This window comes from Streptomyces sp. NPDC031379, from assembly GCF_055569615.1.
Map to the genome: position 1 here is coordinate 298,468 of NZ_JBVIIT010000006.1, position 47,791 is coordinate 346,258.

At 72.1% G+C, this 47,791-nt stretch carries 42 protein-coding genes and 1 pseudogene; 18 read left to right on the forward strand and 25 right to left on the reverse strand.

Going from position 1 to position 47,791, the window contains the following annotated elements; all coding sequences use genetic code 11:
• Positions 1 to 199: 199 nt before the first annotated feature.
• The 3 genes from ACZ5CW_RS11545 to ACZ5CW_RS11555 all read right to left on the reverse strand — a co-directional run bounded on the left by ACZ5CW_RS11545 (position 200) and on the right by ACZ5CW_RS11555 (position 6,135).
• On the reverse strand, positions 200 to 1,540 hold the full coding sequence (locus ACZ5CW_RS11545) for an esterase-like activity of phytase family protein (RefSeq protein WP_468600104.1): 1,341 nt from the start codon (positions 1,538 to 1,540) through the stop codon (positions 200 to 202).
• A 294-nt stretch (positions 1,541 to 1,834) separates the two neighbouring features.
• Positions 1,835 to 3,157, reverse strand: a complete 1,323-nt coding sequence (locus ACZ5CW_RS11550) for an SWF or SNF family helicase (RefSeq protein ID WP_468600105.1) — start codon at positions 3,155 to 3,157, stop codon at positions 1,835 to 1,837.
• A complete protein-coding gene (locus tag ACZ5CW_RS11555) occupies positions 3,154 to 6,135 on the reverse strand; it encodes a DEAD/DEAH box helicase (RefSeq protein WP_468600106.1) in 2,982 nt (993 codons plus the stop codon). The genes ACZ5CW_RS11550 and ACZ5CW_RS11555 overlap by 4 nt, the downstream gene beginning before the upstream one ends.
• A 240-nt stretch (positions 6,136 to 6,375) precedes the next feature.
• Between ACZ5CW_RS11555 and ACZ5CW_RS11560 the strand changes: the two genes are divergently transcribed.
• On the forward strand, positions 6,376 to 6,558 hold the full coding sequence (locus ACZ5CW_RS11560) for a hypothetical protein (RefSeq protein WP_468600107.1): 183 nt from the start codon (positions 6,376 to 6,378) through the stop codon (positions 6,556 to 6,558).
• Positions 6,559 to 6,675: 117 nt separating this feature from the next.
• On the opposite strand, the gene ACZ5CW_RS11565 is transcribed toward ACZ5CW_RS11560, so the two are convergent.
• Positions 6,676 to 7,536 (reverse strand): hypothetical protein, encoded by an 861-nt coding sequence (locus ACZ5CW_RS11565; protein WP_468600108.1) that lies wholly within the window; start codon positions 7,534 to 7,536, stop codon positions 6,676 to 6,678.
• 141 nt (positions 7,537 to 7,677) lie between these two features.
• Positions 7,678 to 7,965 (reverse strand): hypothetical protein, encoded by a 288-nt coding sequence (locus tag ACZ5CW_RS11570; RefSeq protein ID WP_468600154.1) that lies wholly within the window; start codon positions 7,963 to 7,965, stop codon positions 7,678 to 7,680.
• Positions 7,966 to 8,071: 106 nt separating this feature from the next.
• On the opposite strand from ACZ5CW_RS11570, the gene ACZ5CW_RS11575 reads away from it, so the two are divergent.
• A complete protein-coding gene (locus ACZ5CW_RS11575; protein WP_468600109.1) occupies positions 8,072 to 8,977 on the forward strand; it encodes an oxygenase MpaB family protein in 906 nt (301 codons plus the stop codon).
• Here ACZ5CW_RS11575 and ACZ5CW_RS11580 read toward each other — a convergent pair.
• Positions 8,954 to 9,487 (reverse strand): PadR family transcriptional regulator, encoded by a 534-nt coding sequence (locus tag ACZ5CW_RS11580; RefSeq protein ID WP_468600110.1) that lies wholly within the window; start codon positions 9,485 to 9,487, stop codon positions 8,954 to 8,956. The two genes, ACZ5CW_RS11575 and ACZ5CW_RS11580, sit on opposite strands and share 24 nt — an antisense overlap.
• A 111-nt stretch (positions 9,488 to 9,598) precedes the next feature.
• Between ACZ5CW_RS11580 and ACZ5CW_RS11585 the strand changes: the two genes are divergently transcribed.
• A complete protein-coding gene (locus ACZ5CW_RS11585) occupies positions 9,599 to 10,354 on the forward strand; it encodes an alpha/beta fold hydrolase (RefSeq protein WP_468600111.1) in 756 nt (251 codons plus the stop codon).
• Between the two features lie 13 nt (positions 10,355 to 10,367).
• On the opposite strand, the gene ACZ5CW_RS11590 is transcribed toward ACZ5CW_RS11585, so the two are convergent.
• Entirely contained in the window at positions 10,368 to 10,967 is a 600-nt protein-coding gene (locus ACZ5CW_RS11590; protein WP_468600112.1) for a class I SAM-dependent methyltransferase, read from the reverse strand.
• A 152-nt stretch (positions 10,968 to 11,119) separates the two neighbouring features.
• On the opposite strand from ACZ5CW_RS11590, the gene ACZ5CW_RS11595 reads away from it, so the two are divergent.
• The 5 genes from ACZ5CW_RS11595 to ACZ5CW_RS11615 all read left to right on the forward strand — a co-directional run bounded on the left by ACZ5CW_RS11595 (position 11,120) and on the right by ACZ5CW_RS11615 (position 16,295).
• A complete protein-coding gene (locus ACZ5CW_RS11595) occupies positions 11,120 to 11,893 on the forward strand; it encodes an MHYT domain-containing protein (protein ID WP_468600113.1) in 774 nt (257 codons plus the stop codon).
• A gap of 47 nt (positions 11,894 to 11,940) precedes the next feature.
• Complete coding sequence (locus tag ACZ5CW_RS11600; RefSeq protein ID WP_468600114.1) at positions 11,941 to 14,622, forward strand: sensor histidine kinase; 2,682 nt, start codon at positions 11,941 to 11,943, stop codon at positions 14,620 to 14,622.
• Positions 14,619 to 15,056 (forward strand): roadblock/LC7 domain-containing protein, encoded by a 438-nt coding sequence (locus ACZ5CW_RS11605; protein WP_468600115.1) that lies wholly within the window; start codon positions 14,619 to 14,621, stop codon positions 15,054 to 15,056. Before ACZ5CW_RS11600 ends, ACZ5CW_RS11605 begins: the two co-directional genes overlap by 4 nt.
• A 19-nt stretch (positions 15,057 to 15,075) precedes the next feature.
• On the forward strand, positions 15,076 to 15,486 hold the full coding sequence (locus ACZ5CW_RS11610; protein ID WP_468600116.1) for a DUF742 domain-containing protein: 411 nt from the start codon (positions 15,076 to 15,078) through the stop codon (positions 15,484 to 15,486).
• A gap of 206 nt (positions 15,487 to 15,692) precedes the next feature.
• Positions 15,693 to 16,295, forward strand: coding sequence for a GTP-binding protein (locus ACZ5CW_RS11615; protein ID WP_468600117.1), 603 nt, complete (start codon positions 15,693 to 15,695; stop codon positions 16,293 to 16,295).
• 7 nt (positions 16,296 to 16,302) lie between these two features.
• Here the strand turns inward: ACZ5CW_RS11615 and ACZ5CW_RS11620 are convergent, their stop codons facing one another.
• Entirely contained in the window at positions 16,303 to 16,731 is a 429-nt protein-coding gene (locus ACZ5CW_RS11620; protein WP_468600118.1) for a PPOX class F420-dependent oxidoreductase, read from the reverse strand.
• A 91-nt stretch (positions 16,732 to 16,822) separates the two neighbouring features.
• On the opposite strand from ACZ5CW_RS11620, the gene ACZ5CW_RS11625 reads away from it, so the two are divergent.
• Positions 16,823 to 17,236: a roadblock/LC7 domain-containing protein gene (locus ACZ5CW_RS11625; protein ID WP_468600119.1), complete on the forward strand. Its 414-nt coding sequence runs from the start codon at positions 16,823 to 16,825 to the stop codon at positions 17,234 to 17,236.
• Between the two features lie 126 nt (positions 17,237 to 17,362).
• A complete protein-coding gene (locus ACZ5CW_RS11630; protein ID WP_468600120.1) occupies positions 17,363 to 18,355 on the forward strand; it encodes a DUF6397 family protein in 993 nt (330 codons plus the stop codon).
• A 54-nt stretch (positions 18,356 to 18,409) separates the two neighbouring features.
• Here the strand turns inward: ACZ5CW_RS11630 and ACZ5CW_RS11635 are convergent, their stop codons facing one another.
• A complete protein-coding gene (locus ACZ5CW_RS11635) occupies positions 18,410 to 19,279 on the reverse strand; it encodes an acyl-CoA thioesterase (protein ID WP_468600121.1) in 870 nt (289 codons plus the stop codon).
• A gap of 19 nt (positions 19,280 to 19,298) precedes the next feature.
• Complete coding sequence (locus ACZ5CW_RS11640) at positions 19,299 to 21,812, reverse strand: DEAD/DEAH box helicase (protein WP_468600122.1); 2,514 nt, start codon at positions 21,810 to 21,812, stop codon at positions 19,299 to 19,301.
• A gap of 145 nt (positions 21,813 to 21,957) precedes the next feature.
• Here ACZ5CW_RS11640 and ACZ5CW_RS11645 point away from each other — a divergent pair, with 145 nt between their 5' ends.
• Entirely contained in the window at positions 21,958 to 22,752 is a 795-nt protein-coding gene (locus ACZ5CW_RS11645; protein ID WP_468600123.1) for a metal-dependent hydrolase, read from the forward strand.
• 68 nt (positions 22,753 to 22,820) lie between these two features.
• On the opposite strand, the gene ACZ5CW_RS11650 is transcribed toward ACZ5CW_RS11645, so the two are convergent.
• From ACZ5CW_RS11650 to ACZ5CW_RS11675, 6 genes are all read right to left on the reverse strand, one after another.
• Complete coding sequence (locus tag ACZ5CW_RS11650) at positions 22,821 to 23,084, reverse strand: type B 50S ribosomal protein L31 (RefSeq protein ID WP_468600124.1); 264 nt, start codon at positions 23,082 to 23,084, stop codon at positions 22,821 to 22,823.
• Positions 23,085 to 23,126: 42 nt separating this feature from the next.
• Positions 23,127 to 23,597 carry a DUF5709 domain-containing protein gene (locus ACZ5CW_RS11655; protein WP_468600125.1) on the reverse strand — a complete coding sequence of 157 codons (471 nt, stop codon included), beginning with the start codon at positions 23,595 to 23,597 and terminating at the stop codon, positions 23,127 to 23,129.
• Positions 23,598 to 24,092: 495 nt separating this feature from the next.
• Complete coding sequence (locus ACZ5CW_RS11660) at positions 24,093 to 25,910, reverse strand: ABC transporter ATP-binding protein (protein ID WP_468600126.1); 1,818 nt, start codon at positions 25,908 to 25,910, stop codon at positions 24,093 to 24,095.
• Positions 25,907 to 27,733 carry an ABC transporter ATP-binding protein gene (locus tag ACZ5CW_RS11665; RefSeq protein ID WP_468600127.1) on the reverse strand — a complete coding sequence of 609 codons (1,827 nt, stop codon included), beginning with the start codon at positions 27,731 to 27,733 and terminating at the stop codon, positions 25,907 to 25,909. The genes ACZ5CW_RS11660 and ACZ5CW_RS11665 overlap by 4 nt, the downstream gene beginning before the upstream one ends.
• Before the next feature lie 201 nt (positions 27,734 to 27,934).
• Positions 27,935 to 29,869 carry an N-acetylmuramoyl-L-alanine amidase gene (locus ACZ5CW_RS11670; protein ID WP_468600128.1) on the reverse strand — a complete coding sequence of 645 codons (1,935 nt, stop codon included), beginning with the start codon at positions 29,867 to 29,869 and terminating at the stop codon, positions 27,935 to 27,937.
• Between the two features lie 221 nt (positions 29,870 to 30,090).
• A complete protein-coding gene (locus tag ACZ5CW_RS11675; protein WP_468600129.1) occupies positions 30,091 to 31,665 on the reverse strand; it encodes a M1 family metallopeptidase in 1,575 nt (524 codons plus the stop codon).
• Positions 31,666 to 31,830: 165 nt separating this feature from the next.
• Here ACZ5CW_RS11675 and ACZ5CW_RS11680 point away from each other — a divergent pair, with 165 nt between their 5' ends.
• A complete protein-coding gene (locus tag ACZ5CW_RS11680; protein ID WP_468600130.1) occupies positions 31,831 to 33,441 on the forward strand; it encodes a peptide-N4-asparagine amidase in 1,611 nt (536 codons plus the stop codon).
• Positions 33,442 to 33,513: 72 nt separating this feature from the next.
• Here ACZ5CW_RS11680 and ACZ5CW_RS11685 read toward each other — a convergent pair whose 3' ends face one another.
• Positions 33,514 to 33,963: a MarR family winged helix-turn-helix transcriptional regulator gene (locus tag ACZ5CW_RS11685; RefSeq protein WP_468600131.1), complete on the reverse strand. Its 450-nt coding sequence runs from the start codon at positions 33,961 to 33,963 to the stop codon at positions 33,514 to 33,516.
• A gap of 114 nt (positions 33,964 to 34,077) precedes the next feature.
• On the opposite strand from ACZ5CW_RS11685, the gene ACZ5CW_RS11690 reads away from it, so the two are divergent.
• Both ACZ5CW_RS11690 and mltG read left to right on the forward strand, forming a co-directional pair.
• Complete coding sequence (locus ACZ5CW_RS11690; RefSeq protein WP_468600132.1) at positions 34,078 to 35,886, forward strand: ABC transporter ATP-binding protein; 1,809 nt, start codon at positions 34,078 to 34,080, stop codon at positions 35,884 to 35,886.
• 63 nt (positions 35,887 to 35,949) lie between these two features.
• Positions 35,950 to 36,798, forward strand: a pseudogene (mltG, locus tag ACZ5CW_RS11695) (endolytic transglycosylase MltG); the annotation flags it as partial.
• A 219-nt stretch (positions 36,799 to 37,017) separates the two neighbouring features.
• On the opposite strand, the gene ACZ5CW_RS11700 reads toward mltG, so the two are convergent.
• Positions 37,018 to 38,097, reverse strand: a complete 1,080-nt coding sequence (locus tag ACZ5CW_RS11700; RefSeq protein ID WP_468600133.1) for an NAD(P)-binding domain-containing protein — start codon at positions 38,095 to 38,097, stop codon at positions 37,018 to 37,020.
• Positions 38,098 to 38,264: 167 nt separating this feature from the next.
• Between ACZ5CW_RS11700 and ACZ5CW_RS11705 the strand changes: the two genes are divergently transcribed.
• The gene (locus tag ACZ5CW_RS11705) at positions 38,265 to 38,687 is read left to right on the forward strand and encodes a secondary thiamine-phosphate synthase enzyme YjbQ (protein ID WP_468600134.1); all 423 of its coding nucleotides are present in this window, start codon (positions 38,265 to 38,267) and stop codon (positions 38,685 to 38,687) included.
• Between the two features lie 81 nt (positions 38,688 to 38,768).
• Here the strand turns inward: ACZ5CW_RS11705 and ACZ5CW_RS11710 are convergent, their stop codons facing one another.
• Entirely contained in the window at positions 38,769 to 39,329 is a 561-nt protein-coding gene (locus ACZ5CW_RS11710) for a nucleoside-triphosphatase (protein WP_468600135.1), read from the reverse strand.
• A 111-nt stretch (positions 39,330 to 39,440) separates the two neighbouring features.
• Between ACZ5CW_RS11710 and ACZ5CW_RS11715 the strand changes: the two genes are divergently transcribed.
• Positions 39,441 to 39,893, forward strand: a complete 453-nt coding sequence (locus ACZ5CW_RS11715) for a YbhB/YbcL family Raf kinase inhibitor-like protein (protein ID WP_468600136.1) — start codon at positions 39,441 to 39,443, stop codon at positions 39,891 to 39,893.
• Positions 39,894 to 39,898: 5 nt separating this feature from the next.
• Here the strand turns inward: ACZ5CW_RS11715 and ACZ5CW_RS11720 are convergent, their stop codons facing one another.
• From ACZ5CW_RS11720 to ACZ5CW_RS11730, 3 genes are all read right to left on the reverse strand, one after another.
• A complete protein-coding gene (locus ACZ5CW_RS11720; RefSeq protein WP_468600137.1) occupies positions 39,899 to 40,543 on the reverse strand; it encodes a protein-L-isoaspartate(D-aspartate) O-methyltransferase in 645 nt (214 codons plus the stop codon).
• Positions 40,533 to 40,901 carry a hypothetical protein gene (locus ACZ5CW_RS11725; protein ID WP_468600138.1) on the reverse strand — a complete coding sequence of 123 codons (369 nt, stop codon included), beginning with the start codon at positions 40,899 to 40,901 and terminating at the stop codon, positions 40,533 to 40,535. The genes ACZ5CW_RS11720 and ACZ5CW_RS11725 overlap by 11 nt, the downstream gene beginning before the upstream one ends.
• 130 nt (positions 40,902 to 41,031) lie before the next feature.
• On the reverse strand, positions 41,032 to 42,129 hold the full coding sequence (locus ACZ5CW_RS11730; RefSeq protein WP_468600139.1) for a baeRF2 domain-containing protein: 1,098 nt from the start codon (positions 42,127 to 42,129) through the stop codon (positions 41,032 to 41,034).
• Positions 42,130 to 42,618: 489 nt separating this feature from the next.
• On the opposite strand from ACZ5CW_RS11730, the gene ACZ5CW_RS11735 reads away from it, so the two are divergent.
• Together ACZ5CW_RS11735 and ACZ5CW_RS11740 are read left to right on the forward strand one after the other, a co-directional pair.
• Positions 42,619 to 42,822 carry a cold-shock protein gene (locus tag ACZ5CW_RS11735; protein ID WP_376408233.1) on the forward strand — a complete coding sequence of 68 codons (204 nt, stop codon included), beginning with the start codon at positions 42,619 to 42,621 and terminating at the stop codon, positions 42,820 to 42,822.
• Positions 42,823 to 42,994: 172 nt separating this feature from the next.
• Complete coding sequence (locus ACZ5CW_RS11740; protein WP_468600140.1) at positions 42,995 to 44,476, forward strand: DEAD/DEAH box helicase; 1,482 nt, start codon at positions 42,995 to 42,997, stop codon at positions 44,474 to 44,476.
• Positions 44,477 to 44,511: 35 nt separating this feature from the next.
• Here the strand turns inward: ACZ5CW_RS11740 and ACZ5CW_RS11745 are convergent, their stop codons facing one another.
• From ACZ5CW_RS11745 to ACZ5CW_RS11755, 3 genes are all read right to left on the reverse strand, one after another.
• Complete coding sequence (locus ACZ5CW_RS11745; RefSeq protein WP_468600141.1) at positions 44,512 to 45,252, reverse strand: class I SAM-dependent DNA methyltransferase; 741 nt, start codon at positions 45,250 to 45,252, stop codon at positions 44,512 to 44,514.
• A 171-nt stretch (positions 45,253 to 45,423) separates the two neighbouring features.
• Positions 45,424 to 46,608, reverse strand: coding sequence for a cytochrome P450 (locus ACZ5CW_RS11750; RefSeq protein ID WP_468600142.1), 1,185 nt, complete (start codon positions 46,606 to 46,608; stop codon positions 45,424 to 45,426).
• 148 nt (positions 46,609 to 46,756) lie between these two features.
• Positions 46,757 to 47,572, reverse strand: coding sequence for a helix-turn-helix transcriptional regulator (locus tag ACZ5CW_RS11755; RefSeq protein ID WP_468600143.1), 816 nt, complete (start codon positions 47,570 to 47,572; stop codon positions 46,757 to 46,759).
• Positions 47,573 to 47,791: the final 219 nt, after the last annotated feature.

Genomic DNA, 47,791 nt, shown 5'->3' on the forward strand with positions numbered 1-47,791 from the left:
CGTCTTGCGGCTATAGTGATTCCCCCCTCTACCCCCCCCCCCCCCCCAACACCTCTCACGCCCGTGGTCCCCCCCCCCCCCCCCCCCCCCCCCTCACCCCCCCCCCCCCCCCCCCCCCCCCCGGTCCCCGGTGTCCGACAGGCCGACAACCCGGCCCGTCGGTCTCCGACGAGCCGAGGACCCGGCCCGGCGGTCTTCGTCACAGCCCGCTGGGCAGCCGTATGTACGTCACGGTCGTCTTGATGCCGCTGTCGACCAGGCGGCCCTGGGCGTCGAACGCGCCCGACCCGTCGGTCATGCCGAAGTCGTTGTCGTTGACGAGGGCGAGTGTGTCGCGGTCCACGCGCGCGATGCCCTCGATCTTCCCCGGCACTCCGTCGACCTTGCCCAGGTCGACCACCAGCCGCTTGGCCGGCACCGGCACACCCTGTGCGGCGGGGTCGTCCAGCTGCTCCAGCGACGGAGACGTCGTGTCGTCGTCCCACGGGCCGCCGAGAATGTCGGCCTTGCGGTCGAGCCGGACCAGGTGCAGCCGGGCCGCCCTGTCCGTGCGCTCCTCGACGAGCAGCCGGTCGGCGCCGACGGCCACCACCGAGGAGATCTTCAGCTCGGAGGTGTCGTCCTCGCCCGGGTCGACCACGTCCACCGGGTCGAACCGGTAGGCGTACTCGGCGGTGACGGCCTTCTTCCGAGGCGAGAAGCGCAGCAGACGGGTGGTGCGCGACGCGTCCCCGGCGTCCGCGTCGGGCAGCGACAGCGGGCTCTGCAGGGCGATCACCAGGTCACCGCCGGGAAGCTGCGCCAACCCCTCGAACCCTCGGTTGACCTTGCGGTGCAGCAGAACCGACGGCAGCGCCTCCACCACCGGATAGTCGGCGCCGGTCAGGTTCAGCCCCTCGGGCACGTAGCGGGTGAGCACCTGCCCGTGCGCGGAGACGTGGACGAGCGAGGGGCCGTACTCGTCGACGAGCCAGAAGCTCCCGTCCCCGGCCCGCACGATGCCCTCGGTGTCCAGGCCGTTCGGGTCGTGGGAGAGCGGGGTGCCGGCATCGTAGGTGTACGGCGCCTCGTCGCGGCTCTTCTGGTTCGGCAACCCGGTGACGGCCTTCCCGGAGGAGGTGGTCAGCGCGATCGCGTCGACGACCTCGACCCTGTCCCCGCAGACGCGGATCTTCACGATCGCGGGGTCGAAGCCCGGCACCGGGAACGTGCGGCGCTTCTTGCCGTCCACCTTGATCTGGCCGTTGGGCCCGCGGTCGGTCACCGTCCAGTACTCGCCCTTGCGGCCCGCCGGGTAGATGTCGCTCCCGATGCCGCCCAGCTTCACCCCGTGGTCGTCACTCACGCCGCCGGGCAGCAGCGTGTTGCTGAACGCGCCGAGCGGGATCTCGCCCAGGGTCGCCGTGCGGACGACCCGGGCCTCCCCGGAGGGCGCCGCGGTGGCCGTCCCGGCGGCCACGAGGGTGGCGGCCAGGGCCAGGGGCAGGCCCGTGGCGACGGAACGGTGGACGCGGCGCCGGCCGGCGGCGTGCGGGGACATCGGGCCTCCTGGTGACAAGGTCGTTGACAGCGGCCACATTTGGGCCCCAGGAGGAACACCGCACGACCGCGGGGTGAACGGCGGGCGTCCACCGCTCATCGGATCGTGCGGAGGCCACACTGACGATGTACGGCCGGAGGTGACGGTCGGCCAGAACAGTTCGGCGTCGGTCGGAGCCCTGCAGCCCCGGTTGGAGTCATTGCAGCGCCAGCCGGAGGCCTGCGGAGCCACGGGGCGCCTTGCAACGGCCCGGCAGAGCCCCGCAGAGGTCACTGGGCGCCTGGCAGCGGCCAGTCAGTGCCCTTCGACGATCGGTCGGTCACCTTCAGCAGGAGCGGCATCCGGGTCGAGGGCGTCCGGGTCGAGCCGCGCCGAGGCGAGGGCCGTCGCGGGATCGCCGTCCGGCCCGGCCGCGGGGACCCAGCGGCCGTCCTCGTCGCGATACGGCCACCAGTGGCCGTCCCTGCCGAGGCGCAGCTGAACCCCGCCGTCCAGGACGGTCCACCGGTTGCCGCTCCTGCGGAACGACGGCCGCTCGTCGGCTTCCCAGGCCGCTTCCAGGGCCACACGCGCGCGTGCCAGTGCCACGTCCTCCACTTCCCACTCCTCGTCGAGTACCGCCAGAGCGGGCCCGCTCCCGATCTCCCAGGCGCGGACGGCCGTCGCCAGCCCCTCACGATCGCGCCCCGAGCCGGCGGCGAGCCGCTCGGTCACCGCATCGGGCGGCGCACCGCAGGCCAGGCGTACGGCGTCCTGAGCGGCTGTCACATAGATGCCTTCCTGCGGATCGGCGGACAGGGACCGCGCCAACTGCCGGTATGCCTCCACGGCGGTGCGGCCGGCCAGATGTGCCAGAGCGGCGGGATCGACCCCTGGCGCCGGAGCCGTGTCGGCGTCGAGAGCCGGTGGTGCGCCAGGCGCCTGCGGGAGCCCCGGAAGATCGGGCAGCGGGGGGAGGATGTCCGCGGCCGCCCACGCCTCGCCCGCGTCGACACCCGCCGATTCCGGCACGCGGGTCACCGGCCTCGGCGCGGTTCCGCGCACGTGCAGCTCCGCCAGGAACGCGTCCTTGGCCCGCCCACGCATCAGCAGGAGCAGAAACGGATCCTCGTCCAGCAGCCGCGCCACCTGGTGACACAGCGCGGCGGTGTGCCCGCAGTGGTCCCACGTGCCGCAGTCGCACTCGGGGTCCAGATCGCCGAGGCCCGGCAGGAGTTCGATCCCGCTCACCGCCGCGTCCTCGATCAGATGAGGCGGTAGCTCCCGGTCCAGGAGCGCGGCCATGTGCCCGGCCTGCGCCACGGCCAGATCCAGGAACCGCCCCCACTCCTCGGCGGACAGCTCCGGCACCAGCACGTCGGCCCGGTGCGCCGCACCTCCCGTGTCGCGTACGACGGCGGTGACCCGGCCCGGTCGTACCGTCACCGCACCCACGCCGCCCGCGCGCGCGAGCCGGCGTCCCGCCTTGACCGCCGCCGAGTCCAGAGCCGCGTCCTCCAGAGCCCGCAGCCATGCCCGACCCCACCAGCTCTGGGCGAATCCACGTCCGCGCGCGGGTGGCGGCGCGACGTACGTGCGCGCCGTCTCGTGGTCGTGTTCGTCGTCGTAGCGGCTCATCGCGCCTCCCCGCGCAGTTCCACCAGCGCGGCCAGTGCCGCGTCCGTCAGCTCCGTCAGTGCGGCCTCGCCGGTACCGAGCACCGCCTCGGCCAACTCCCTCTTGCGGCCCAGCATCTCCGCGATGCGGTCCTCCAGGGTGCCCTCGGCGATCAGCCGGTGCACCTGCACCGGGCGGGTCTGCCCGATGCGGTAGGCGCGGTCGGTGGCCTGCGCCTCCACCGCCGGATTCCACCAGCGGTCGTAGTGCACGACGTGCTCGGCGCGGGTGAGGTTCAGACCGGTTCCGGCGGCCTTCAGCGACAGCAGGAACACCGGGACCTCGCCGTCCTGGAAGCGCCGTACCATCTCCTCGCGCGCGGGGACCGGTGTTCCGCCGTGCAGGAGCAGCGAGGGCACTCCGCGGGCGGCCAGGTGCCGTTCGAGCAGGCGGGCCATGCGTACGTACTGTGTGAAGACGAGAACAGCCGAGCCCTCCGCGAGGACGGTGTCCAGGAGTTCGTCCAGCGACTCCAGCTTCCCCGAGCGTCCTGCGAGCCGCGGATCGTCCTCCTTGAGGAACTGCGCCGGGTGGTTGCAGATCTGCTTCAGACCGGTCAGCAACTGCACGATCAGGCCCCGCCGGGCCATGTCGTCGGCGGCCGCGATCCGGTCCAGCGTCTCGCGGACCAACGCCTCGTAGAGACCCGTCTGTTCATGGGTCAGGGCCACCGGGTGGTCGGTCTCGGTCTTCGGGGGCAGCTCGGGGGCGATGCCGGGGTCCGACTTGCGGCGCCGCAGCAGGAACGGCCGGACGAGCCGCGCGAGCCGCTCGGCGGCAGCGGGATCCCGGCCGCCCTCGACCGGTTGCGCGTACCGTGCGCGGAAGGTGCCGAGGCGGCCGAGCAGACCGGGGGTCGTCCAGTCGAGGATGGCCCACAGTTCCGTGAGGTTGTTCTCCACCGGCGTGCCGGTGAGCGCCACGCGCGCGCGTGTCCCGATGGAACGCAGGGCCCGCGCGGTCGCCGAGTAGGGGTTCTTCACGTGCTGTGCCTCATCGGCCACCACCATGCCCCAGGGCACCTCGGTGAGCCGTTCGGCGTCCAGGCGCATCGTGCCGTACGTGGTCAGGACGAACTCCCCGGTCGCCACGGAACCGAGGTCACGCCCCGGGCCGTGGAACCTGCGCACCGGCACCCCGGGGGCGAAACGCTCGATCTCGCGCTGCCAGTTGCCGAGCAGGGAGGCCGGGCAGACGACGAGGGTGGGACCGGCCGCGGAGGCATCCGTCTGCCGGTGCAGATGCAGTGCGATGAGGGTGATCGTCTTGCCGAGCCCCATGTCGTCGGCGAGGCAGCAGCCCAGCCCGAGGGAGGTCGTGCGGGCCAGCCAGTCGAGGCCGCGCAGCTGGTAGTCCCGCAGCGCGGCGGCCAGGCCCGGCGGCTGCCCGACGGCCCGTGCCGTGTCGGCGTCCGTGAGCCGCTCCCGAAGCGCGTCCAGCCACCCCGTGGCCCGCACGTCGACCTCTTGGCCGTCGACCTGCGCGGAGCCCGTCAGAGCGGCGGCCAGCGCGTCCACGGGAGCGAGGGACCGGGCCTGCCGGGTCCGGGCGCGATGCGCTTCCGACGGGTCGATCAGCACCCATCCGTCCTTCAGCCGCACCAGGGGACGTTCGGCCTGCGCGAGCCGGTCCAGCTCCTCCCGGGACAGCTCCCGCCCGTCCAGCGCGAACCACCAGCCGAGCGTGACCCCGGCCTCCGCCGAGCGGAACGCCGACGGTGCCGAGGCGCCCCCCGGTGCGGCGCCGCCGTCCGGCGGGCCGACCGTCGCGTGGACGGTGAGCCGGCGCGACAGTGTCTTCGGCCAGTGCACGTCGACCCCCGCCGAGGCCAGCGCTCGCGCGCCCTCGCCCAGGAGGTCGGCGATCTCGTCGTCGGCGAGGTCCACCGTGTCGGGGACGGCGGCGGACAGCAGAGGCGTCAGCGGTGGCCAGGCCCGGGCCGCGCGGCGCAGCGCCAGCAGCGCGTCCGCACGCGCGCGTGGACCGGACGAGTCACCTGGACCGAACGCGTCGCCTGGAGCGACTGAGCCGCGTGGACCGGAAACATCATGGGGACCGGAAGCATCAAGTGAACCGGACACGTCATGGGAACCGGACGCCTCGTGCGTGGCCGCACCGGTCCACAGATCGGCCGCGTCCCTCACGTCCGTGGCCCCGGTCAGCCCGTGCACCTGGAGAACCGCACGGAACCGGACCGGAGCGTCGTCCTGCTGTGCCGCGTCGTCGAGACCGGACGTCTCCACGCGCAGTGACAGCCGCACGCCCGCGTCGTGGCCGGCGGCGATGTCGTCGGCCCACGCCCGCAGCGCGGGCAGTCGCTGCGGTTCGGACACCGCGTACGCGGTGCCGCCGGTCACCATCGCGGCGGCCGGGGACCGCGGAAGTACGTCGGCGACCGCGTCCAGGAAGGCGCGCAGCAGCCGCTCCGGATCGGGCAGCAGGGGTGGGCCGTCGGCCGTGAGCGGCACGGCGTGCGCCTCCGGCGGCATGCCGGCGGCGAGACACCGGACCAGCTCCACGTCGTGCGGCGACAAGGGTCCGACCCGCCAGGCGTCGTTGCCGCCGGGGGAGAGGCCGGGCAGGAGCAGACCGCGTGCCAGGAAGTGCAGGGCCAGCAGACGGGCCGTGCCCCAGAAGACAGCGGACCGGTGTCCCCGCGGAAGCTCGCGCGAGCGTGCGAGCAACGGAAGCGCGCTGTGCAGGGGCAGCACGAGGGCCGGCGTACGGTCCCGTTCGACCTCGCCGTCCGCCGCGGGGACGACGACGTCCAGGTCTGTCATGGAGCCGTCCGCGACGACGGGGGGTGCCTCGCCGTCCGGCCGCCAGAAGGCGAGCCGGCCCTGACGTGGGGGATCGGCGGGCAGGAACACTGCGCGACAGCGGGCCAGTTCGGACAACTCGGACAGCTCGGGGTGTGGTGCCGGGGTGATCCTCTGCACGTTCTGCCCGCACTCCTCAAATTTGACTACTGGATCGGGGTGGTCGAGGGTACAGCACGCCGAGGCGTCGACCCTCAGGTTGAGATCGTGATCTGGGCCACTGCTCCCCTGTGCCGGCGAGAGGCGGCACCATTAAGGGGCGGGCCTCAGGGATGTCTCAGGGCCGGTGTCCGGAACCGCGGGGAGCGGGGCGCCGTTCTCAGAGCAGAGAGCGGCAGTGGCCGTGAAGGAGGGACGCTCATGTCCAAGAACGCGAAGCTCGCCGTGGGCGGGGTGGCGGTCGGGCTCATCCTGTTGATATGGCTGCCCTGGTGGGTGGCGTTCCTGATCGTGGTGGGCGTCCCGGTGGCCGCCTACCTGGCACTGGACCCCTCACAGCGGCGTCGGCTGCGCAGGGTCGGCCGCAAGGAACTGGGTCGCTGAGGCGACGGCGCACGGCGCGCGTGAGCCGCCCGGACTGTCCGGCTCACGCGGCCTCGCCTCACACGGCCCTGGCCGGCGCGACCCGGCCCACTCGACCCGGGCCCATGCAGCCCTGGCTCACAGGGGCCGTACGGCAAGCTTGTCGAGCGCCTCCAGCAGGCCCGGCAGTTCGGGTCCCCGGCCGATCGGCAGGACCTCACCCGGTTCCTCGTCGAGCAGGACGAACGCGATGTCGTCGGTGCGGGCCACGATCGACCAGCCCGGACCGTCGGCACGCAGCGTACGGGCGTCACCGGGGGCGAACGACGAGCGCACCCGGCCGAGCGGCGGCGGCGAGTCGACATAGGCGCGCGCCTCCGCGAGCACCCGTCGGACACCCGGGTGGCCGCCCTGCGGTGCGTTCTCCCCGTCCCCCGGCACGGACTCCGCGGACTGCGCCGGCTCCGCGGGCCGCACCCGCTCGCTCGGTACGGAGAATTCGGCGTCGTTGATCTGTTCCCGCCACGCTGCCCACTGCAGCGCTATCTCGTCGGCGCCGAGCCTTCGCTGAGCGGGCCCCCAGAAGCTGGTGTCCGGCGGGCTGAGCGGGGTCTGCTCCGCCACCTCGGGCGGCGGGTCGTGCGGCGCGGGGACACCGGGGGCCGCCACGGCGACCGACAGGGGCCATCCCGGCAGAGCGGTCACGACCGCGCGCTCGTCCGGTGACAGTTCGTACTCCATGCCGCAGTCCCAGGATGCGATCGCCACGGCCACCAGCGAGACGTCGTCGATGACGACCGTCCAGCGGGCGCCGTCGCCGTCCTGGCCCAGCACCAGGCCGTACCCGTCGGCGCGGGGCGCCAGGCCCAGCGCCGCGCACGCCTCCGGATAGTCGTCGCCCAGCACGCTCGGAAACTGCGCCGGCGTCAGCAGCACCGCCGTCAGTACGTACAGCGCATCATCCGTGGCGGCGACGGCGTCATCGTCCGTCCCGGCCATCCCTGCCTCCCCAGTGGTTCGTCCTTCGGCGCGCACCCTAGTGCGAGGAGAAGGCCCTTGTCACGACTCCTCACACCGCCCGGAGCTGCAGGTTTCCGCCTGGACGGGGGCGAAACGACCACAGTGGCCGAGCCAGGGTCCTCAGGCCGCCGGCAGCCCGAGAAGGTCGCGGGCCACCGCGGCGGGCGACTCGTCGCGCTCCCGGGCCAACGCGACGACGGCCCGGCAGGCGAGTTCGTTCACCCCGAAGGTCAGGGCCTCCGGCGAGACCCAGGCCGCCGCCTCCTCGACCCGGTCCTGGTCGTCCTCCGCGCGGGCCGCCACATAGACGGCGGCCGCTTCGAACAAGTTGTGTGCGCGCCTTTCCCCTGGGTTCACGGGCTGCGCGCGCGTGGAGGTGCGGAGCCTGGCGGCGTACTTGCGGAACATGCCGAACACGCGTACCACCCTTTCCCGGACGGGTTCAGTGCCGATCAGTCACCTGTTGCCCCTCAACGTAGAGTTGGAGCTTCGGCGGCAGAAGGGGGAGGGCGCTGTGAAGCGTTTCGAGCGGCTCGGGCGGATCCGCCGGCTGGACCCGGTGGCGGACGCGCAGGAGATCTATCGGCTCAGTGTGGCGTTCGAATTCCCCTGGGACTACGCACGCGCCCTGGAACTGGCCCTCTACCGCACGTACGCCGTGCCCGGCATCGGGCGGCTGCTCGCACGGACGGCGGAGCTGACCGAGCGTACGCAGAAGAGGTACGACGACACCGTGCTGCTCCTCGACGCCATCGTGGAACACGGCTTCGCCGCCGAGGAGGGCCGTACCGCGATCCGTCGGATCAACCAGATGCACCGCAGCTACGACATCAGCGACGACGACATGCGGTACGTGCTCAGCACCTTCGTCGTGATGCCCCGACGCTGGATCGACACCTACGGCTGGCGGCGGCTGTCCCGGCACGAGGTCGTCGCCTCCACCGAGTACTACCGCACCCTCGGCCGGCACATGGGCATTCCCGGCATCCCCACGACCTACGAGGAGTTCGAGGCTCTTCTCGACGCCTACGAGGAGGCCCACTTCGGCTGGGACGAGCAGGCCCGGCAGGTCTCCGACGCCACCCTCGACCTGATGGCGTCCTGGTACCCGCGCCCCTTGGCGCCGCTGCTGCGCACGGCGACGCTCGCCCTGCTCGACGAGCCGCTGCTGCGCGCCTTCCGCTACCCGTCGCCGGGCGCGGCCACCGCCGCGTTCGTCCGTCGCGCCGTACGGACGCGCGGCCGGATCGTCCGGCTGCTGCCGCCGCGGCGCGCCACGCATTTCGCTCGTCAGAACTGGGAGGTCAAGGGCTACCCGAACGGCTACCACGTGGCCGACCTCGGCACCCGCCCGATCCCCGGGCTGCGGGGCTGCCCGGTGCGGCACCGGGACACCTCAGCGGCCGACCCCGTCGAGTGAGGCAAGGGTGTCACGCAGCCAGGCGAGTTCGGCCCGGCTCGTGGCACGCGCGATGGTGAGGACGCCGCGCCGGAACGGGTCGCCCACCTCCTCCGCGCGCAGCGGCCGGTCGCCGTCGTAGAAGAAGCTCGCCGGCTCCTCCAGGAAGGCCAGCCGGCGTCGCAGTACGGTCGCCTGGGCGGCGGGATCCTCCAGGTGCCGCAGGAACGCGAGCAGGGTGAACCACTGGTTCTCGTCGGTGATCTCGCGCTGCGCGGGTTCGGTGAGCCGGCGCTTGAGTTCGCGTTCTCCCTCCTCGGTCAGCCGCAGCGCATGGCGCGGCGCGGCCACGGCACCGGGCTCGGGTGTCCGTACCAGCAGGCCGGCCTTCTCCAGGCGCTTGATCGCCGGGTACAGCGTGCTCTCGGCGACGGGCCGTACGTGGCCGGTGAGTGCCGCGATGTGACGACGCAGCACGTAGCCGTGCAACGGGGCGTCGTACAGGAAACCGAGGATGGCGAGTTCGAGCATGGCCTGATTCTCTCCCAGAGCGCGGTACATCGGTGCCTTGATACTTTCGCACCGCTATACATCGTGACCGATGTATAGTCTGCGGCATCACAGGACATCCGAGGGGGCACGGTGAAGCAGGCCGCATTCGACAGCGAGGGAAGTCGCATCCGTTGGACGGAGGTGCCCGGGGCGGAGCCCGCGCGCGTGTATCTGCACGGGCTCGGATCGATGTCGGCCGTCTACCACGCGCACATCGCGGCCCGACCCGAACTGGCAGGAAGGCGTAGCCTCTTCGTGGATCTGCCCGGGCACGGCATCAGCGACCGGCCCGGGCACTTCGGATACTCGCTGGAGGAGCACGCCGACGCCGTCGCCGTCGCCCTGGACCGGGCGGGCGTCGCCGGCGCCGAGTTGGTCGGGCACAGCATGGGGGGTGCCGTCGCCATCGTGCTGGCCCACCGGCGGCCCGATCTCGCCTCCAGGCTGGTCCTCACGGAGGCCAACCTCGACGCCTTCCCGCCGCAGACCGCCGCCAGCAGTGGAATCGCCTCGTACGGGGAGGACGAGTTCGTCGAGAAGGAGCACGCACGCGTGCTGGAGGCCGTCGGCCCGCTGTGGGCGGCCACCCTGCGTCTGGCCGACCCGCGCGCCCTGCACCGCAGTGCCGTCGGCCTGCGCCGGGGATCGAACCCCGTGATGCGCTCGATCCTGGAGGGGCTCGCCGTCCAGCGTGTCTACCTCCAGGGGGAGCTGAGCGGCGAACTGGACGGCAGGGAAGGCCTGGCAGCCGCGGGGGTGCGCGTGGTGACGGTGCCCGGCGCCGGGCACAACGTCATGTTCGACAACCCCGACGCCTTCGTGGCAGCCGTCGCCGGAACGGGCTGACCCGCCGCGGCCGTCAGTTCGCGCGCACCGCGAGCGCGAGGAAGCGGGCGTCCTCGTCGGTGTACGACGTCATACGCCACCCCGAACGGGCCAGGAGCGGGCCGAGGTTCGCCTCGGCCCGCAGGTCGTCCGGCGTGATCTGCCGGCCCTGACGTGCCGCCAGGGCCGCACGGCCGATGGGGTGGAACAGCGCGAGCGTTCCGTCCGGCCGCACCGCGCGGGCCAGTTCCCGCAGATTGTCCGCCGGGCGCGGTAGATGTGCGATCAGGCCGGCCGCGAAGACGGCGTCCAGGGAACCCGACCGCAGCGGCAGCGCGGCCACGTCCGCGAGCAGCAGCCGCCCGTCCCGGTGCCGGCCCGCCCGCACGGCGGACGTCAGCATCGCCGGGGTCAGATCGGCACCCAGCACCACCCCGGAGGGGCCGACGGCGGCACGCAGGGGCGGCAGGGCGCGCCCCGTGCCGCAGCCCGCGTCCAGCACGCGGTCGCCCGCCCGCAGCCCGACCTCGGCGACGGCGGCCGCGTAGGCGGGGCCGTCGTCGGGGAACCTGGTGTCCCAGTCGGCCGCCCGCGCGGTGAAGAACTCCTGGACGTGTGTGTGGTCGTCGCTCATGTGGGGCATGATCCCTCACCGTCACGAGGGATGTCGCGGTGCGCATGTTCGAGCGGGACGCGATCGTTCCGTCGCATCTCTGTGTCATATTCCAACAGCTTTCGAAATGCGCCCCCTTTGTGCGCTCCCGCCCCGGCTAGCGTCCCGGGGCCATGGGACACCTGGACCACGCCGCCTTCGGCTGGCTGACCCCCGTGCTGTCGTACCTGATGGCCTGCACAGCGGCCGCACTGGGACTGCGCTGCACCGTCCGTGCGCTCGCCGCCACCGGCCGCTCGCGCCGCAACTGGCTCGTCACCGCGGCCTCCGCGATCGGGACGGGCATCTGGACGATGCACTTCGTGGCCATGCTCGGCTTCCGCGTCAGCGGCACCGACATCCGCTACGACGTGCCACTGACCATCCTCAGCCTCCTCGTCGCCATGGTCGTCGTCTGCGCCGGCGTCTTCGCCGTCGGCTACAGCCGCGACCGCAACCGGGCGCTCCTGCTCGGCGGACTCACCACCGGGCTGGGCGTCGCCAGCATGCACTACCTGGGCATGGCGGCGGTCCGGCTGCACGGCCACGTCCGGTACGACCCCCTTCTCGTCGGACTGTCGGTGCTGATCGCGGTGGTGGCGGCGACGGCCGCGCTGTGGGCCGGGCTCAACATCAAGTCACCCCTCGCGGTCACCGTCGCCTCCCTGGTCATGGGCGCCGCCGTCAGCAGCATGCACTACACCGGGATGTTCGCGGTGAGCGTGCGGGTGAACCCGTCCGACCACGCACTGTCCGGGGCCACGGCGATGCAGTTCATCTTCCCCCTCGCCGTCGGCCTCGGGTCCTACCTGTTCATCACCTCGGCCTTCGTCGCCCTGTCACCCACAGCCGACGAGCGCGAGGCCTCCGCCTCCGCCCAGCGGCCCGTCGAGAGCGTCGCCCGCTAGCCGGAACCGGCCCGAGCGCCCCGACCCACGTCCCGAACGAGGAGGCCATGCGCCCACCCCGTACGCCTGAGAAAGCCGGGTCCCCGGCGCACCCTCCGCGCGGCCGTCGCGCCCACGCCGGGCCACCGGCGCAGGAGGGCACGGACCACCCCCTCGGCATACCGCCGGCCACGGCACGCGCGCGAGGGAGCCGTCGGCACCTGCGCCCCCGGACCGTGCGCGCCAAGGTGGTCAGCCTCCTGATGGTGCCCGTCGTCTCCCTGCTCGCCCTGTGGGCCTACGCCACCGTCAGCACCGCCCAGGACGTCGCCCGGCTGCGCCAGTCCCAGCAGGTCGACGCGGAGCTGCGCGCCCCGGTGGCCACGGCCGTCGCCGCACTCCAGGCCGAGCGCAGCGCAGCCGTGCGCTACGCCGGTGCCCCCGGCACCGCAGACCGCGACGGACTCGAGGGTCTGGCGGCCCGCACGGACCGGGCCGTGGCCAAGCTGCGGCTCGGCGACGACAGCACGGTCGCCGACAGCCAGGAACTGCCCGCCGGTGTCTCCGAGCGCCTCGACGCCTTCGTCACCGGCGCCGAGCACCTCCGCACACTGCGGACGGCCGTACTCGACCACAAGACCGGCTGGGAACAGGCCTACGCGCAGTACACGAAGGCCATCGGGGCGGCCTTCGCCGTGGACGGCGCCCTCACCGGCGTCCAGCAGGCCGACGTCGGCTCCGACGCGCGCGTGCTGCTCGAATTCTCCCGGGCGGCCGAATCGCTGGCCCAGGAGGACGCCGTCCTCGCCGGCGCACGGAGCGGCGCTCTGGAGGGCGAGCGGCTGCGGCTGTTCGGTTCCGCCGTCGCCGCACGCCGCGCCCTGATCGAGGCGGCCGTCGCCGATCTGCCCGCCGCACAGCGCGCCGCCTGGCACGACCTGGTCGCCGGCCGCTCCTACACCGCCCTCGGCGCGGCCGAGGACAGGATCCTCACCGCCGAACCGTCCGACCCGGCACCGTCGGCCGGCTGGAGCGCCGCCCACGCGCGCGTGCGGGACGGAATGCGGACCATCGAGGCGGACACGGGCCGCGCCGTGGCCGGCAGGGCCGACCCGGTCGCCCGCGGTCTGCTCAGCCCCGCGGGTGCCGCCGTGCTCCTCGGCCTCGCCGCGGTCGCCGCCTCACTGGTCATCTCCGTCCGGATCGGCCGTGCGCTCGTGGTCGAACTCGTGACCCTGCGCAACGACGCCCTGGAGATCGCCCGCCGCAAACTCCCCGAAGCGATGCGGAAACTGCGCGCGGGCGAGGAGATCGACATCCAGGCCGAGGCGCCCGCCGGACCACCGGCCGAGGACGAGACCGGCCAGGTCGCGGAAGCCCTGACCACCGCGCACCGCGCCGCCCTGCACGCCGCCGTGGAGCGCGCCGAACTGGCCGGCGGAATCTCCGGGGTCTTCGTCAACCTGGCCCGGCGCAGCCAAGTACTGGTCCACCGCCAGCTCAGTCTCCTGGACAGCATGGAGCGCCGCTCCGACGACCCCGACGAGCTGAGCGACCTGTTCCGTCTTGACCACCTCACCACCCGGATGCGCCGCCACGCCGAGAGCCTGATCATTCTCTCCGGCTCGGCCCCCGGACGGGCCTGGCGCATGCCGGTGTCCCTGACGAACGTCGTCCGTGCCGCCGTGTCGGAGATCGAGGACTACGCGCGCGTGGAGGTACGCCAGCTCCCCGAGGCGCACGTCATCGGGGCGGCGGTCGCCGACCTCACCCACCTGCTCGCCGAACTGGTGGAGAACGCCGCCCAGTTCTCCCCGCCGCACACCCGCGTGCGCGTCACCGGCGAACCCGTCGGCAACGGCTACGCCCTGGAGATCGAGGACCGGGGACTCGGCATGGGCGCCGACACGCTCGCCGAGGCCAACCGGCGCATCGAACAGTCCGAGGCCCTCGACCTCTTCGACAGCGACCGGCTCGGACTCTTCGTGGTCAGCAGGCTCGCCTCCCGGCACGACATCAAGGTGCATCTGCGGACCTCCCCCTACGGAGGCACCACCGCCGTCGTCCTGTTGCCGACCGCCCTGCTGCACGGCGGTTCGGCGGAACGGTCTTCCCGGCAGGACGAGCAAGCCCGGCGCGAGCAGGAACGCCCCTACACGCGCGTGCCCGGCGAGGCCGCGCCCCCGGAAGCCGTCGCCGCACGGCCGGACCGGCCCGCCCTGGCGGCCACCACCTCCGCCCCGCACGGCACCTCGACGACCCCGGGCCCGCGCGGCACCCCGACCGACCCAGGCCCGCACGGCACCGTTGCCGAGCCCGGCCTCCGTCGCCCCGCGACCGCGCCAGGCCCCCACCGCACCGGTTCCGATTCCGGCCCCCCTCTCCCCCCGACCGAGCCCGGCCCGCACCGCACCGCCGCGGGCCCGCACACCACCCCGAACGACGCCCCGCCCCCCGGAGTCACCGCCTTGAGGCTGCACCGCTCCCCGAACGACTCCGAGCCCTCCGAAGAACTCCCGCGTCGTGTGCGCCAGGCGAGCCTCGCTCCCCAACTGCGTCATCAGCGGCCCGAAGAGCCCGCCGCGGCCCCCGTACGGCAGGGCGAGGACCGGCGCACCCCCGAACTCGTACGGGACCGGATGGCGGCCTACCGCGACGGCTGGGCGCGCGGCGGCGGTCCCCGGCCCGGCCGCGGCGCCGCCCCGGAACCCGAAAAGGGCAGTCACAGCAGTGAAGGAGACCCGGCATGATCCAGGACCCGACCCCGAGAACCGGCCGGCGATCCGGCGAACTGGACTGGCTGCTGGACGACTTGGTCATGCGGGTGAGCCAGGTACGGCACGCCGTGGTGCTGTCCAACGACGGCCTGGCCATCGGCGCCTCCACCGCGCTGGCACAGGAGGACGCCGAGCACCTCGCCGCCGTCGCATCCGGCTTCAACAGCCTGGCCAAGGGTGCGGGACGGCACTTCGGCGCGGGCGGAGTACGCCAGACCATGGTCGAGATGGACGACGCGTTCCTCTTCGTGGCCGCGGCCGGCGACGGTTCCTGCCTCGCCGTGCTCACCGCCGTCACCGCCGACATCGGGCTGGTCGCCTACGAGATGGCGCGCCTGGTCAAGCGGGTCGGCGAGCACCTCTACACGGCGCCGCGCGCCGCGGCTCAGCCGCCTGCCGCCGGCTGAGCCGGAGCAGGCGGCACCGATGACGGAGAACCCGACCGGCGGCCCAGGGGGGCCGGCCAGCCAGTGGTACGACGGCGAGGCCGGGCCCCTGGTCCGCCCGTACGCCATGACGGGCGGCCGCACCCAGCCCGGCCCCACCGGCGTGCGCTTCGACCTGATCGCGCTCGTCACCCTCGATCCCGCCGGCCCGGATGCCGGTGACACCGCGCTCGGCCCCGAGCACCGGACCCTGATCGAGCTGTGCCGCACGGAGACACAGTCCGTCGCCGAACTCGCGGCGGACGCCGACCTGCCCGTGGGCGTGGTCAGGGTGCTCCTCGGAGACCTCCTGGAACTCGGCTGCGTGACCGTCAGCCGCCCCGTCCCCCCGGCGCGCCTGCCGGACGAACGGATCCTGCGCGAGGTCATCGAGGGATTGCGAGCGCTGTAGATGAACGTTCAGAACCCGTCCCACACCCCGTACACCTGGCCGCATCCCGAACCGTACGGGTTGCGCAACCGACCGGGCGCGAGTCGGTCACATCAGGTGCGTTCCGGTCCAACCGCCCGGACGAGTGCCCCGGTTGTCATGATGCTGACTTCATCCCCGGAGCACCCACACGTCGACCGCAGCCGGCCCTCCCGAGAGAAGTGATCATGGTCTCCGAGCACTCCGACACCGTCGGCGACACCTCCGCCCTGGCGCTGAAGATACTGGTCGCCGGCGGATTCGGCGTCGGTAAGACGACCCTGGTCGGGGCCGTCAGCGAGATCCGGCCGCTGCGCACCGAGGAACTGCTCAGCGAAGCCGGTCAACTGGTGGACGACACCGGCGGCGTGGACCAGAAGGTCACCACGACCGTCGCCATGGACTTCGGGCGCATCACGATCCGCTCGGGCCTGTCCCTGTACCTCTTCGGCACACCCGGACAGGACCGTTTCTGGTTCCTGTGGGACGAGCTGTCCCAGGGCGCGCTCGGTGCCGTGGTCCTCGCGGACACCCGGCGCCTGGAGGACTGCTTCCCCGCCGTCGACTACTTCGAGCACCGGCGCATCCCGTTCGTGGTGGCCGTCAACTGCTTCTCGGGAGCCCGTACCTACGGCGCCCGTGACGTCTCGAGGGCCCTCGACCTCGACCGCGGCACACCGGTGGTCCTGTGCGACGCGCGCGACCGGGACTCCGGCAAGGAGGTGCTGATCCGGCTCGTCGAATACGCCGGGCGGATGCACACCGCCCGGCTCCTGGACTCGGTCGGCTGACCGCCGCTCAGGCCGCCAGATCCTTCACGGCCACCACCTTCTCGATGGTGACACGGACCAGCAGCTCACCCGGAACGCCGTTGCGGGCGCCGTACTCCTCGGCGCGGTCCTCGCCCATGTAGCGAGCGGCGATCCGGGTGGCCCACAGGCGCACCTCGTCCAGATCCTCCGACAGCCGGGCGCGGCCGTTCAGTACCACGAAGTGGAACGGCGGCCGGTCGTCGTCCAGGCACAGCGCCACCCGTCCGTCACGGGCCAGATTCCGCCCCTTCACGGTCTCCTTGCCGGTGTTGAAGACCAGTTCGTCTCCGTCCAGCAGGAACCAGATCGGTGCCACATGGGGGCTCCCATCGGCGCGAACGGTGGACAGCTTGCCGGTGCGGGTGCCCTCCGAGACGAACGCCCGCCATTCCTCGTCGGTCATCTTGTCTGCCATGCGCCCATCCTGCTTGCCCGGACGCTGGTCGTGGGGAAGGCTGGCGGAGAGTTCCTCCTGTCAGGGGGAGACGTCACACGGGGAGACGGACATGGCGCAGAACCAGGGACTCGGGTGGCTCCTGGACGATCTGACCGAGCGCGTGGACCATGTGCGGCACGCGCTGGTTCTGTCGAACGACGGTCTGGTCACGGGAGCGAGTACGGGCCTACGTCGCGAGGACGCCGAGCATCTGGCCGCCGTGGCATCCGGGCTGCACAGTCTGGCCAAGGGTTCGGGACGCCACTTCGGCGCGGGCAGAGTGCGCCAGACCATGATCGAGTACGACGACGCCGTGCTGTTCGTGACCGCCGCCGGCACCGGTAGCTGTCTGTGCGTGCTCAGCGGAGCGGAGGCCGACATCGGGCAGATCGCCTACGAGATGACCCTGCTGGTCAATCGCGTCGGCGAACACCTGGGCGTCGATGCCAGGCAACCCGAGCGGGCCCCCATCACAGACCTCTGACCTGGGATTTTCTTCATTCCTGTGGAGTTATCCACAGGCTCGCCACGAGCTGCGGCATGGCGGCTACGGTGTGTATGCGGCTCACGCACAGGGCGTCAGCCACCGACTCCACGGGGGAGTACGACCATGTCGGCAAGCACCTTCGGCCCGCCCCGCCCGCTCATCTGCTCTCCGAGCCGTGCCGCTCGTGAACTGGAGCTGAAACGAAGCGAGTTCGACCTCGCCGTGCGGCTCGGTCATGTCCGGACCGTGCCTGACGAGGGCGGGGGAGGTGGCCGGCGGGTGGAGCGCGCGGAGATCGACCGCCTCCGCGCCCAGGACGGCTTCCCCGAAGCTCTCCGTGACCGGGTACGGGTCGTGGGGACCGCGGAGGGCGCCGCGCTCATGGAGATCCCCGCCGGCCGGTTCACCCGGCTGGCGCGCCTGGGCCTGATCGTGCCGGTGAAGTTCTACCTCAACCGTTACCAGGCCGTGGTGTGGCTCTACCTGGCGCAGGAGCTGCGGAACTTCACGTCAGGCGCCGAGAACGCGCACCTGCTCAAGGGGCGGACGCCCGAGACTCTGCGCGGCCAGCTGGAGGCAGGAGTGGACCTGCGCGCCCGCAACTGGCGCGGACGACACCTCGGTCTCCTGCTGCGGCAGGCCGAGGGCCCCTGGGCCCGCGCCGGTGCAGTGGCGGCCTTCCTCGCGCTCGTCGAGGTCGCCGATGTCGTCAAGGATCCGTACGAGCGCGCCCATGTGAACCGGTTCCGGCCCGCACCGCCCGGTCAAGGGGCGCCGGATTCGCCCTCCGCTCACCTCGCCGAGCGGATCATGACCGCGCACGACACGGACGAGATCGAGTGGCTGCGCAGCGAGCTGGCACGCGCCGTCGAGGAGGCCCGCACCCTGTCGCCCGCCCCGCGGCCCTCTGCCCGCCGCACGGCGCCGGCGACACGGACGACGGCACGGCCGATCCCGCCGATGGCACGAACGGTCACTCGTCCGGCAAGGCCGGAGGGACGGCCGAGCCCACCGTCCGCACCCGGGTGCGAGGGTCCCGGGCGGGAGCCGGCGCAGCCGGCCCGCGGCCTGCGGGCCTGGCTGCGCCGGAGAGGTCCACGGCCCGTACGGGCCTGAACCCGCGCGATTCTCAGCGGCGCCCACGGGACGTGCCCGGGGACGGGGAGGCCTCTACAGAGCCCTGAAGAGCCCCTCCTGCACGACCGAGACGAGCAGACGCCCCCGCAGGTCGTAGATGCGCCCACGCGCCAGACCGCGGCCACCGGTGGCGATCGGCGACTCCTGGTCGTACAGGAACCACTCGTCCGCGCGGAACGGCCGGTGGAACCACATGGCGTGGTCCAGCGAGGCCATGTCGAAGTTCCGCGGGCCCCACAGCGGTTCGACCGGGATACGGACCGCGTCCAGGAGGGTCATGTCACTGGCGTAGGTCAGCGCGCAGGTGTGGACCAGCGGGTCGTCCCCGAGCGGTCCGACCGCGCGCATCCACACCGCGCTGCGCGGCTCGGCCCCCTCGATCTCCTCGTTGTGCCAGCGCAGTCGGTCCACGTACCGGATGTCGAAGGGCTGGCGGCGCGCCATCCGCTCCAACTGCTCCGGCAGCGCGCCCAGATGCTTGCGGATCTCCTCGGTCACCGTGGGCAGCGACTCCGGGTCCGGCACCTCCCGGGCCGGCGGCAGCTGGTGCTCGAACGGTCCTTCCTCAGGCTTGTGAAAGGAGGCGGTCAGATTGAAGATCGTGCGGCCCTGCTGCACGGCCGTGACCCGGCGGGTCGTGAACGACCGGCCGTCGCGGACCCGCTCGACCTGGTACACGATCGGCACACCGGGACGGCCCGGGCGCAGGAAGTACGCGTGCAGCGAGTGCACCGGACGGTCGCCGTCCGTGGTGCGCCCTGCGGCGACCAGCGCCTGGCCCGCCACCTGGCCCCCGAAGACCCGCTGCAAGGACTCCTGCGGGCTTCGCCCACGGAAGATGTTGACCTCGATCTGCTCCAGGTCGAGCAGGTCGACCAGTCGCTCGGCCGGATTCGTCGTCATCGGTGGGACTCTCCTGTGCTCACAGCTGGCCGACGTCGGTGACGCGGACGATCGCGCGGCCCTCGGCGTCGGAGGCCGCGAGGTCGATCTCCGCGCTGATGCCCCAGTCGTGGTCGCCGCCCGGGTCGTCGAAGATCTGGCGGACGCGCCAGAGGCCGTTCTCCGGCTCCTCGTTGATCACCAGCAGCTTGGGACCGCGCGCGTCGGGGCCGGTGCCGAGGTCGTCGTACTCGTCCCAGTACTTGTCCATGGCCTCGCCCCACGCCTCGGCGTCCCAGCCGGACTCGGCGTCCATCTCGCCGAGTTCCTCGACCTGGTCGAGGGCCGCCAGCTCCACGCGGCGGAACAGGGCGTTGCGGACCAGGACCCGGAAGGCGCGCGCGTTGGTGGTGACCGGCTTGACCTCGTCGGCCTTCTCCCGGGCCTCCTCGGCGGTCATCTCCTCGGGGTTGGCGAGCTGCTCCCACTCGTCCAGCAGGCTGGAGTCCACCTGGCGGACCATCTCGCCGAGCCACTCGATCAGGTCCTGCAGATCCTCGGACTTCAGGTCGTCGGGGATGGTGTGGTCGAGGGTCTTGTAGGCGCTGGCGAGGTAGCGCAGCACGATGCCCTCGGTGCGGGCCAGCTCGTAGAAGGACACCAACTCCGTGAAGGACAGTGCTCGTTCGTACATGTCGCGGACGACCGATTTCGGCGACAGCGGGTGGTCGCCGACCCACGGGTGGCTCTTGCGGTAGGTGTTGTACGCGTGGAAGAGCAGCTCTTCCAGCGGCTTCGGGTAGGCGACGTCCTGGAGGCGCTCCATGCGCTCCTCGTACTCGACGCCGTCCGCCTTCATCGCGGCCACGGCCTCGCCGCGCGCCTTGTTCTGCTGGGCGACGAGAATCTGCCGCGGGTCGTCCAGCGTGGACTCGACCACGGACACCATGTCCAGGGCGTAGGACGGCGACTCGGGGTCGAGGAGTTCGAACGAGGCGAGCGCGAACGTGGACAGCGGCTGGTTGAGCGCGAAGTCCTGCTGAAGGTCGACGGTGAGCCGGACGATGCGGCCCTCCGCGTCCGGCTTCTCGAGCTTCTCCACGATCCCGCCGTCCAGCAGCGAGCGGTAGATCGCGATGGCGCGGCGGATGTGCCGCAGTTGCTGCCTGCGCGGCTCGTGGTTGTCCTCGAGAAGGTGGCGCATCGCCTCGAAGGCGTTGCCGGGCCGGGCGATCACCGACAGCAGCATCGTGTGCGTGACCCGGAAGCGGGAGGTGAGCGGCTCGGGATCCGACTCGATCAGCTTCTGGAAGGTGTTCTCCGTCCAGGCCACAAAGCCTTCCGGCGCCTTCTTGCGCACCACCTTGCGGCGCTTCTTCGGGTCGTCGCCCGCCTTCGCCAGGGCCTTCTCGTTCTCGATGACGTGCTCGGGCGCCTGCGCCACGACGAGTCCGGCCGTGTCGAACCCGGCCCGGCCGGCCCGGCCCGCGATCTGGTGGAACTCACGTGCACGCAGGGTGCGCACTCGGCTGCCGTCGTACTTGGTGAGCGCGGTGAACAGCACGGTGCGGATGGGCACGTTGACACCAACGCCGAGGGTGTCCGTGCCGCAGATGACCTTCAGCAGGCCGGCTTGGGCGAGCTTCTCCACCAGGCGCCGGTACTTGGGCAGCATGCCGGCGTGGTGGACGCCGATGCCGTGCCGGACGTAACGGGAGAGATTGCGGCCGAACTTGGTGGTGAAGCGGAAGTTGCCGATCAGTTCGGCGATCTGGTCCTTCTCCTCGCGCGTGCACATGTTGATGCTCATCAGCGCCTGCGCCCGCTCCACGGCCTGTGCCTGCGTGAAGTGCACGATGTAGACGGGCGCCTGCTTGGTCGCCAGCAGATCCGTGAGCGTCTCGGTGAGCGGGGTCAGTTCGTACTCGTAGGAGAGCGGGACCGGGCGCGTCGCGGAGCGGACCACCGAGGTGGGGCGGCCGGTGCGGCGGGTGAGGTCCTTCTCGAAGAAGGAAACATCACCCAAAGTGGCCGACATCAGGATGAACTGGGCCTGGGGAAGCTCCAGCAGCGGGATCTGCCAGGCCCAGCCGCGGTCGCCTTCCGCGTAGAAGTGGAACTCGTCCATGACGACCTGGCCGACGTCCGCGTTCTTGCCGTCGCGCAGGGCGATCGACGCCAGCACCTCGGCGGTGCAGCAGATCACGGGGGCGTCGGCGTTCACGGAGGCGTCGCCGGTGAGCATGCCCACGTTCTCGGTCCCGAAGAGCTTGCACAGCTCGAAGAACTTCTCCGACACCAGCGCCTTGATCGGGGCCGTGTAGAAGGTGACCTCGTCCCGGGCCAGCGCGGCGAAGTGCGCGCCCGCGGCGATCATGCTCTTGCCGGACCCGGTGGGCGTCGAGACGATCACGTTCGCCCCGGAGACCACCTCGATCAGCGCCTCCTCCTGGTGGGGGTAGAGGGTGAGGCCGCGCTCCTGCGCCCACGACTCGAAGGCTTCGTACAGGGCGTCGGGGTCGGCGGTCGGCGGCAGCTGATCGATGAGGGTCACGCACCCATCTTGCCTGGCCTTGTCCCCGAGAGGGGAATCGGCTGCGGGAACGAAGATCACGGCCGCTACGCTGTGTCGCCGACGCAGCGTCACCGCACCAGGCCAACTGGACAGCGGCACACGAGGAATGGGGCGGAAAGCGGCCATGATGGGACCAGCACACTCACTGTCGGGGGCCGCGGCCTGGCTCGGCGTCGGAGCGGCCGCCGCCGCGGCCGGTCACCCGATGCCCTGGCCGGTCCTCCTCGTCGGCGCCCTGATCTGCGCCGGCGCCGCGCTCGCTCCGGACCTCGACCACAAGGCGGCCACCATCTCCCGGGCCTTCGGGCCGATCTCCCGCTGGCTCTGCGAGATCGTCGACAAGCTGTCGTACGCCGTCTACAAGTCGACCAGGAAGCAGGGGGACCCGCGGCGCTCAGGAGGCCACCGCACACTGACGCACACCTGGCTGTGGGCGGTTCTGATCGGCGCCGGCTGCTCCGGATTGGCGATCACCGGCGGTCGCTGGGCGGTGCTGGCGATCCTGTTCGTGCACATGGTGCTGGCCATCGAGGGCCTGCTGTGGCGGGCGGCGCGCGGCTCCAGCAGCGATGTGCTGGTCTGGCTGCTGGCGGCGACCAGCGCGTGGATCCTCGCGGGGGTGCTGGACAAGCCGGGCAACGGCTCGGACTGGCTGTTCACGGCGCCGGGCCAGGAGTACCTGTGGCTGGGGCTGCCGATCGTGCTGGGCGCCCTGGTGCACGACATCGGGGACGCGCTGACGGTGTCCGGCTGCCCGATCCTGTGGCCGATCCCGGTGGGCCGCAAGCGCTGGTACCCCCTGGGACCGCCGAAGCCCATGCGGTTCCGGGCCGGCAGCTGGGTGGAGCTGAAGGTGCTGATGCCGGTGTTCATGCTGCTCGGCGGAGTGGGTTGCGCGGCGGCCCTCAACGTGATCTGAGCCGCCTCACCCGCTCGGGGCACCTGGCGCGTCGCTCGCCCGCACGGCGCCCGGGCTGGCGCGCTGCGTCAGGTCGCCTCGCCCGACTCCGCCCCGCCGTACCGGCGCTCGAAGCGGGCGACGCGGCCCTCGGTGTCCACGGTGCGGGCCTTGCCCGTGTAGAAGGGGTGGCTCTCGGAGGAGATCTCCACGTCGATCACCGGATAGCTTTGGCCGTCGTCCCACTCGATGGTCTGCTCGCTCCGTGCGGTGGACCGGGTCAGGAAGGCGTAGCCCGCCGCGCGGTCACGGAAGACCACGGGGTGGTAGTCGGGGTGCTTGTCCTGCTGCATGGCGGCTCCTCGTGCGGGGCGGTCGGGCAGGGTGCCTGCGGGTCAGCCGGGGAGGGAGTCCTCGTCGACGATGTGCATCGCGGCCTCCTCCGCGGAGGCGGCGGCGCCGTCGATACCGACGTCGGTGGCGACGAGAGCGGCCTCCTCGTCCTCGTGCGCGCCTTCGTCGGGGGCCACCAGCCGGCCGGAGCGGAAGTTGCCGACCTCGTTGTCGAGGACCTCGCCGTCGGTGCCGTCGCAGTCACCGATGCCGTCGCCGACGGGCGCGGCAGGGTCGGGCAGCTCCTCGGCGAGCCGCTGGTCGAGGGTTTCACCCGCCTGTCGTTCCGCCGCCGTCACACCGACGTGGTCCACCGCCCACGGCCGCTCGGGAGGGGACCAGCCCCGGTCGAGGGGGTCGGCGACGCCGTCGAAGTCCAGTGTGTCCTCGACGTCGAGCACCCCCGAGTCCTCCCGGATCTCCGAGGGATCGGGCTGGTAGACGTCATCCCCCCAACCGTCGGCGCTGTCCACGAGTACCTCCAGGTGGTGAGGACGGCCGCATGCCGCCGAAACGGGCTGCGGGCCGTCGGCACGCCCGGCACGGGCACGGGACACGGTCCGAGTGGTCCCCGGGCGCTTTCCGCACCGGTGCCGCTCTCCAGCCTTCCACCCCGGCTCGGGACCGCGCAACGGCACGAGCCCCGGCCGGGTCCCGCACCCGCGTGCCGGGGCCCGGCGGGACCTGCGGGGCACCGGTGGCACCCCGCGGGCGGGTCCCGTCGCGATGCGCTCTCCAGGGGCACCGCCGCCGTCGGCGCGCGTCGCGGGGGCCCTGGACAGCCCGCGTGCCGGCACGATCGCCCGACTCACCGGCACAGGCACCGGCGCCGGGCGAGCCCTCCGCGCCGTCGGTACGGGCGCCGGCTCCGCACCTCGCCCGCCTGTGCCGTCTTCGCCTGCGCTGCCGGCTGCGTACCGTCACCTGTCGGTGACGTCCGTGCCGGCGTCGGTGCCCTCGGTGGGGCCTCAGCCGTGCCAGGACCGCCACAGTGCCGCGTACGCCCCGTCCGCCGCCACCAGCTCGTCATGGCTGCCCAGCTCGCTGATGCGGCCGTTCTCCACCACGGCGATCACGTCGGCGTCGTGCGCGGTGTGCAGGCGGTGGGCGATGGCGACCACCGTGCGACCGTCCAGGACACGGGCCAGGGAGCGTTCCAGATGCCGAGCCGCACGCGGGTCGAGCAGCGAGGTCGCCTCGTCCAGGACCAGCGTGTGCGGATCGGCCAGCACCAGCCGGGCCAGCGCGATCTGCTGGGCCTGCGCCGGGGTCAGCGCAAGGCCGCCGGAGCCGACCTCGGTGCTCAGGCCGTCGTCCAGCGCCCGCGCCCACGCGTCCGCGTCGACCGCGCCCAGGGCCGCCCACAGCTCGTCGTCGTGGCTGCCGATGGGGGTCTCCCCGCTCGAGCGAAGCCGAGAGTGGGGGAGGGCCAGCAGGAGGTTGTCGCGCAGGGAGCCCACGAACACGTGATGCTCCTGGTTGACCAGGGCCACGTGCGAGCGGACGCGTTCGGCCGGCATCCGGGACAGCTCCGCCCCGCCCAGGGTGACGCGGCCGTCCCGGGGCGCGTAGATCCCGGCGAGCAGCCTGCCCAGGGTGGACTTGCCCGCGCCGGAGGGGCCGACCAGGGCCAGCCGGGTGCCCGGCGCCACGTCCAAGGAGACCTTGCGCAGCACGTCGACGCCCTCGCGGTAACCGAAGTGCACCCGGTCGGCGCGCACGTCCCGCCCGGCGGGGGCCAGCGAGCCGTCCCCGGCGTCCGGCTCGACGTCCCGCACCCCGACCAGGCGGGCCAGCGACACCTGGGCCACCTGCACCTCGTCGTACCAGCGCAGGATCAGGTTGACCGGGTCGACGAGCATCTGCGCGATGAGCGCGCCCGTGGTCAGCTGACCCACCTCGAGCCAGCCCTGCAGGACGAACACACCGCCGACCATCAGGACCGAGCCGAGCACGAGAGCGTGCACGGCGTTGATCACCGGGAAGAGCACGGACCGCAGCCACAGGGTGTAGCGCTCCCACGCCGTCCACTCCTTGATGCGCCGCTCCGAGAGCGCGACACGGCGCGCGCCGAGACGGTGCGCCTCCACGGTGTGGCCCGCGTCCACGGTCTCGGCGAGCGCTGCGGCGACGGCGGCGTACCCGGCGGATTCGGAGCGGTAGCCGGAGGGCGCCCGCTTGAAGTACCAGCGGCAGCCGACCACGAGCACCGGCACGGCGAGCAGGACGGCGGCCGCCAGTGGCGGTGCCGTCACGATCAGCCCGCCGAGCAGCAGCACGACCCACACGGCACCGATCGCCAGCTGCGGCACGGCCTCGCGCATGGCGTTGGCGAGGCGGTCGATGTCGGTGGTGATCCGGGAGAGCAGATCGCCGGTGCCCGCCCGCTCCAGCACGCCCGGCGGCAGCCCGACCGACCGGACGAGGAAGTCCTCGCGCAGGTCGGCCAGCATCCGCTCGCCGAGCATCGCGCCCCGCAGCCGCACCTGCCGGACGAACACGGCCTGAACGGCCAGCGCGAGCACGAACGTCCCGACGGTCAGGCCGAGATGCAGCTCCCGGGCCCCGTCCGACACCCGCTCGACCAGGCCGCCGAGCAGGTAGGGGCCCACCATGGAGGCGACCACGGCCACCGTGTTGACCGCGATCAGAAGCAGGAAGGCGCGCCGGTGCCGGCGGAACAGTTCCACGACGTAGGCGCGTACGGTCGCGGCCGCGCCGACGGGCAGGGTGGTGGCGGTCGTCGGGGCCGCCGGGTCGTACGCGGGCGGCGCAACGCCGATCATGCGCTCTCCTCGATCTCTTCCAGTTCCTCGAGAGCGTCCAGGAGGACGTCCCCGTCGGACAGGTCCACAGCAGCGCCGGCCGAGGCCTGCTCCTCCTCGGTCTCGCGCGTCACCACGGCCCGGTATCGCGGCTCGCCGTCGACGAGTTCACGGTGCACGCCGGTCGCCACGACCTCACCCTCGTGGAGGAGGGCGACCCGGTCCGCGCGGTCGAGCAGCAGCGGCGAGGAGGTGAACACCACCGTCGTCCGTCCCGAGCGCAGCCGGCGCAGCCCGTCCGCGATCCGTGCCTCGGTGTGCGAGTCGACCGCGGAGGTCGGCTCGTCCAGCACCAGCACCTCCGGATCGGTGATCAGCGACCGGGCCAGGGCGAGCCGCTGGCGCTGGCCGCCGGAGAGGGAGCGTCCGCGTTCGGTGATGCGGGCGTCCATCGGGTCGGCGGCGTCCACCGAGCCCTGGACGAGCGCGTCCAGGACGTCCTCGCACTGCGCCGCGGCCAGCGCGTCGGCGGGCCGCACGGCACCAGAGGCGGGCACGTCGAGCAGTTCGCGCAGGGTGCCGGAGAGCAGCACCGGGTCCTTGTCCTGGACGAGGACGGCGGTACGGGCGGTGTCCAGCGGGAGTTCGTCCAGGGGAACTCCGCCGAGCAGCGCCGAGCGGCCGGGGTCGGCGGGGTGGCCGCCCAGCCGCTCCGCGAGCCTGCCCGCCGCGTCAGGGTCGCCGCAGACCACGGCGGTGAGCCGGCCGGCGGGAGCGAGCAGACCGGTGTCGGGGTCGTACAGGTCACCGTCCGGCACCTCGGCGGCGCGGACGCCGTCGGTGGCGGTGGCCCGCTCCAGCGACAGCACGCGGGCGGCGCGTTTGGCCGAGGGACGGGAGAAGGAGTAGGCCATCGCGATCTCTTCGAAGTGGCGCAAGGGATAGTTCAGGATCATCACCGCGCTGTACACGGTGACGAGTTCGCCGACCGTGATCCGGCCCTGGCGGGCCAGATGGACGCCGTGCCAGACGACCGCGATCAGCAGCAGCCCCGGCAGCAGCACCTGGATGGCGGAGATCAGCGACCACATCCGGGCGCTGCGCACCGCGGCGTGCCGTACCTCCTGCGAGGCCTGCCGGTAGCGGTCGAGGAACAGTTCCTCGCCGCCGATGCCGCGCAGCACGCGCAGCCCGGCGACCGTGTCCGACGCCAGTTCGGTGGCCCGGCCCGCCTTCTCGCGCTGCACGTCGGCGCGGCGCGTCGCGCGGGGCAGCAGCGGCAGCACGGCGAGCGCCACGACGGGCAGCCCGACGGCGACCACCACGCCCAGGGCGGGCTGGTAGACGAGGAGGCCGGCACAGACCACGACGACCGTCAGAGCGGCCGCGGTGAACCGGGAGACCGCTTCGACGAACCAGCCGATCTTCTCCACGTCACCGGTGGAGACGGCCACCACCTCACCGGCCGCGACCCGTCGCGTCAGCGCGGAGCCCAGATGGGCGGCCTTGCGTGCGAGCAGTTGCTGGACGCGGGCCGCGGCGGTGATCCAGTTGGTGACGGCGGCCCGGTGCAGGAAGGTGTCGCCGACGGCGATGCCCGTGCCGCACAGCAGCATCAGACCACCCGTCAGGGCGAGCCGGCTGCCGGAGCGGTCGATGACCGCCTGGACGGCGAGGCCGACACAGAAGGGCAGGGCGGAGACGGAGACGAAGTGCAGCAGGCCCCATGCGAGCGACTTCAGCTGCCCGCCCATCTGGTTGCGCCAGAGCCACCACAGGAAGCGAGGACCCGAACGTGTGTCGGGCACGCCCGGATCGGAATACGGAAGGTCTTGAATCTGCATGACGTCCCAGTGGCTCGTGTCAGGGGAGGGGGATGCGGCTGTGCGCGGCAACAAGCCGTGAAAGGTTCGCGTCGCAGAGTGGTGAATTTCAAACGGTTTTCCTGGACGGCCCGCGCGGACGGCCGACTTCCGGCCAGGGGGCCGAGGACGCACCGAGGCCCCTGTGACCGCACCGGTCGCAGGGGCCTCGGAACCGACCGCTTATCGGCCGGGCGGGGGGCTCTTGGGCGCCGGCGGCGGTCCTGCCGCGGCGGGTCCGGCCAGCACGTCCACGTCGCTGACCCGGACGTAGGCGAGCCGGTGACCGAGCTGGATCTGGTAGTAGCCCTCCTGGCCCCTCACCACCGGCTCGGGTGTGTCGGCGAAGGACGACCGGTCGACGTACGAACTGCCGACGCGGGCCTGGGTCACGTACCGCTGGCCCGCCGCGAAGCGGTAGGGGAGCGGCGACTCGGGCTCCTCGTCCACGTCCTCGGGGTAGGCGTCCGCCTCCGGCAGCGCCCGCCCGTAGACCGGGATCTCGTTCAGGCCTTCCTTCGGTGTCACCATCCGGCCGGTCGCGCCGACGGCCGTCGGGTGTTTGCGCGGGTTCTTGAACCAGGCCTTGCGGCCCTGGAACCAGATCGCCGTCCACTCGCCGTTGCGTCCGGCGACGGCGAAGGTCTGGCCGGCGGAGACGCGCGACCCCAGGTCGTTGACGTCCTCCGTGGAGGGGTCGCCGTCCGGCTTGCGGCCCGGGTCCTGGATCAGGGGGGCGTTGTCGGCCGGTTCGGTGTGGAGGCGGACGGCGCTGGAGCCGTGCGCCGGGCACGGCACACCGCTGCCGGCGCACCCCGTGAACCGTGGTTTGTGGGTGGCGTAGTCCGGAAGGATCATCACCATGTCGCTGTCCGGTCCCGCCGTGGCCCGCAGCGGGGCGCCGAGCAGGTCGAAGTAGTGCCGCCAGTCCCAGAAGGGGCCCGGGTCGTCGTGCATGTCGGGGATGGTGCCGGCGGTCGGTGACGGCACGTTGTCGTGGCCGAAGACGTGCTGCCGGTCGAGCGGGACGCCGTAACGTTTCGCCAGATAGCGCACCAGGCGGGCCGAGGCCTGGTACATCCGTTCCGTGTACCAGGTGCCGGGGTGGGTGAGGAAGCCCTCGTGCTCGATGCCGATCGAACGGGCGTTCACGAACTGGCTGCCGGAGTGCCAGGCCTCGTCCTTGGTCTTGACGTGCTGGGTGATGTGGCCGTCGCTGGAGCGGATCGAGTAGTGCCACGACGCCTCGGTCGGATCCTGCACCGTCTCGAACATCCTGGGCAGCCTGGCCTCGGTGTCGTGGATGACGATGTACTCGATCTTCTGGTCCCGCGGCCGGTCGGCGAGGTCGTGGTTGCCGTACGTGCCGTCCTCGTCGATCTGCTCGTACGGCGCGCTGAGCCAGTCGCAGGACAGCTCCGCGGGGCACTCGGCCTCCTTGGACCGCCGTACGGCCTCGGGGTGGGCCTCGCGTGGACGTACAGCGGGGCTCGGGGCGAGGGTGACCTTCTGTCCTTCGGCCGTGGTGCGGTGCGCTCCCTTGCGGATCAGGGCGAAGACGTCGTTCGCGTAGGTCGCCGCTGACGTGATGTCACGGGTGCCGGGGTAGCGCTCCACTGCCTCCCACCAGTCCGCCGGGTCGTCACTGAGGGGCTTGCCGAGCTGTCGCTGCGTGGCCGCCAGAAGTGCCGCGCCGCCCCGGATGTTGGCGGCGGCGTCCGTCCGCAGGCGCTCGACCGGGACCTCGATCAGGCGTGCGGCGTGCTCGAGGTCCGCCGGCTGCACGACATGGCCGCCCGCGGTGTCGTCCACGGGCGCGGCCGGCGCCTGCGTCTTCCCCGAAGGGGGCGGGCCGGCCGCCTCCGCCTCCGCCGGGTCCTGCAGCCGGCCGGTGTCGAGCAGGTGCATCGGTCCGTAGCCGCCGGCGACGCTGGGAGCGCCGGGATGGGCGTCCCAGCGCGACTGCACGTAGGACACGCTCATGAGCACGCTGCGCGGCACGTGGTACTCGCGTGCGGCGTCCTCGAAGACATCCTGCAGCCGCAGGTCCGGCGACCCGTCCTCGCCGGACATCGGGATGAGCAGCAACGGCGCGAGCACCGCCGCCGACGCGATCACGCAAGCCGTTCGGCGGTACCCGCGGAGGGCGTTGGGAACACGTGGGGTGGCCGGTCTTCTCATTGCACGGTTCTCCAGACATGCTCGTCACCATCAGGACAAGGGAGTTGTCCTGCACGCCACCCCTGGTACGTTTCCGTGCTTGGCGCGCCACGTCGCGCCAACCGTCACCGGGGTGGCCGAGCGGCCGGGCAGAGGCCACTCGGTCGGCGGCGTGGGGCTCAGTCCTCGACCGGGTCGACCTGCCAGTCCGGGTGACCCGGCATGGGCGGGGTGTGCGGGCCGTACAGCCACGGGGTCAGGAAGGGGTTCAGGTCCTCGCCGGCGACCCGGGACGCGAGCGCGATGAACTCCCGGGTGCCGGCCGCGCGCCCCCGGTACGTCCTCACCCAGGACCGCTCGATCCTGTCGAAGGTCTCGGTGCCGACCTTCTCCCGCAGGGCGAACAGCACCAGTGCCGAACCGTCGTAGCGCATCACCTTGAACAGCGTCGGTTCCGTGGGCTCGGCGGGCGCCCCCTCGTCGTGCCGCCACTGGTCGTGCTGCTCGTACGCCGCCCGCATCACGTCCTCCAGGCTCACACCGCCGTGTTCGTCGGAGTACAGACGTTCGTAGAACCGGGCGTGACCCTCGCTCAGCCACAGGTCGGACCAGCGCCGCAGGGCGACGCTGTCACCCGTCCAGTGGTGGGTCAGCTCGTGCACGAGATTGCGCTCGGCGTCGATCCGGTCCCCGAGCAGGTCGTCCTTCGGTACGACGGACAGCGACTGGGTCTCGAGCGCCACGGGCAGGTCGGTGTCCCCGACGAGCACGCCGTAGCGGCGGAACGGGTACGGGCCGAGCCGCCGTTCCAGCCAGGCGAGGTGTTCCGGGGTGAGTGAGCGGTAGGCCTCGGTGTCGCCGACCAGGCTCTCCGGGACCACGTCCCGGACCGGCAGTCCGCGCGGGCCGGCGCTGTCGACGAACGCGAACCTCCCGATCGCCAGCTGGACCAGTTGCGGCGCGACCGGCTCTTCGGAGTCGTACGTCCACCGGATGCGTCCGCCGGGTCGCCGGACCCTGTCGACCAGCCGGCCGTTGGCCACCGCTCTGAGCCCCGCGGGTGTGGTGATGCGGAAGGTGACCGGCGCCCGCAGGCTCGGGTGGTCGTTCGACGGGAAGATCATTTTGGCGCCGTCGGGCTGGGCGCAGACCATGGTGCCGTCGGACGTCGGCACCCAGCCGTAGTCCTGGATGGCGTCGTCGCGGTGCCGGTGCTGCGTCGGGTCGGCCGTGTAGGCGACGTGGACGGTGAACGGGCTTCCGCGCGGGATCGGTCTCGCCGGAGTGACGACCAGTTCGTCTCCGTCGCGGACGGCGGCGGCGGGCGTGCCGTCGACCGTGACCTCGCGCAGGGTGTTGCCCGCGAAGTCGAGATCGAAGCGGGACAGGGACTGAGTGGCCGTGGCGCTGATGGCGGCGCCGGCGGCGAAGGGCGTCCGGGGTGCCCGCCAGTCGAAGTCGAGCGTGTACCGGCGGACCGTGTAGCCGCCGTTGCCGGCCAGCGGCATCAGCGGGTCGCCGATCCCCGGTGCGCCTGGGGCCGGGGCGGGGGCCGACGGGGCGGCCGGACCGGGAGCGGGCGAGCCGTCGGCTCCCCGCGGGAGCGTGGCGAGCACGGCGGCACCCGTGAACGCGCCGGCAGCGGCGAGGGCTAGGGCGAGGACCGCGCGACGGTTGCGCAGGACATGACGGGGGCGCCCCCGACGGGACTCCTGGCCCGCGGCTCCCGTGAGTGACCCCTGTGGCATCTCCATGACCGCACTATGCCAGCAAGATCCGCTTATAGCATGAAATGTCCTTATGGGGCGCGCCTGTGCGGGGCAGGGCGGCCGAGCCGGCCCCGTGGGCGTCCCGGCGTGGCGGTCTTCGTCCGGTCTGTGCGTTGCGGCCGGTGGTCAACTCCCCGTAGAACACCGCCCATGAGAAGACGGATAGTCATGTCCATGTTCGCCGGAGCGACCCTCCTGGTGAGCACGTTCTTCGGTACCGGGACCGCAACCGCCCGAGCGGCGGACGTACCCGCCGAGTTCGGTACCGACTGGCACGACCCGGTGACCGCGGCGCCGCCGCTCGACCGGCCGCACACCAGGTCGTGCGAGGTCACCCTCGCCGACGCCCGGTTCCGCGACTTCACCCCCTACCGGGGTGCGTACACCCCGCCCCAGGGCTGCGGCGACCGCTGGAGCAAGGTCGTCCTGCGCCTCGACGGCAAGGTGAAGGGGCGTCAGTACGACCGGCTCGGCTATCTGCACGTCGGCGGGGTGGAGATCCTGCGCACCTCCACGCCGGAGCCCTCGCCCGACGGCATCGAGTGGCACGTCGAGAAGGACGTCACCCGCTACAGCGACACCTTCCGCGGTGCGCGGGACGTCGAGATGCTCATCGGCAACGTCGTGGACGACACGTACACCGGGGTCATCGACGTGCACGTCACCCTGACCTTCTACGCGGGCCGCCCCGGGACCCTCGCGCCCGATCGTGTGCTCACCCTCGCCGACACGCCGGACGGCACGACCCTCACCACCCCGCGCAACAGCGAGCGGATCGTCGCCGAGGTGTACGCGACCGGTTCGGGCGGCGGCTGCGAGGAGTTCTGGTACCTGACCGTGGCCGACCCGGCGTCCTACTCCTGCAAGGCCGACCACGGGCCCTACCGCGAGGTGCAGATCAGGGTCGACGGCCGGCTCGCGGGCATCGCGGCGCCGTTCCCGAACGTCTGGACCGGCGGCTGGTCCAACCCCTTCCTCTGGTACGTCCTCCCGGCTCCCCGCGCCTTCGACGTCCGGCCCGTCGAGTACGACCTCACGCCCTTCGCCGGCCTCCTCAACGACGGCCTCCCGCACCGCGTCGAGGTCTCCGTCGCCGGCGTACCCGCGGGGCAGTCCGGCTGGAGCGCACCGGTGAACGTACTGGTCTGGCGTGACGCGCACCGCGCCCACGTCACCGGCGCGCTCACCGGGAACACGGCGACGGACGTCACCAACTCCTCGACCTACACGCCCGGTTCGGAGAACCGCGTCGACACCGACGCCGGGCACCGGCTCACCGTCTCCGGCTACCTCGACACCTCGCACGGCCGGGTGACGACCACCGTCAGCAGGACGCTGGACAACACCTCCGTCCACCGCTGGACCGACGGCGAGAACACGGACGGACTCGACGCGACCTGGACCGACGACGAGACCGTCACCGTCGGCGGACCCGGCCCCGCGCGCACCATGCACACGCACCGGACGTACACGATGAACGGCGCCACGACCGTCGGCTCGGACAACCGCCTGCGCACAGCGCTGACCCTCGGCGACCGCGCCTCGGTCGTGGAGCGGCGGGACGGCCGGCGCACCGCGTGGTCCCGGCTCGACGACACCTACAGCGGCGACGCCGCGTACACGATCAACGTCCCGCGCGACCAGCGGCACGCGGTGGGCACGTCGACCGAGCGTTATCGGCGGTACGGCTCCGGCGGCTGCTACGACCGGTCGCTGACCACGGTCCAGGGAGCGCTGACGGAGGACCGCAGCCGCTGCTGACCCGGCGATGTCCGGTGCGTCACCCGGCCGCCTGCCCTCGCTCCGGCCTTCCGGGGCGGGGGCAGCGGTCGTTCAGCACGGCTTGACCGCGTCTCCGTCGATCAGCGTGTCCAGCAGGACGCCGAGCACCTGGCGCTCCTTCTCCGTCAGCGGGGCGAGTATCTCCTCGGCCGCCGAGCGCCGTGCGCCGCGCAGCTCGCGCAGGGTCGAGCGGCCCTCGTCCGTCAGCTCGATCCGGGTCACGCGCCGGTTCGCCGGGTCGGACACCCGACGCACCTCGCCGTGCGCCTCCAGCCCGTCGACCAGGGTCGTCACCGCGCGGGGCACGACCTCCAGGCGCTCGGCGAGGTCGGCCATGCGCGGGGGCGAGCCGTAGTGCGCGAGGGTGCGCAACAGCCGGGACTGGGCCGGGGTGATACCCAGGGCGCGCTCCTCCAGGTGGCGCTTCTGGATGCGGTGCACCCGGCGGGTCAGCCGCAACAACTGCTCGGCGAGCAGGCCCTCGGGATCGGGGGTGGTCATGCGGGAACAATATCAGGACGCCGTTCATTGTGAGTATAGGTAACAATGAGCTACGATCCGTTCCGTCCTGGTCGGCCGATCCCGGCCGACCTCCGCCCACCTCCGTAGGAGCCCATGCACCCCGACCGTGAACCGTCCTGGACCCCACCTGCCGACTCCGAGGAGCAGCCCCGGCAGGTGCGTCGCATCCTGAAGCTCTTCCGTCCCTACCGCGGGCGGCTCGCGATCGTCGGCCTGCTGGTCGGCGCCTCCTCGCTGGTCTCGGTGGCCACACCGTTCCTGCTGAAGGAGACCCTGGACGTCGCGATCCCCGAGGGCCGCACCGGCCTGCTGAGCCTGCTCGCGCTCGGCATGATCCTCAGCGCCGTCCTCTCCAGCGTCTTCGGAGTCCTCCAGACGCTGATCTCGACCACCGTCGGCCAGCGCGTCATGCACGACCTGCGCACCGCCGTCTACGGCCGCCTGCAGCGCATGTCGCTGGCCTTCTTCACCCGCACCCGCACCGGCGAGGTGCAGTCCCGCATCGCCAACGACATCGGCGGCATGCAGGCCACCGTCACCTCGACCGCCACCTCCCTGGTCTCCAACGTCACCAGCGTGGTCGCGACGATCGTCGCCATGCTCGCCCTCGACTGGCGGCTCACGATCGTCTCGCTGCTCCTGCTGCCGGCGTTCGTGTGGATCAGCCGCCGTGTGGGCAGAGAACGCAAGAAGATCACCACCCAGCGGCAGAAGCAGATGGCCGCGATGGCCGCGACCGTCACCGAGTCGCTCTCCGTCAGCGGCATCCTGCTCGGCCGGACCATGGGCCGCTCCGACTCGCTCACCGCGTCCTTCGCCGAGGAGTCCGAGGGTCTGGTCGACCTGGAAGTGAAGTCGAACATGGCCGGGCGCTGGCGCATGGCCGTGATCACGATCGTGATGGCCGCGATGCCCGCCGTCATCTACTGGACCGCGGGCCTGGCCCTCCGGTTCGGCGGCCCCGAGGTCTCCCTCGGCACCATCGTCGCCTTCGTCTCGCTCCAGCAGGGCCTGTTCCGCCCGGCCGTCAGCCTGCTCGCGACCGGCGTCCAGATCCAGACCTCGCTCGCGCTCTTCCAGCGCATCTTCGAGTACCTGGACCTGCCCATCGACATCACCGAGCGCGCAGAGCCCGTCCGCCTCGACCGCATCAAGGGTGAGGTCCGCTTCGAAGGCGTCACGTTCCGCTACGACGCCGACGACGCGGTCCGCCCGGTCCTCGACGGCATCGACGTCACCGTGCCCGCGGGCGGCAGTCTCGCCGTCGTCGGCCCGACCGGCGCCGGCAAGTCCACCCTCGGATATCTGGTGCCCCGCCTCTACGACGTCACCGGCGGTCGCGTCACTCTGGACGGCATCGACGTCCGCGACCTCGACTTCGACACCCTCGCCCGCGCGGTCGGCGTCGTCTCGCAGGAGACGTACCTCTTCCACGCCTCGGTCGCCGACAACCTGCGCTTCGCCAAGCCGGACGCCACCGACGAGGAACTGCACACGGCGGCCAGGGCGGCGCAGATCCACGAGCACATCGCCGCACTGCCCGACGGCTACGACACGATCGTCGGCGAGCGCGGTCACCGCTTCTCCGGAGGTGAGAAGCAGCGCCTCGCCATAGCCCGCACCATCCTGCGCGACCCGCCGGTCCTCATCCTCGACGAGGCGACCAGCGCACTCGACACCCGCACGGAGGCCGCCGTCCAGGAGGCCATCGACGCCCTGTCGGCCGACCGTACGACGGTCACCATCGCCCACCGCCTGTCCACGATCCGTGATGCCGATCAGATCGTGGTGCTGGATTCCGGCCGGGTGGCCGAACGGGGCACGCACGAGGAACTGCTGGAGCTGGACGGGCGCTACGCGGCTCTGGCGCGCCGGGACGCCCAGCTGGAACCCGCAAGCTGACGCAGCGATCGCCAAACTGAACATATGCCGGGTTTGCAGCGATATGCGTAATACCGTGCCCGCATGCAGAAGAAGAATCCGCCACGGAGCACGATCCGACTGACCCGCCGAGGCCGCCTCGCCCTCGTCGCGGCCGGCGCCGTCGTGGCCGGCACCGCCGTGGCGGTGCCGCTGCTGACGCTGGAGAGGAGCATCCGCGAGGAGGCGAAGCCCGCGACCCTGGTCATCCCGGAGGGCTGGCGCGCGAGCCAGGTGTACGACGCGATCGACGAGGCCCTGAAGCTGCCCTTGGGCAGCACCCGCAAGTCCATCGGCAAGGCCGGTCTGAAACTGCCGGGCGAGGCCGCGGGCAACCCCGAGGGTTATCTCTTCCCGGCGACATATCCGCTGGCGAAAGGAGCGACCCCCGAATCCGTGCTGCGGTTCATGGTCGACACCGCCGACAAGAAGTTCAACTCGGCGCCGACCGCGGCCGGGGCCCAGCGCAGCGCGATGAACCTCTACCAGGCCGTCACCATCGCCAGCATCGTCCAGGTCGAGGCCGTGACGAAGGCGGAGATGGGCAAGGTCGCCCGGGTCGTCCTCAACCGGCTGGAGCGCGGGATGCCGCTGCAGATGGACTCGACCATCAACTACGCCCTGAACCGCACCGCCGTCCAGACCAGCGAGGACGACATCCGCATCGACAGCCCGTACAACTCCTACCAGCGCATGGGCCTGCCGCCGACGCCGATCGACAACCCCGGCGAGGACGCGATGCGCGCCGTGCTCAACCCGCCGCCGGGTACCTGGCTGTACTTCGTGACGGTCAAGCCCGGAGACACCCGTTTCACCGACGACTACGCGACGCACATGCGCAACGTGGCGGAGTTCAACGCCCTCCACCAGAGCACGGGAGCGCCACAGGCCCCGAGCCAGCCCCCGCTGCAGCCCCTTCCACAGCCCCCGCTGCAGCCCCTTCCTCAGCCCCCGCTGCAGCCCCTTCCTCAGCCCCCGCCGCAGTCCCTTCCGGAGGCCCCTCCACCGTCTCCGCCGCAGTCCCCGTTGCCGTCCCCGCCGCAGTCCCCGTTGCCGTCTCCGCCGCAGTCCCCGGCCCCCTCGCAGCCTGCCCTTCGCTGAGCCGACGGGACGTCAGGCGGCGGCCGGCTGTTCCCCGGCCGACAACCGCCTGATGTCCCGGACGGCCGCGCGACCGGCCCGGTTCGCACCGATGGTGCTGGCCGAGGGGCCGTACCCCACGAGGTGGACGCGTGGGTCCGCCACCGCGCGGGTGCCTTCGAGCCGGATGCCGCCGCCCGGCTCACGCAGCCGCAGGGGAGTGAGGTGGTCGAGCGCGGCCCGGAAACCGGTCGCCCACAGGATCACATCGGCATCCAGGTGCCGGCCGTCGCTCCACGCCACGCCGTCCGGGGTGATCCGGTCGAACATCGGCTGCCGGTCCAGGACACCGTCCGCGATGCCCTTCCGGACGGCGTCGTTGAGCGGCAGCCCGGTGACCGAGACCACACTGCGCGGCGGCAGCCCCTGCCGCACCCGCTCCTCCACCAGCGCGACCGCGGCCCGGCCCGCCTCCTGGTCGAACGGCCCTTCGCGGAACACCGGCGGCCGCCGGGTCACCCAGGTGGTCGCGGCCGCGTACGGGGCCAGCTCCAGCAGATGCTGGGTGCCCGAGGCGCCGCCGCCGACGACCACGACCCGCAGCCCGGCGAACTCCTCGGGCCCCGCGTACTGCGCGGTGTGCAACTGCCGTCCGCGGAAGGTCTCCTGGCCCGGGTAGCGCGGCCAGAACGGCCGGTCCCAGGTGCCGGTCGCGTTGATCAGCGCCCGCGTCGACCAGTTGCCCTCCGACGTCTCCACCAGCAGCCGCCCGCGTTCCCCCTCGCGCACCGCCCGCACGTCCACGGGCCGCCGTACCCGCAGGTCGAAGGTGCGCTCGTACCGGTCGAAGTACTCCCGGATCACCTCCGCCGAAGGCCGCGCCGGGTCGGCGTCCGTCAGCTCCATGCCGGGCAGCGCGTGCATTCCGTGCACCTTGCCGTACGTCAGCGACGGCCAGCGGAACTGCCAGGCGCCGCCCGGGCCGGGGGAGTGGTCCAGCACCACGAAGTCACGGTCCGGTTCGAAGCCGGTGCGCCGCAGGTGATAGGCGCCGGCCAGTCCGGCCTGACCCGCGCCTATGACGACTACCGCGACCTCGTGTGCAGCGTTCACGTCCCTCCCAACAGGGACCCGAGCGAGGATCTTCCCGGCCGCTCAGCGCCCACCCGCCGGCGGTTCGCGGGTCGAGGAGTCTCACGAGCTGGACCCGGAACGGCCCGGACTGCGGGGCGCGGTCGTGCCAGGGGTGTGAAACCCGGCGTGTGGGCCAGGATGGGGGCATGTCAGATGCCTTCACCACCCGAACGCTGACCGTCTCCACCGGCACCCGGGAGCGGGTCGTCGACCTCACCGGGGACTGCGAGGACTTCCTGCGGGAGGCGGCGGGCGGCCGCGACGGCCTCCTCAACATCTTCGTTCCGCACGCCACCGCCGGGATCGCCGTCATCGAGACGGGCGCCGGCAGCGACGACGACCTCCTCGCCGCCCTGCACACCCTGCTTCCCGCCGACGACCGCTGGCAGCACCGGCACGGCAGCCCCGGCCACGGCCGCGACCACGTCCTGCCGGCCGTCGTCCCCCCGCACGCGACCCTCCCGGTGATCGCCGGCCGCCTGGAACTGGGCACCTGGCAGTCCGTGTGCCTCGTCGACACGAACAGGGATAATCCGGAGCGTCAGGTCCGGCTGTCGTTCCTCGGGTAGCGGCACGGTAGGCGCGATATCCAGCACCCGGGAGACCCCAGTCGCCCCGGCTCTGCTTTCAGCGGGTCGGAGCCGGGTCTCTCATCCGTGAGAGGGAGGCCTTCCGTGCGTCCGGGGCTGCTGCAGCCGGGCCGCAAGTTCCCCCGGCAGGACGTCCCGGTTTGCCGGAGTCAGCTGGACGACCTCGATGTCGGCGCGCCGCTTGAGGGCGTCGGTGAACGGATCGCGGTGCGTGTGGACCGTGGCGACGACGTCGACCTCTGCGACGAACAGCGCGTCGACCGCGTGCCGGAACGCCGTGCACGCCAGTTCCATCCGACCCAGCTCGTCGATGAGCACCAGCCGCCCTGTTGCCTCCTCGGTTGCGGCCGGCCGAAGCGACGGCAGCGCCAGTCGTTCCATGACGCGCGGGTCGACGCCGTATTTGCCTACCCGTGGCGGACCGGGCAGGTCGACATGGGCGAGCACTTCCCGTCGGCCTGCCAGGGTCTCCAGGGCGAAACCGACGCGGGCGCCGGATTGCCGGATCTCCTCCGTGGTGAAGCCGGTGGCCGCGTGGGTGGGCAGCAGCGCGGCGAGCCGACGCATGGCGGTCGTCTTGCCCGCGCCAGGGCGGCCCTCGAGCAGGATCCTTGTCGGCACACCGCCATCTTCACCCCTGCTTCCCGAGGGAGTCCGGGTGGGCTCGGCCGAGCGGGGGTTTTGGGGTGCGGACCGGTGCCGGTGGCGCCGTTTGCGGGTATGGCGGCGCGCATGAGCGGAATTGAACTCAGCAGCACCGCGTTCGACGACAACACGGTGATCCCCCGTCGGTACAGCGGGGAGGGCGAGAACATCTCACCGCCCCTGACCTGGTCGGGGGTGCCCCACGAGGCCACGGAGCTGGTGCTCCTGTGCGAGGACCCGGACGCGCCGGGGACGACGTTCCTGCACTGGCTGGTGACCGGCATCGATCCGGGGACCACCGGGGCGGCGGAGGGCCAGAAGCCCCAGGGGGGCCTGCCGTGGCCCAACGGCTTCGGCCGCGTGGGCTGGGGAGGGCCGATGCCTCCACCGGGGCACGGGCCGCACCGCTACTTCTTCCGCCTGTACGCCCTGTCCGAGCCGCTGCCGCTGCACGACCACCCGGGCGTCGAGGACGTGCACCGTGCCCTGAAGGGCCGGGCGCTGGCCTCCGGCACCCTGGTCGGGACCTATCAGCGCTGAACGCGTCACCGCTGGTCATAGCCATGGGCGCCGTACAGCCGGACGAACCGGGCCGCGGTGACCGTCCTGCGGTGCACCAGGGTGTGGGCCCGCCGCTCGTACAGCTCGACACTCTCCTGCCCGCCCTGCCCGATGGGCTGGACGAGCCGGCCACCGGTGCGGAGCTGATCCACGAGCGGCTCAGGCACTCGCGGGAAGGCGGCGCAGACGATGACGGCGTCGTACGGGGCACGGGTCGGCATGCCGAGGGTCCCGTCGCCGAGTACGACCTCGGCATTGGCGACGCCCTGCCCGGCCAGCCGCAGGCGGGCCTCGTCGACCAGGTCGGGCCAGCGCTCGACGCTGACGACGTACGCGGCCGAGCGGGCCAGCAGCGCGGTCTGCCAGCCGTATCCGGTCCCGACCTCCAGGACCTGTTCGTCTCCGGTGAGGCCGAGAGCGGAGACCATCATGGCGATCAGCGAGGGCTGGGTGGTCACCTGCCCGTGGGGGAGCGGAACGGGCGTGTCCTGGTACGCGGATGCCACCTCGTCCGCGGGGACGAAATCCGCCCGGGGGATGCTCCGTACGGCCTCCAGGAGACGGGCGTCGGTCACGCCCACGGCGTGGGCCGCGCGGACCAGGTCCTCGGGGCTCCCTTCATGGGCCATCGGACCGTGGGGCCGTGGCGGTGGCGCCGGCGGCCCCGGTCGTGGTGCGTTCCACAAGCCGCGCGGCGTGATCGCGCTCGCCGCCCGACGCCGCCTCGTCGCTCACGTGCTCGGCGCCGTTCTCGCGGTACGCGTTGCGGTGCCGGTGAGCGGGGTCCGGTTCCGGCCGGGCGCAGCCCGGGCAGTCGAAGCCCTCGGTCCGGTCGAGGTTGAGCAGCGCCGGCGCCGCACGGCGGACCGCCGTCCGCTCCAGGGAGTACCGCAGCGGGTCGGCCACCGCCGGCAGGCCAGTCGCCCAGGTCTTGGGCGGGATGCTCGAGACGTCCGTCTCCTCCGCGCCGCTCCTGCTCCTGTCCATGTGCCCCATCCGCCGCTCGTACGCCGTGCTGCCGCTCCAGCCCAGTGTCGGCATGTTCCGCGTGCGGCGCGATCCGGGACGGTCGGGCGCGAGGAGCGCTCCGTGATCCGGGAGGCGCAGCGCGTCGGCGTCAGGACGTGGTCCCCGGGTCGCTGTACCGCAGCAGGGCGCCCACGCCCTCGTACAGCCTCAGTTCGTTCTCCGGTACGACGACCAGCTCGGCACCGGTGCCGACGAGGGCCCGGACGAGGGCCTCGTCGGCGCGTTCCTCGCGCGGGGCCCGCACGCCGAAGGACATCAGCTCCGCCTCGCTCAGGGCGAGCTGAGTGGGCTGGGAGCCCGTCCAGAGCCGCAGCGAAGACCCTGGCGGCCGGTTCAGCAGAAGTGCCGCGACCTGGCCGCGCTGGAGGGCGGCGACGGTGGCGGCGAGCCCGTCCGTCATGGGTCCGTCCAGGGCACGCCGGCCGATGAAGATGTCCACGAGTTCCCGGTCGTGCGCGGCCATGCGGCCGCGGAAGACGCCGTCGAGTTGCGGCTCCAACAGGGCGCGTCCGGTGTCGGTGGGGGTCCGGCCGCCCACGCGTACGACCTTGTCCCGCAGGGTGTGCGGCAGGCGGCGGATCAGTACGTTGCACGCCCACTCGTCCCCGCCCACGACGACGGCGTCGGCATGGGCGCGCCGCGCCCGTTCGTCCAGTCGGTGACCGAGCCGGAGGGAGGTGTGGTGCCAGGTCGCCACCGCGACCCTGCGGTGCAGCCGCTCACCCGGGGTGACGGTGGACACGGGCCAGGTGCCGGTCTCCGCCTCGAGAGTCACCCAGCCGTGGGTCTCGGCGGTCGGAAGGCCGCCGTAGTGGACGACCACGGCCATGTAGGGGATCTCCGGAACGTGCTGGGTGACCAGGGGCATCGCCTCCGGCAGGAGGCTGTAGCGCGCGGAGTCGTGCTCGGGCGGCCTGGGCAGCTCCCCGTCCAGGACGAGCGTGCCGTGGGCGGCGAAGATGGCCTGACCGTGCACCCCCGGCACCTCGGTGTCGGCACCGACCACCTCCTCCAGTACGTTGAGCAGCGCCCGGTCCGAGCCCTGACGGGACAGGCTCTCGCGCAACCGCCGCCAGCGCAGCGCGATCGCCCGCTCGGGATGCTCGACGTTTCGGGAGGTGTCCAGGTACACGGAGGCGAACGGGCCTGGCTCCGCGTAGAGGGGTGCAAGGAACGACAACCTCATCGCCACTCCTCGTCGATGGGTCTCCCTTCCTTTGATGATGCGCGCCCCGGGGGCGATGGGGCTCGACGATCACCCGTGGGAGCTGCGGCAGGCCTGTCGGCAGGGTCGGGGTTGTCTCGGCGGCCGCTCCGGGCGAGCCCGGGGCGGCTCGACGCCGAGGGATTCCGGTCCCGTCCTCCGCGGAAACAAATCGGGATAACCGGGCCGAGGGGAATGAATTTCCTCGGAGTTCTCGACACCGGCTGACGCACTGATCGCCGCTCCCGCCAGGCAGCGGCCTCATATCGCGGGTGAAACTGGTGCAGATGTGCGTTCCGTGCTAAACTGGCTGCTAGTTGCAGTTGTGGTTCCCGAAACTTCAAGTGCCTCGGCGACTGTATGTCGTCGGGCACTTTTGTATCTCCGGTGCTCATCCGGACGGGGTTCATCGTGGCAACGCAGGGGTTCACACAGTGTGGACCCCCGGGCACTGCCCCGAGGAGATATGACATGGCTACTGGCACCGTCAAGTGGTTCAACGCGGAAAAGGGCTTCGGCTTCATCGAGCAGGACGGCGGCGGCCCGGACGTCTTCGCCCACTACTCGAACATCGCCACCCAGGGCTACCGTGAACTCCAGGAAGGCCAGAGGGTGAACTTCGACATCACGCAGGGCCAGAAGGGCCCGCAGGCGGAGAACATCACTCCCGCCTGACGTCGAAGCGTATGAGATATCTGGGGCCCCGTCTTGCGGTGGGGCCCCAGGTGCCTGTTTTTTGTATTTCAGTGGAATTCTCTAAGTCTCACATTCGGCTCGTTCTTGCAATTCATCCGGCTCGTTCCCGTCGGGAATTCCTCGATGCGCGCCCTGCCGAGGAAGGTTCTCCATGAGCCGTTCAGCTCGCACGAACGACCGTTTCCGTCCCCAGGGTCAGGGGCGCCGCGGCGCCGGTCGAGGCGACACCGGACGCCGTCCCACCGCACCGCAGGGGGAGTTCGCGCTGCCGGCCACCATCACGCCGGCACTGCCCGCGGTCGCGACCTTCGGTGAACTGGACATGCCCGCCGAGTTGCTGAAGATGCTCACCAGCCTCGGCCTGAACGAGCCGTTCCCGATCCAGGCGGCCACGTTGCCGAACTCCCTCGCGGGGCGCGACGTCCTGGGCCGAGGGCGCACCGGATCGGGCAAGACGCTCGCCTTCGGCCTGGCCCTCCTCGTACGCACGAGCGGGCAGCGTGCCGAGGCGCGGAAGCCGCTGGCGTTGGTCCTCGTCCCGACGCGCGAGCTGGCCCAGCAGGTCACCGATGCGCTCGCCCCGTACGCCCGGCTGCTGAAGCTGCGGCTGGCCACGGTGGTCGGCGGCATGTCGATCGGCAGGCAGGCCGGCGCACTGCGTGCCGGGGCCGAGGTGGTCGTCGCGACTCCGGGCCGCCTCGCGGATCTCGTCGAGCGCAAGGACTGCCGTCTGGACCGGGTGAAGATCACCGTCCTGGACGAGGCCGACCAGATGGCGGACATGGGTTTCCTGCCGCAGGTCACCGAACTGCTGGACCAGGTACGTCCCGACGGCCAGCGCATGCTGTTCTCGGCCACGCTGGACCGCAACATCGATCTCCTGGTCCGCCGTTACCTCCATGACCCGGTCGTCCATTCGGTCGACCCGTCGGCGGGCGCGGTCACCACCATGGAGCACCATGTGCTGCAGGTGCACGGCGCCGACAAGTACGCCACCGCCACCGAAATCGCTGCCCGCGACGGGCGCGTGATCATGTTCCTGGACACCAAGCACGCCGTCGACCAGTTCACCAAGCACCTGCTGAGCAGCGGTGTGAAGGCCGTGGCGTTGCACGGTGGCAAGTCGCAGCCCCAGCGCACCCGCGCCCTGGCTCAGTTCAAGACCGGCGACGTCACGGCGCTGGTGGCCACCAACGTCGCGGCTCGGGGCATTCACGTCGACGACCTCGATCTCGTCGTCAACGTCGACCCGCCCAACGACCACAAGGACTACCTGCACCGCGGTGGCCGAACTGCCCGCGCCGGCGAGTCCGGCAGTGTCGTCACGCTGGTCCTGCCCGCTCAGCGCCGGGAGATGGCCCGTCTCATGTCCGACGCAGGCATCAGGCCGCAGATCACGCAGGTCCGCTCCGGCGAGGCCGCGCTGAGCCGCATCACCGGCGCCCAGGCTCCCTCCGGTGTTCCCGTCGTCGGCAGCGGGCCGGTCGCGGAGCGCCCGAAGCGCGGCGGTGCCCCCTTCCGCGGTCTCGGCACCCGTCCGGGGCGGGTCGGCGGCGGCGAGTCCCGTCGGTCCGCTGAGTCCCGCCAGATCGCCGAGGCCCGCAAGGCCGCCCGGGTCCGTCGTGGCGCATAGCCGGCAACGGTCCCCTCGTACGCTGTGTGCGTGACTCAGGCGGGCTTGCGCCACACGGAGATGTGCTTCGTGGAGTTCTGGGTGAACGGCGCCCCGTCCCAGTCCGCGACGCGTCGTTCCAGTTCGAGCCCCGCGATCCGTGCCATCAGGTCGAGTTCCGCCGGCCATGCGTACCGGTGCCGGGAGGCGCCGCGGCGGTAACGGCCGTCGTCGCCGTCGCGGGTGAAGTGGTGCGAGACGAGAACCTGCTCGACCAGATCGAAGGTGTCGAAACCGAGATGCCCCTCGGAGACGTCGAACGGCACCGCGACCTGCCCGGGCGGCAGGAGCCGCAGGGGCGGCACGCCCAGCTCGATGACGAATCGGCCGCCGGGCGCCAGGTGACGTGCGGCGTTCCGGAAGCACTCGACCTGCTCGTCCTGGGTGAGCAGGTTCGTGATGGTGTTGTAGACGAGATAGACCAGGGTGAACTCGCCGGGCACGGTAGTCGTGGCCATGTCGCCAAGGGTGACCGGGAGGGTGCTCTCGTCGATCTTGCGCCGCAGGACCGCCGCCATGGGCTCGGACAGTTCGATGCCCACCACCGGCACGCCGCGTTCCCGGAGCGGGACGCCCACGCGTCCGGTTCCGATGGCGAACTCCAATGCCCGTCCGTCTCCGGCGAGTTCGGCAAGGAAGGCGAGTGTCGGTCCGAGAACGGAGGCCGAGGACATCTCGCTCTCCTCCGTGTCGTAGCGGTCGGCCGTCGCATGGGTCCATAGCTCGCTGCTCGTCACGGGCGGCCACTTTGCCGGACACGGCGGGGCGATGTCGACGCATTTACCCTCCACCCTGCATACCTTCCACCCTGCACCGGTTCCTCGGCGAGGAACGTGCCGCGGCCGAGAACTGCGCACTACCGGAACACCCTCGACCGCACCTGCGCGCACAGGCGAGCCGGCGTCGCGTCAGCGCTGCGCCGGCACGTCCCAGCGGACGCGCAGAGCCGGGGGCTTGCGGAAGACCAGGCCTCTGGGCGCGGTGGGCGAGGCAGGGTCGAGCCGCAGGCCGGGGAGACGGTCGAGGAGTGCGAGGAGGCAGGCGCGGGTCTCCAGACGGGCGAGGTGGGCGCCCAGACAGAAGTGCGGGCCGTGCGCGAAGGCCAGCTGGAGGCGGGAGTTGCCCCGTCCCAGGTCGAAACCGTCGGGGTCCGGGAAGATCTCGGGGTCGCGGTTCGCGCCGGCGAGCGAGACGACCACCAGATCACCGCGCCGCACGTCGGCACCGCCGATCGTCACGTCTGCGGTGGCGTAACGGTCCACGACCGCCGCGGCGGGTTCCAGGCGGAGCGATTCCTCGATCGCCGCGTCGACCAGGCCTGGATGGGCGCGCACGAGGGCGAGTTGAGCGGGGTGTGCCAGCAGGTGCAGTACGGCGTTGGCGATCATGCCCTCGGTGGTCTCGATGCCGCCGAACATCAGCACGGCGGCGTTGGCGACCACCTCCGGCAGCTTCAAGCGCTCGCTCTCGGCCGCCGTGACCAGCAGCGACGCCTCACCACCTGCCGCGACCGTCGCCTCGACGCTTCCTCGCAGCTGGTCGAACGCCGCCGCCCCGGCGGGGTTCGCCGGCAGCCCGGCGGTGATGTCGGAGACCGCGCTCACGATGGCGTCGTACCAGGACAGCACCGCCTCGGCGTCCGCGCCGACCAGGCCCAGCGACTCGGCAACCACGGCGACGGCCAGCGGCCCGGCCACCTCCCGGCGCAGTTCGGCGCTGCCACGCGGCCGGATGCCGTCCACGAGGCGGGCGGCTTCCTGTTCCACGAACCCGGTGAACCGGTCGTGCACGTCTTGCGTGCGGAACGGGTCGGTGAAGGGGGCGCGGTGCCGCTTGTGCTCGGCGCCCTCCACGGAGAGCATGCTCGGACCGACCACCTGGGCGGTGGAGAAGCGGGGGTCGTCCACCGTGAAGGTCGCCGCGTCGCGCATCACGCGCAGCGCGAGATCACGCCGGGTCACCAGCCAGCCGTTCAGCACGGGGAGCCACGAAACCGGTTCGCGGGCGCGCAGCAGGGCCAGCCGGGGGTGCGGGTCGTCCTCCAACTCCCTGAGCGTGGTGGCGGAGCCGAGCGGAAAACGGCGCGCTGTCACCAAGGAAACTCCCCCTGCCTCGTCCTCGGAGATCCGGCCGCTCCGGAGCCCACTCAGAGCGTATGCGTCTGCGGAGGTGCGTCGAGCTGGTGGATCCTGCCGCCCTGGGACGCCGCTCACCGCACAGCGGGCACCGGCCCTCTCCGGCTCAAGGTCGCGTCCAGGTCCCGGTCCCGGGTGGGCCGGGCGACGGGACCAGGCCGAGCCGCTGGGCGCGCAGCACGGTGCCGACACGGTCACGGGTGCCCAGCTTGCGGTAGAGGTTCTCGACGTGCTTGTGCACCGTGCGGACCGAGATGCCGAGGCGGCGGCCGATGGCGTCGGCGGTGAGCGCGTCCGTGAGCAGCAGCAGAACGGTGGTCTCCCGGGGAGTCAACGCGCAGTCGGCCGCCCGCTGGTCCGGCGTGCCGTCGGTGCCGAGCGCCCGCCGCCATTCCTCCAGCAACCGCCGCTGCCGCTCGACCGCGGCCAGCAGTGGCTGCGCGCGCTCGGCCATGACGAGATGGTCGTCGGTGAAGTCCGTACCGGCGCGGTACACCAGGCATCCGGTGATGGGGGTCGTACTGTCGGGGAGCGGCACACCCAGGACGTGATCGACGTCCAGGACCTCATCGAGCAGGCGCGCTGTCGGGCTGTCCGGCCAGACGCGGCCCACCGCCCGGCCGGCGGTGACCGGGGTCCGGTCGGACCTGGCCGCGTAATGGTGGGCGAAGGGATAGCCCGAGCGGAACAGCCGCAGATCCGCGTCCTCGAGCCGGTCAAGTTCGACGGCGGCGGCGTCGGGTGTCGTACCGATCCTGCCCCGGCTCTCGCTCCAGTCGTCGAGTTTGTGGATGACCGCCTCGCCGCCGCACAGGTCCGCCAGGGCGGTGGCGAACATCGGCCACAGACGCTCGGGTTCCCGTTCGTGCAGCGCGGTCACGGCGACCGCCGTCATGCGCTCGTAGGCCTTGTCCAGCTCCACGTGTCCTCTCCGGTCGACGTCCCTTCCCAGTTTCCCTCGTCCGCGTACGTAGTTGTACGCATATCCCTGCCGCCTCGGGCTGTCGCACACTTCAACCGGGCGACAGGCCCGCCCGGACGCGGGGGGGGGGGGGGGGGGGGGGGGGGGGGGGGGGGGGGGGGGGGGGGGGGGGGGGGGGGGGGGGGTTTTGTGGTGGGGGGGGGGGGGAGGGGGGAGGAA

Excerpts from the sequence above, each read along its gene's own strand:
- ACZ5CW_RS11665 (WP_468600127.1), bottom strand. The coding sequence starts at position 27,733 with ATGCAGATTCAAGACCTTCCGTATTCCGATCCGGGCGTGCCCGACACA.
- ACZ5CW_RS11580 (WP_468600110.1), bottom strand. The coding sequence starts at position 9,487 with ATGCTCGAACTCGCCATCCTCGGTTTCCTGTACGACGCCCCGTTGCAC.
- ACZ5CW_RS11720 (WP_468600137.1), bottom strand. The coding sequence starts at position 40,543 with ATGGCCCATGAAGGGAGCCCCGAGGACCTGGTCCGCGCGGCCCACGCC.
- ACZ5CW_RS11730 (WP_468600139.1), bottom strand. The coding sequence starts at position 42,129 with ATGAGGTTGTCGTTCCTTGCACCCCTCTACGCGGAGCCAGGCCCGTTC.
- ACZ5CW_RS11610 (WP_468600116.1), top strand. The coding sequence starts at position 15,076 with ATGACGGAGAACCCGACCGGCGGCCCAGGGGGGCCGGCCAGCCAGTGG.
- ACZ5CW_RS11600 (WP_468600114.1), top strand. The coding sequence starts at position 11,941 with ATGCGCCCACCCCGTACGCCTGAGAAAGCCGGGTCCCCGGCGCACCCT.
- ACZ5CW_RS11650 (WP_468600124.1), bottom strand. The coding sequence starts at position 23,084 with ATGCAGCAGGACAAGCACCCCGACTACCACCCCGTGGTCTTCCGTGAC.
- ACZ5CW_RS11630 (WP_468600120.1), top strand. The coding sequence starts at position 17,363 with ATGTCGGCAAGCACCTTCGGCCCGCCCCGCCCGCTCATCTGCTCTCCG.
- ACZ5CW_RS11550 (WP_468600105.1), bottom strand. The coding sequence starts at position 3,157 with ATGAGCCGCTACGACGACGAACACGACCACGAGACGGCGCGCACGTAC.
- ACZ5CW_RS11725 (WP_468600138.1), bottom strand. The coding sequence starts at position 40,901 with ATGGACAGGAGCAGGAGCGGCGCGGAGGAGACGGACGTCTCGAGCATC.
- ACZ5CW_RS11705 (WP_468600134.1), top strand. The coding sequence starts at position 38,265 with ATGTCAGATGCCTTCACCACCCGAACGCTGACCGTCTCCACCGGCACC.
- ACZ5CW_RS11615 (WP_468600117.1), top strand. The coding sequence starts at position 15,693 with ATGGTCTCCGAGCACTCCGACACCGTCGGCGACACCTCCGCCCTGGCG.
- ACZ5CW_RS11685 (WP_468600131.1), bottom strand. The coding sequence starts at position 33,963 with ATGACCACCCCCGATCCCGAGGGCCTGCTCGCCGAGCAGTTGTTGCGG.
- ACZ5CW_RS11680 (WP_468600130.1), top strand. The coding sequence starts at position 31,831 with ATGAGAAGACGGATAGTCATGTCCATGTTCGCCGGAGCGACCCTCCTG.
- ACZ5CW_RS11560 (WP_468600107.1), top strand. The coding sequence starts at position 6,376 with ATGTCCAAGAACGCGAAGCTCGCCGTGGGCGGGGTGGCGGTCGGGCTC.
- ACZ5CW_RS11565 (WP_468600108.1), bottom strand. The coding sequence starts at position 7,536 with ATGGCCGGGACGGACGATGACGCCGTCGCCGCCACGGATGATGCGCTG.
- ACZ5CW_RS11690 (WP_468600132.1), top strand. The coding sequence starts at position 34,078 with ATGCACCCCGACCGTGAACCGTCCTGGACCCCACCTGCCGACTCCGAG.
- ACZ5CW_RS11645 (WP_468600123.1), top strand. The coding sequence starts at position 21,958 with ATGATGGGACCAGCACACTCACTGTCGGGGGCCGCGGCCTGGCTCGGC.
- ACZ5CW_RS11660 (WP_468600126.1), bottom strand. The coding sequence starts at position 25,910 with ATGATCGGCGTTGCGCCGCCCGCGTACGACCCGGCGGCCCCGACGACC.
- ACZ5CW_RS11625 (WP_468600119.1), top strand. The coding sequence starts at position 16,823 with ATGGCGCAGAACCAGGGACTCGGGTGGCTCCTGGACGATCTGACCGAG.
- ACZ5CW_RS11545 (WP_468600104.1), bottom strand. The coding sequence starts at position 1,540 with ATGTCCCCGCACGCCGCCGGCCGGCGCCGCGTCCACCGTTCCGTCGCC.
- ACZ5CW_RS11590 (WP_468600112.1), bottom strand. The coding sequence starts at position 10,967 with ATGAGCGACGACCACACACACGTCCAGGAGTTCTTCACCGCGCGGGCG.
- ACZ5CW_RS11595 (WP_468600113.1), top strand. The coding sequence starts at position 11,120 with ATGGGACACCTGGACCACGCCGCCTTCGGCTGGCTGACCCCCGTGCTG.
- ACZ5CW_RS11635 (WP_468600121.1), bottom strand. The coding sequence starts at position 19,279 with ATGACGACGAATCCGGCCGAGCGACTGGTCGACCTGCTCGACCTGGAG.
- ACZ5CW_RS11570 (WP_468600154.1), bottom strand. The coding sequence starts at position 7,965 with ATGTTCCGCAAGTACGCCGCCAGGCTCCGCACCTCCACGCGCGCGCAG.
- ACZ5CW_RS11605 (WP_468600115.1), top strand. The coding sequence starts at position 14,619 with ATGATCCAGGACCCGACCCCGAGAACCGGCCGGCGATCCGGCGAACTG.
- ACZ5CW_RS11675 (WP_468600129.1), bottom strand. The coding sequence starts at position 31,665 with ATGGAGATGCCACAGGGGTCACTCACGGGAGCCGCGGGCCAGGAGTCC.
- ACZ5CW_RS11735 (WP_376408233.1), top strand. The coding sequence starts at position 42,619 with ATGGCTACTGGCACCGTCAAGTGGTTCAACGCGGAAAAGGGCTTCGGC.
- ACZ5CW_RS11740 (WP_468600140.1), top strand. The coding sequence starts at position 42,995 with ATGAGCCGTTCAGCTCGCACGAACGACCGTTTCCGTCCCCAGGGTCAG.
- ACZ5CW_RS11620 (WP_468600118.1), bottom strand. The coding sequence starts at position 16,731 with ATGGCAGACAAGATGACCGACGAGGAATGGCGGGCGTTCGTCTCGGAG.
- ACZ5CW_RS11715 (WP_468600136.1), top strand. The coding sequence starts at position 39,441 with ATGAGCGGAATTGAACTCAGCAGCACCGCGTTCGACGACAACACGGTG.